Source organism: Isoptericola sp. NPDC056578 (assembly GCF_042793275.1).
GTDB lineage: Bacteria > Actinomycetota > Actinomycetes > Actinomycetales > Cellulomonadaceae > Isoptericola.
Genome location: NZ_JBHTVC010000036.1, coordinates 1 through 49,614 on the forward strand (window position 1 = coordinate 1; position 49,614 = coordinate 49,614).

The window sequence follows — 49,614 nt, forward strand, 5'->3', positions numbered from 1 at the left end:
TAATCTGAGGGCGGCGTCGTGACGACACCCACAGCCCGACCCTCGCGCGCAGGGCCCCGACGCCCGACCGCCCGGTAGGGCGGTGCCGTCCCGGGCGGTCGGTCGACGCCGGCGGGCACGAGGCCCGACGGACGTCAGGTCAGAGCAGGCCGAGCTTGGCCGCGCACCCGGGCCACTGGCCCCAGCCGGACTGCGCCTGCAGCTTCTTGGCGAGGCGCGTCTGCTCGGCGGCAGAGTTCTCCGACGGGAGGCCGGAGCCGCCCATCGCGTGCCAGGTCTGCGCGGAGAACTGGTACAGGCCGTAGTAGCCGTTCCCGGTGTTCGTCGCCGGGTTGCCGCCCGACTCGCACTGGGCGAGGTCGGCCCACACCCCCGCGGGCGCCGAGCCGGTGGCCTTCGACGTCGAACCGGACGACGAGCCCGAGGAGCTCGACGACGAGGACGAGCTGCCGGAGGAGCTCTCCTTCGGCTCCGGCTCGGGCTCCGGCTCCGGGCGCGCCTTGGTGCCCTCGACGACGACCTCCGTGACCGGCTTGGTCGTCACCTTGTCCGAGAGCTTCTTCTTGGCGACGACGTCGCCGTCGACCGTGGTCACGCGGTACGTGAGGGTGCGCTCGCCGTCCTTGCCCTCCTGGGCGACCTTGGCGCCCAGGTCGGCGAAGCGGTCGGCGTCCTTCTCGGTACGCGCCTTGTGGTCCACCGCGACCTTCTTGGTGACCTTCTTCGTCTCGACGCGCTCGATGACGATGCGCACCGCCGGGTCGCCGTCGGTCTTGGCGGTCTGACGCTCGACGAAGACGTGGTCGTCGTCGTCGGCGGTCAGGCCGAGACCCTGGAGGATCGCCTCCAGGCCGACGGAGCCGTCGTCGACCACCGTGGTGGTGCCGTCCGCGACGACGGCGACCGGCTGGTCGGCGTCGAGCTGCAGCGGCAGCGACGCGCGGTCGCCGGAGCGGGAGGCGACGAGGGAGACGTCGGAACCGCGGGCGTCGAGGCCGCGCAGGGCCTCCTCGGCGTCCAGCGCCGTGACCCACACGTCGTCCTGCTTGCCGTCGACGTCCACCGTGAGCTCGTGCCCGGAGCGGACCACGACCTGCGAGCCGTCGCGCAGGGCGGCGTCGACGGACGGGGTGACGGCGTCGCGCTCGCCCACCTCGACGCCCTGGGCGTCCAGCAGGCCGGCGACGGAGCCGGAGAAGGTCGAGACGGTGCGCGTCGCGCCGTCGATGTCGAGCGTCACGCTCTTGCGCGCGCTCTCGTAGGCCGTGGCCGCACCGCCCGCGACGACGAGCGCGCCGGCGGCGAGACCCGCGATGAGCGGGAGCCGACGGCGACGGCGCGTGGCGGTCGTCGCGGAGGCGGCCGCTGCGTCGGGCCCAGCCTCGGGCATCGACTCGGCCGAGGAGTGGGGAGTCTCGTTCGAGGGGTTCACACAGGTCCAGTCGTCGTGCGGTCCGGTCACGACGGCGGGGTCCCGGCTGGCTGTCGGGGTCGTGGTCGATCCGGTGGCTCCGAAGACCGTAACCGGATCGTGACCATCGGCCAAGCCTGGTTATGGTACGGATGCCCGCGTCTGTCCCCTGCTGTCCGATAAGTCGCCACGACCGGGGTGACCTGTCTCACACGTCGCCCGAGCGTGTCGGGACCACGACCCCGGTGTCGGCGGGCTCGACCGGCAGCGGTCAGTACCAGCCCACCGACACGGAGTGGCTCCAGGCCCCGCAGGGGGTGCCGTACCGCCCGGAGATGTAGCCCAGGCCCCACTCGATCTGCGTCGACGGGTTGGTGCGCCAGTCCGACCCGGCGGTCGCCATCTTCGAGCCGGGGAGGGACTGCGGGATGCCGTACGCGCCGCTGGACGGGTTCTCGGCGTTCCAGCGCCAGCCCGACTCCTTGTCCCACAGCTTCTCGAGGCAGGTGTACTGGTCGGCGCCCCAGCCGCGCTCGGCGGCCATCGCCTTGCCGATCGCCTTCGCGGAACCCGGGTCGGGGTTGGCCGTGGAGACCTCGAGCGTGCCCACCACGACGACCTCGTCCACCGGCTTGCGCGTGACCTCGCGGTCGACCACGGTGCGCTCCACCTCGGCGCCGTCCAGGGTGCGCACCTCGTAGGTCGTGACGCGCTCCCCCGGCACGCCGGCCGTGCGCACCACCTCGTACCCCTTCGGCAGCTCGTCGGACTCGACGCGCTCCGTCTCGAACGGGATGACCTCGGTCTTCCGGTCGGCGTCCGTGTTCCCGCGGCTCACCATGACGACCATCCCGTCGACGGCCGCCGCGCCGAGCGGCACGGACGTGCGGTCGTGCTCGCCGAGCGTGATGCCCGCGGTCGCGAGCACGTCGCGGACCGTCGACTGCGCCGTGCGGATCGGCAGCACCAGGCCGTCCACCGCCACCTGCACGGTCTTCGTGGTCGACACCCGCACAGGGGTCCGGTCCAGCGGAGCGGTGCGCGACGCCGACGTCACGGCGTCCGACCCCCGGGGGCCGAGCGCCGCCAGGAGCTCGCCGACCGTGTGCGCCGTCGTCGGGAAGGTGGTGACCTCCCCGTCGATCTCGACAGTCACCTCACGGCTCGAGCGGACCACGACCTGGCCGCCGTCCGCCGCGGGCGACGACGCCGCGGGCTGCACCAGGTCGTCCGGGCCGAGCGGGATGTGGTGGTAGCGCAGCACGTCGGCCACCGACGCACCGTAGGAGCCGACGGTCGCGACGTGGCCGTCGTAGTCGATCGTCATCGTCTTGTGCACCTGCGTGACCGCGACCGTGCCGCCCACCAGCGCCAGGACCACCGTGCCGTGCACGACGTGACGCGCGGGGCCCGAGAGGGCCCCGCGGCGTGGGGTCGACGACGGGACCGTCGCCGTGTCCGACGCGCGCTCCGTCCTCGACCTCCGCACGAGCACCAGACCGTAACGGAACCGTGACCAGGGGGGAAGCCCTCGACCGCTCACGAACCGCTCACCCGGGGGCTCACCACGCGCCGTACACGCGCTCGGACGTCGCCGAGAGCGTCCGGCACACCTCGTCCAGCGGGCGCTCGAGGACGTCCGCCATCGCGCGCACGGTGTGCGCCGCGACGTACGGGGCGTTCGGCTGCCCGCGGTACGGGTGCGGCGGCAGGTACGGCGCGTCCGTCTCGACCAGCACCAGCTCGAGGGGCACGGCGCGCAACGCCGCCCGCAGGTGGTCGTTCCTCGGGTACGTCACCGGGCCGGCGAACGAGAGGAACCAGCCGTGCTCCGCCGCGAGCGCGGCCATCTCCTCGTCGCCCGAGTAGCAGTGGAAGACGGTGCGCTCGGGGGCGCCGTCGGCGAGCAGGACGTCGATCACCTGCGCGTGCGCGTCGCGGTCGTGGATCTGCAGCGCCAGGCCGAGCTCCTTCGCCAGCGCGACGTGGGCGCGGAACGCGTCCCGCTGCACGGCCTCCCCCTGGGGGCCGGTGCGGAACAGGTCCATGCCCGTCTCCCCGATCGCGCGCACGCGATCGTGCGACCGCGCGACCTCCGCGACCCGGTCGAGCGCGTCGTCGAGCGGCACCCCGTGGTGGGGCGCCGGGTCGGGCTCGAGCCCGTCCGGGCCGACCTCGCGGACGCCGGCGTGCAGCACGGCCTCGTTGGGGTGGATCGCGACGGCCGCGAGCACGCCCGGGTGACCCGCCGCCAGCAGGTCGACGGTCCAGTCGATGCCCGGCAGGTCGCAGCCCACCTGCACGACCCGGTCCACGCCGGCCGCCGCTGCGCGGGCGAGGTGCTCGGCAGCGGTCGGGACGGGCTCGCCGTCGGGAAGGATCCCGGCGATCGCGTCGAGGTGCGTGTGGTTGTCGGCGACGGGCACCGGCAGGGGCGCGGGCTCCGCCGGGAACCCGCGCTCGCGCTTGCGCCCCACCTCAGGCCTTCTCGCGCAGCCGCTCGAGCTCCTCCTCGACGATCGAGTCGTCGAGCTTGGTGAACACGGGGGTGGGCTTCGCGATCTCGGTGCCCGGCGTCACGGGACGCGACTCCCACGAGGGGAAGTCGTAGTCGCCCGTGATGACCGGGTACTGCCGGGTCTCGTCGTCGAGGTCGGTGACCTCGTCGATGCGCGGCTGGGGCGCGAAGGTGCCGGTGCCGCCCATGGTCTCGTGCACCTGCTGGGCGGAGTGCGGCAGGAACGGGCTGAGCAGCGTGTTGCAGTCGCTCACGGCCTGCGTGACCGTGTGCAGCACGGTCGCGAGGCGGTCCGGGTCCGTCTTGAGCTTCCAGGGCTCCGTCTCCGACACGTACCGGTTGACGTCGCCGACCACGCGCATGGCCTCCGCGACCGCCGCCCGCTGCCGGTTGGACTCGATGAGCCCGCCGACCGTGCCGAACGCCGCGGACGTCGACTTGAGGACGCCGCGGTCGACGTCGGCCAGCTCGCCCGGCGTCGGGACCTGCCCGAAGTTCTTGTGCACCATGCTCGCGGTGCGGTTCACGAGGTTGCCCCAGCCCGCCACGAGCTCGTCGTTGGTGCGGCGCAGGAAGCTGTCCCAGGTGAAGTCGACGTCCTGGCTCTCCGGGCCCGCGGCCGCCACGTAGTAGCGGAACGCGTCCGGCTGGTAGCGCGCCAGCATGTCGCGGACGTAGATGACGACGCCGCGCGAGCTCGAGAACTTCTGCCCCTCGACGTTGAGGAACTCCGAGCTGACCACCTCGGTGGGCAGCTGCAGCGTCCCGTACGGGCCCGGCGTGCCGCCGCGCGAGCCCTTCCCGTCGTAGGCCAGCAGCTCGGCCGGCCAGATCTGGGAGTGGAACGTGATGTTGTCCTTGCCCATGAAGTAGAAGGAGCGGGCCGTCTCCTCGTTCCAGAACGCGCGCCACGCCTCCGGGTCGCCCGTGCGCCGCGCCCACTCGATCGACGCCGAGAGGTACCCGATGACGGCGTCGAACCACACGTACAGCCGCTTGGCCGGGTTCTCCTCCCAGCCCTCGAGCGGCACCGGGATGCCCCAGTCGATGTCGCGCGTCATGGCGCGCGGCCGGATGTCGTCGAGCAGGTTGAGGCTGAAGTTCAGCACGTTCGGGCGCCAGCCGGTGCGGGTGCGCAGCCAGTCGCCCAGCGCGTCCGCGAGCGCCGGCAGGTCGAGGAAGAAGTGGTTCGACTCGACGAACTTCGGCGTCTCGCCGTTGATGCGGCTGCGGGGGTTGATCAGGTCGATCGGGTCGAGCTGGTTGCCGCAGTTGTCGCACTGGTCGCCGCGCGCGCCGTCGTACCCGCAGATGGGGCACGTGCCCTCGATGAACCGGTCGGGCAGCGTGCGGCCGGTGGACGGGGAGATCGCGCCCATCGTGGTCTTCTCGACCATGTAGCCGTTCTTGTACACCGTGCGGAACATCTCCTGCACGACGGCGTAGTGGTTGCGCGTCGTCGTGCGGGTGAACAGGTCGTAGGACAGCCCGAGCGACGTGAGGTCCTCGACGATGACGCGGTTGTAGCGGTCCGCGAGCTGCTGCGGCGTCACGCCCTCCTGCTCCGCCTGCACGAGGATCGGCGTCCCGTGCTCGTCCGTGCCGGAGACCATCAGCACGTCGTGACCCGCCATCCGCATGTGCCGGCTGAAGACGTCGGAGGGAACGCCGAAGCCGGCGACGTGGCCGATGTGCCGCGGGCCGTTGGCGTAGGGCCACGCCACGGCCGAGAGGATGTGGGTCATGCGGGCGATTCTAGGGCCCGCGCGACGGGGCGTCCCGAGCCGTCCGCACCCCGGCTCCGGCCCGCTGCCTCCGCCCGTCAGCCGAAGGTGACCCGCACCAGGCGGTCGTCGCCGTCCCGCGGCGAGCCGCGGCCGTCGGTGTTGTTGGTCAGCACCCACAGGCCACCGGCGTCCCCACCCCCGGGCTCGACGGGCGCCACGTTGCGCAGCCGGCCCAGCTCGCCCGCGAGCAGGGCCTGGGGCTCCCCGAGCGGTCGGGCGCTCCCGTCGACGTCGACCGCGCCCTTGCTCGCCCCCGGGCTCGGGTCCTCCTCGTCCGCTCCCGAGGCCGTGCTCCCGAAGGGCACGCGCCACAGCCGCTCGCCGCGCAGCCCGGCGAGGTACACGGCGTCGTCGGTCACGGCCAGGCCGGACGGCGACGCGTCGGAGGTGGGCCACCAGGCGACCGGCGCGACGGTGCCGTCGCCCGCCTGCGGCTGACCCTCGAGGCCCGGCCCCTCGACGTCGGGCCAGCCGTAGTTGCCGCCCGCCTCGATCTGGTTGAGCTCGTCCCACGTGTTCTGCCCGAACTCGCTCGCGAACATCCGGCCCGAGGCGTCCCAGCCGAGGCCCTGGACGTTGCGGTGGCCGAAGGTCCAGACCGGCGAGCCGGGGTCGGGGTTGCCGGGCGCCGGATCCCCGTCGGTCGTGACGCGCAGGATCTTGCCCGCGAGCGACGCGGCGTCCTGGGACGCCTCCCCGTCCCCCGCGTCACCGGTGCCGACGTAGAGGAAGCCGTCGGGGCCGAACGCCAGCCCGCCGCCGTCGTGGTGCCCGGCGCGCGGGATGCCGTCGAGGACGGTCGTGAGCCCGCCGAGCTCCGTCCCGTCCAGTGCGCCGCGCAGCACGGCGTTGTCGTCGGCGCCGGTGCGGTAGACGAACACGTCGCCCGAGCCCGGGTCGCGCGCGACGCCGAGCAGCCCGCCCTCGCCGTCGGGGGTGGTCTGCGCGGCGAGCGCGTCCGCACCGGGACCGGTGACGTCCGTCGTCGTGCCGGCGTCGGGGTCCACGACCACCAGGCGGGCCTCGTCGCGCAGGCTGATCAGCAGCGCGCCGTCCGGCAGCGCGGCGAGCCCCCAGGGCACGTCGAGACCGTCGACGACGGTCTCGACCGAGACCTCCGGCGTGGCCGCCGGTGCCGCGGAGGTCCCCGCAGGGGTGTCGCTCGCCGTCGGTTCCGGGGACGACGACCGCGTCGCCGGGTCCGGGTCGTCGCCAGGGCCGCCGCAGGCCGCGAGCAGGAGCACGAGCGCCGCGACGGGGGCGGCGGCCGCCGGGCGGCGGGTCGGATGGCGCCTCATGACCCCATCCTGCTGCGCACGGCCGCCACCGTCGACACCGAGCCGCCGGACTGGCATGCTCTCCCCCAAGAACCGGTCAAGGGGGACTGCGATGTCGATCACCGAACGCCTGCGACGCCTGTTCCGTCGTGGCGGCCGGACCCGTCCCGCCGCGCGGCCGGGCCTCCCGCCCCTCTCCGTGGCGGAGGAGCGCGGGCGGCCCGCTGCCGGCACCATGGCCGTCCAGCCGCTCTACTGCCCCGACTCCGCGGGCGGCGGCTACTGCTGACGCGGCCCGGGCGCTGGTGCCCCGGGTGACCGTCGTCGACACCAGACCGACTCGCGACCTACTCTTGACGAACGGTTCTCGGACTGCGGTTCCGACGGAGGAGTCGTCATGAATCTCAGCGCAAGGCTCAGGGCCACGTTCCACCGCCGCGAGAAGCTGCCGCGCCTCGATCCCTCCGAGCGCCGCCCGCCCTCCTGGGCCGCGGACCCCCGGCTCGAGCCCGACAAGATGGACATGCGCAACCGTCGCTCCGCGGACGCGTTCGGCATGGGCTACCTGGACGGCGGGGGATTCTTCGACGGCGGTGGTGGCGGCGGCGACGGTCCCTGATCCGCCGCGCACCGTGGCAGGCTGGGTGGCATGAGCGATGCCGTGCCCGCCTCCGTCCGCGCCCTGATCGTCGTCGACGTCCAGCCCACGTTCTGCGAGGGCGGCGAGCTCGCCGTCGACGGCGGGAACCAGGTCGCCGCGGACGTCGCGGCCTACGCGGCCGCGCACCGCGACCGGTACGAGATCGTCGTGACCACGCAGGACTGGCACGTGGACCCGGGCGACCACTTCAGCGACCACCCCGACTTCGTCGACTCCTGGCCGCCGCACGGCCTCGCCGGCACGCCGAACGCCGAGCTGCACCCCGCCCTCGCGGACCTGCGCCCGGACGTGTCCGTGAAGAAGGGCCAGTACGCCCACGGCTACTCCGGCTTCGAGGGCACGGACGCCGACGGCCGCACGCTGGAGCAGGCGCTGCGCGACGCCCGCGTCGAGGCGGTCGACGTCGTCGGCCTCGTCGAGTCGCACTGTGTCAAGCGCACCGCCCTCGACGCCGTCGGCCTGGGCCTGGCGACGCGCGTGCTCACCGACCTCACCATCCCCGTCAGCCCCGAGCAGGGCGAGCAGGCCCGCGCCGAGCTCGCCGCCGCCGGCGTCGAGCTCACCCCCTCGACCGCCGCCTGACGGCCGAACATGCACCCGTGCACGTTCTGAGCGCTCAGGACGTGCACGGGTGCATGCTCGGCAGCTACTTCGCGGCGAGGGCGGCCGCGTAGAGGTCGCGCTTGGGCACCCCGGCCGCGGTGGCGACGTCGGCGACGGCGGCCTTGAGCCGCTCCCCCGCGCGGACGCGGGCCAGGACCTCGGGCACGAGGTCCTCGACGCTGGGAGCCGCACCCGCGGGCGCGCCTCCGACGACGACGCAGATCTCGCCGCGCAGCCCCTCGCCGCCCGCGGCGCGGGCGTCGGCCTCGGCGACGACGTCCGCGAGCGGGCCGCGGAGCACCTCCTCGTACGTCTTGGTCAGCTCACGGCAGACGGCGGCGGGCCGGGCGGGCCCGAACGCGTCGGCCATGGCGTGCAGCGTGTCCGTGATCCGGTGCGGCGCCTCGAAGAAGACCATCGTGCGCGGCTCCGCGGCGAGCGCGCCGAGCCACCGCGACCGCTCCCCCGCCTTGCGCGGCACGAACCCCTCGAAGGTGAACCGGTCGGTGGGCAGCCCGGACAGGGCGAGCGCGGTGAGCACCGCCGACGGACCGGGGGCCGCCGTCACGCGCAGGTCCCGCTCCACGGCGCGGGCCACGACGCGGTAGCCCGGGTCGGACACCGCGGGCATGCCGGCGTCCGACACCACGAGCACGGTGCCGCCGTCCGCGACGACGTCGAGCAGCTCGTCGGCGCGGGCCTCCTCGTTGTGCTCGTGGTACGACGTCACACGCCCGGCCACGGTCACGCCCAGTCGCGCGGCCAGGGCGTGCAGGCGGCGCGTGTCCTCGGCCGCGACGACGTCGGCCTCCGCGAGCAGCCGGCGCAGCCGCGGCGACGCGTCCTCCGCGTTCCCGATGGGCGTCGCCGCGAGCACGACCGCCCCGGCCTCGGAGTGCGGGGCTGGACGGGTGTCGGGAGACGGCGCGGCGGAGGGCTCGGGGGTCATGGTGACCAGCGTCGCACGCCCCCTACGATGACCCGGTGACCGCCCCCGACGCCGACGCCACCGCCACCGGCGATCCCGCGCCCGCGGGCACGCCGCCGAGCCACGCGCGCCACCGCGCGGCCGAGGCCCCGGACGGGACGCCCGCGGCCGACGGCACGCCGGAGCCCCCGGCGCACGGGGCCCCGCCGCCGGCATTCCCTGGCGCCCCGGCACCGCCGTCCCCGATGCCCGCGGACGGCGACGGTCGCACCACGCAGGCGAAGCTGCTGGAGCGGCTGCTCGGCGCGCGGCGCGTCCGGCTCGACCTGCGCCGCCGCGACCGGTTCTGGGGCTGGTTCGGCACGATCGTCGTCACGCTGCTGGCGGCGGCCACCCGGCTGTGGCAGCTGGGGCAGCCGCACAAGCTCGTGTTCGACGAGACCTACTACGTCAAGGACGCGTTCACCCTCGGCCGCCTCGGTTTCGAGGCGCAGTGGCCCGACGAGCCGAACCCGGCGTTCGAGGCCGGCGACGTCCTCACCTACCTCGACAAGGCCGCCTACGTCGTCCACCCGCCGATCGGCAAGTGGATGATCTGGCTCGGCATGGACGCGGGCGGCGGCGCCACCAGCTCCTTCGCGTGGCGGCTGTCCAGCGCGGTCGTCGGGATCCTCGCCGTGTTCCTGCTGGTCCGGATCGCCCGCCGGCTGTTCTCGTCGACCACGATGGGGGTGGTCGCGGGCCTGCTGCTCGCCGTCGACGGCGAGGCCATCGTGCACTCCCGCACGGCCCTGCTCGACCAGTTCCTCATGTTCTGGGTGCTGGTCGCGTTCGGCTGCCTCGTCATGGACCGCGAACAGGCCAGACGCCGGCTCGCGGGCCGGGTCGCGGAGATCCTCGACGCCGGCGGCACCGTGGCGCGCTACGGTCCGCGGCTGGGCTTCCGCTGGTGGCGCCTCGCCGCGGGCGTCAGCCTCGGCCTCGCCTGCGGCACCAAGTGGTCGGGCCTGTGGTTCGTCGCCGTCTTCGGCATCCTCACCGTGCTGTGGGACCTCGCGGCCCGCCGCGCCGCCGGCGTCGGCCGCTGGTGGGAGGACTCCCTCGTCGTGGACGCCGTGCCCGCGTTCCTCACGATCGTGCCCACCGCGATCGTGGTCTACGTCGCGTCGTGGTGGTCGTGGTTCGTGAACCAGGGCGCCTACCTGCGGCAGTGGGCGGCCGAGCACCCCGGCGAGGGCGTCACCTGGCTGCCCGACCCGCTGCGCAGCCTGCTCCACTACCACCAGCAGATGTGGGACTTCCACACCGGGCTCTCCTCCGACCACCCGTACGCCTCGCACCCCCTGGGCTGGATCGTGCAGTGGCGGCCGACGTCGTTCTTCTGGGAGAAGGAGACCCCCGGCCAGGGCACGTGCCCCGCCGACGCCGCGGAGGCGTGCGCCCGCGCCGTCACGTCGCTCGGGAACCCGCTGCTGTGGCTCCTCGGCGCGATCGCCCTCGTCGCGACGATCTGGCTGGGGATCCGGCTGCGCGACTGGCGCGCCCTCGCCGTCCTGAGCGGCACCGCCGCCGGCTGGCTGCCCTGGTTCGCCTACGCGCCGCCGTTCAGCGACCGGACGATCTTCACCTTCTACTCGATCGTCTTCACGCCGTTCGTGGTGCTGACGCTCGTCTACCCCATGGTCGTGGCGCTGGAGCGCACGGAGGGACGACGGCGCGAGCGCTCGCTCGCCGTGGCGACGATCGTCGCCGTGCTCGTCGTGATCCTCGCCGTGTCGGCGATCTTCTACCCGCTGTGGACGGGCATGCAGGTGCCGTACTCCTACTGGCAGAACGTCATGCGGCTGGAGTCCTGGATCTAGGAGCTCCGGCTCTCACCCACCCCCGCACTGGGGTTTCCCCTAGCAGTGGTCAGACCACTCCCGTGCGCCGCCGAAGACTGGGGACCGTTGCGACGGCGAGTCACCGGACGACGGAGAAGACCTCCACGGCGAGCATCCTCGCGCGATACGCAACGCGACCGCACGAAGGGTGAGGCCATCATGAACACGAGGACCAAGGGGATCGTCGCCGGTGTCGCAGGTGCCGCTCTGCTGCTCGGCGCGGGGGGCACCTTCGCCCTCTGGCACGACCAGGGACAGGTCGCCGGGGGCGTCATCCGCGCCGGCCACCTGAAGGTGCAGGCGGAGGAGACGCAGTGGTTCGACGTGTCGCCCGACCGCGGCGACGCCCAGGACCTCACGAGCGAGGTCGGCCCGGCGCTGAGCTGGGACGTCAACTGGCTCGGGGAGGAGCAGTCGCTCCCGATCGGCGTCACGACCGAGTTCCAGACCCTCGACCCTGACGCCACCGGCTCCGCCACGGGCCAGGTCGTCGGTCACCAGATCGACCTCGGCACGTGGCAGGCGGTGCCCGGCGACTTCGTCCTCGGGCAGACGCGGGTGATGGCCTACGCCGAGGGCGACAACATGGAGGCCCGGCTCTCCGTCCACGGCGCCTCCCTCGACGGCGAGCTCGCCCAGGGGCTGGGCCTGAAGTTCTTCGTGACCGACCAGAACGGGAACGTCGTGAGCGGCGCCCACGACGTGTCCGAGGCCGCCGACCTGCACTTCCCGGGGTCGGGCATGCAGGAGCTGCGGGTGTTCGTCCTCGGGAACCTGCCGCGCGCGATCGACCGGCAGGACCTGACGGGCACCGAAGCCGTCCTGCAGGACATGAACGTGATGCTGGAGCAGATCCGCTGACGGCACCCGCCACCTGACGCCTCCCGGGCCCGGCGACCACCGCGGCCCGGGAGCCGTCGGCGGCACCCGCTGCAGACCCTCTGAAGGAGGCTCTCCATGAAGCGCGCAGCCAGCCTCGCCGCCGGCGCCCTCGCCGGCGCCATGCTCCTCGGGTCGACCGGCACCACCACCGCGGCCTGGCGGGACGAGGCTCCCGCCCGGGCCGCGACCCTCGCGGCCGGCGACCTCGACGTCACGCTCGACGCCGCGGACGGGTCCCCGGACCCCGGCACGATCGAGCCGAACGGCGAGCTCACGGCGTCCTACGACCTCGGCACGGCGATGCGCGGGGACAACCTCGACGCGGTCCTGCGGCTCGCGGTCCCGGCCTGGCGCGACAGCACGCTCCTCGAGGTCCTCGAGATCTCGGCCGTGGTCGAGCAGGACGGCGTGGAGGTGGCGACCGGGGCGCTCGACGACGAGGGCGCGTTCCGCTTCGACGGCGCGCCCGACGTCCCCGTCGAGCTCCCGCACGACGCCGCCGGCGCGCTCACCGTGACGCTCACCGTGGCGATGGACCCGTGGGCGGGGAACGCCTACCAGGGCCTCCGGCTGGAGGACGGCGACCTCGTCGCGGACCTGTGGCAGGTCCGGGCGGGCGAGTCGGTGGACGACCGCGAGCGCCTGTGGAGCGACTCCGCGGCGGTTCCCGCGCCCCCCGTCGTGAGCGGCTCCCTGGAGGTCGAGGTCGACGCGGCCCCGCGCGCCCGGGAGGACGACGCCGCCCGGTCGGACGACGAGGCCGAGCCCGACTCCTCCGACGCGACGGCCGACACCGAGCAGGCCGACCCGGCCGAGGCGCCGGACGACACCGCCCCGGAACCTGAGCCGAGCACGGAACCCGACGCGGAGCCCGAGCCTGCGGAGACCTCTCCCGCCGAGCCCGAGCCCACCGAGCCCGAGCCCACCGAGACGCCCGACGACGGACCGTCGGACGCCGGCGAGGCTGACGCCGAGCCGGAGCCCGAGTGGGCCGACGACCTGCTCGACCTGCTCGACCGGGCCGGTCTCGACGAGGCCGCCGTCGACCCGGACGAGCTTCCCGCCGAGGTCGAGGAGTGGGCCGAGGCCCAGGGGATCGCGCTGGACGACGTGCGCGCCTGGCTCGAGGGGAGGACGTCATGACCACCAGCACGGGGCAGGCCCCGGCCGTCGGCACGACGTCGTCCCCCGCACTCCGGTCGCGCCCCGCCGGGCGCCCGCGGCGCGTCCTCGGGAGGATCGCGTCCGTCCTGCTCGGCGCCGTCATGGTCGCCCTGCTCGCGCTGGCCGGGGCCGCCGTGGTCGTCCCCAAGGCCATGGGCGCCACCCCGCTCACGGTGCTGACCGGCTCGATGGAGCCGGCGCTCTCCCCCGGCGACGTCGTGGTGGTGCGCCCGGTCGACCCGGCGGACGTCCAGGTGGGCGACGTCCTGACCTTCCAGCCCGTCTCCGGCGACCCCACCCTGGTGACCCACCGGGTCGTCGGGATCACGTGGGGCGGCGACGGGGCTGCCGGCTTCATCACCCGCGGCGACGCCAACGGCGCCGACGACGACCCGATCGTCGCCGACCAGGTGCAGGGCCGCGTCGTGTACTCGATCCCGCTGGTCGGCCACGTGACGAACGCGTCGTGGGCGCCCACGGCGGTGAAGGTCGCCGCCGTCGGCCTCATCCTCTACGGCGTCGTCGCGGTCGTGACGCCCGACCGCTCGCGGGGCACCCGCCGTCGCGCGGAGCGGACCACCGACCGAGAGAAGGGAGCATCGTGATGACCAGGAACCGCACCCGGGCCCTCGCCCTCGCCGTGGTGCTCGCCGCCACCGGGGCCGTCGCCCCGTCGGCCTCCGCCGTGGTCGCGGCCTCCGCGACCGCCCCGGCCATGATCGTGCGGGCGGACGCGGCGAGCCCGGTCACCCCCGAGCACGACACCGACGGCACGCCCCTCGTCCGCCTGACCGGCGCCGTGACGCCGGGCGACGCGATCCTCGTCGACGGCTCGCTGCTCGGCGAGGTCGTCGTCGTCCCGGGCGACTCCGGCCGGGCGGTGCTGCGGGTGCGCAACGACGGTCCGACCGCCGGCACGCTCACGGCGAGCGTCGTCGACGCCGTCGCCTTCCGCGACGCCGGCAATGCGAGCTGGGCCGACGACTCGTTCTACGACGACCTGACCGTCAACGGGGTCCCCGCCACGCAGCTGGAGGGCCGCCGGACGGTGATCCACGAGGTCGCCCTGGACCGGGGGGCCACCGTCGACATCCCCGTCGACTACGCCTTCCCGGTGGAGGCGACGAGCGGCAACCGCGCCTTCGTGGGCGAGCGCGTCTTCACGTTCGACCTCCTGCTCCGCATCCTCGGCGACACCCCCGACCCCGACGCACCGGCCGAGGACCCACCAGGCGACGACGGTCCCGGCGCGGTCCCCGGCGACGACGGACCGGGGTCGGGCACCGCGGACGGCAGCACGGCCAACGGCGGCACCGGGACGACCCGCACGGCCACCGGCGACGCCGGCACCAGCGGGCTCGTCGCCCGCACGGGCGGTGCCGCTCTCCCGGCCGACCCGCCCTGGCTGCTCCTCGCGGGCGCGCTGCTCGCGCTCACCGCGGCCGGCGCCGCCCGGGCCCTGCGCCGCCACCGGGCGACGTCCCGCGAGGTGTCCGAGTGAGACGAGGGGTGCGGGCCCTGCTGGTCGCGGTCCTCGCGCTGTCGCTCGGCGGCGCGGCGACCGTGACCTGGCTCGGGCTGCAGGGCGGCGACACGTGCGCCGCCGCCCAGCGCGACCTCGACGGCCGGTGCGTCCGCCTCGACGCCCGGCCCGACGTCGCGGGCGCGGACCTGCGCCCGACGGGCGGCCGGTTCCAGGCACCGGCCCAGGACCTCGACGTCCCCCTCACCTCGATGTCCGCCACGGGCGGGGCGCTCGACCCGCCCACGCTCACCGAGGCGTTCGAGGTCCGGGACCCGGGGCGGACCTCGGCCGAGGGCAGCCGGCCCCGGCTCGTGGCCGTGCACGCCGTGCGCGACGGGCGCGCGCCCGGCAACGCGTTCTTCGAGCCGGGGGCGCACGACCCCGTCGTCACGGTCTCCCCCGGTGACGAGCTGCGGGTCGACGGCGTCACCTACCTCGTGGAGAGCACCGAGGTGCTGAGCAAGGCCGACGCCGCGGCCTCCCCCGACGTCTGGGGACACCGCCCGGACGGCGAGGCGCGCCTCGTCGTGCTCACGTGCCTGCAGCGCGCAGGGAGCACCGGAGCCGCGCGGGACAACCTGGTGATCCACGCCGTGCGCGCCTGACCAGGCCGTGCACGCAGGACGGACGGCAGCCGCTCCGGTTGCCTGAAGGCGACCCCCCTGTCGACGATGAGGGGTGGTCCGAGACGCGGAGCGGGACGAGCGTCGTGCCTTCGCGCTCATCGCGATGACCGGCGTCGCGCTGATCGCTGTCGTCCCGGCCGCCGAGCTCGCGCTCTGGGAGATGGAGGGCATCGCGCCCGTCGACAGCACCGGTGCGCCGGTGTTCGGGCAGCCCGAGCTGGTGTTCGTCGTCCGCGTCACCGCCCTCCTCGTCGGTGGAGTCGTCGTCGCGAGCGCGCTCGCGGCGGCGCTGCTGCTCAGGCTGCACATCCTGCACTGGTCGCGCGGGGCGCGTATCGCCCTCGTCGTCGGCCTGAGCCTCGGGATCGGGGCCACCCGCACCGGAGCGGTGTACCTCGGCCTGCCGCAGGGCGCGTCCACCGAGTTCCTCGTCGTCGAGACCGTGCTGGCCACCCTCGAGGCGTCCTTCGCGATCTCGATCGCGCTCTACTACGTGGGCACCCGTCGCCGCATCCGGGACGAGGAGCGTCGCCACCTGGAGGAGACGCAGCGCACCGAGCTCGCGCGCATCGAGGCCGAGAAGGAGGAGCTGCGGGTGCGGCGCGAGGTCTCCCGGGAGCTGCACGGGGGCCTGCAGCAGCGCCTCGTCCTGGCGATCCGGGAGCTGGAGACGGTCCGCGACGAGCTGCGGCGCGCCGGACAGGAGAGCGCGGCGCGCTCCGTCGAGGCGGTCTCCGAGGCGCTGGACGAGTTCCGCGAGTCCGAGGTGCGCACGGTGGCCCACACCCTGTACCCCCTGGCGGGCGACTTCGCCCTGTCCGCCGCGCTGCTGCTCCTCGCGGACCGGCTGCCGCCGACGGTCCGGATGGACGTGCGCTACGAGGGCGTCGCCGACGCGCTGCTCGCCGGGTACGACCTGCCCCCCGCGGACCGGGTGATGCTGTTCTCCATCGTCGAGGAGGGGGTCAACAACGCCGTGCGGCACGGGCGGGCCGGTGTCATCGACGTCGTGGTCCGCGGTGACCAGAGCGCCGACGGCTGGGGCACCGCGCTCGTCACCGTCGACGACGACGGCGTCGGGATCGACGGCGAGCCGGAGCTCTCGGGGATCGCGCGCCTGCGGGCACGGGTGCAGGGTCGGGGCGGGGAGCTCACGCTCGGCCCGTCACCCGCGGGAGGGGCCAGGCTGGCCGCCAGGCTGCCGGTGCTCGTCGTCGCGCCGCCCGGGGCGGAGAGCCGACGATGACCGCCGCCCCCCGCACGCTGCGCGTGGCCGTCGTCGAGGACGAGGCGATGGTGCGCGGCCTGGTCCTGGCCCTGTTGCGCGGGCAGCCCGGCATCGAGGTCGTGGCCGACGCGGCGGGCCAGCGCGCGGCGCTCGACGTCATCCGGCCGGCCGAGGCCGACGTCGCCCTCCTCGACATCGAGCTCGAGGACGGCAACGGCATCGCCCTCGGGCGTGCCCTCCAGGAGCGGGACCCCGCGCTGCGAATCCTGCTCGTGTCCAGCCACAACCTCCTCGCCCTGGTGCGCTCGATCAGCGCCGCCGCCCCGACCGCGTGGAGCTACCTGTCCAAGCGGTCGTCGGCCCAGCCCGGCGAGCTCGTGCGGGCCGTGACCGCGGTGGGGAAGGGCCGGGTCGTGATCGACCCGGCCCTGGTGAGCCGCTCGGTGCCGCGGTCGGACACGCCCCTGGCGCTGCTGTCCGTGGCGCAGTTCCGGGTGCTGCAGCTCGTCGCGGAGGGACGCGGGAACGGCCGGGTGGCCGCCGAGCTCGGCATCACGCCGAAGGCGGTCGAGGCCCACCTCACCAGCGTCTACAAGCGGCTGGACCTGCCGGACGGGGCCAACAACCGCGTCGCCGCGGTGCTCGAGTTCCTCCGGCAGTCCGTGCGCCCCGGGGCCTGACCGCGCTCCCCTCGCTCAGACGGTCGGCCAGTCGACCTGCGGGGTCTGGTGGAACGCCCACCCGCCGGCACGCCAGGCGGGCGCCTGCGCCGCGGTGCGGGCGCGGAACCCGTCCCAGTCCTTGCGCTCGGGAGCGGTCCAGGCGACCTCGGCGACGGCGCCGAGGCGCGGCAGCAGCATGGAGAACAGCTCGTCGCGGGTGGTGATCGTCTCGGTCCAGACGGCGGCCTCGACGCCCTCGACGGCGTCGGCGGGCAGCCCGTCGATGACGGCGGTCGGCTCCCAGTCGTAGGAGTCGCGCAGCTCGACGTACCCCGCCCAGTGCAGGCCGAGCTCGTGCTCCGGCGTGTACTTCATGTCGAGGTAGGCGTGGTTCCCGGGGGACATGATGAACCGCGCGCCCGCCTGCGCCGCCGCGACGAAGCGCGCGAACTCCTCGCCCTTCGGCTCCCAGTACTGCAGCAGCGTGCCCGGCTCGACGGGGCCGCGCGCGCCCTCCTGCCAGAAGATCGGCGTCTTGCCGTGCTCGCGCACGATCCGGGCGGCGAGCTCGACGAACTTCGCGAACTCCTCGACCTCCATCGTGTGCACCTCGTCGCCGCCGACGTGCACCCAGTCGCCGCGCGTCATGGCGGCGACGTCGCCGATGACGTCGCGCAGGAACGGCTCGGTGGCCGGGTTGTCGAACCAGAGCCGGGAGAAGCCGACCTCGATGCCGTCGTACGGCTCGGTGGGCAGGCCGTCCTTCGTCAGCGCCCCGTACACCTGCGTGGCCGCGTTGATGTGCCCGGGCATGTCGAACTCGGGCACGATCGTCACGAACCGCGCGGCCGCGTACTCCTGCAGCTCGCGGAAGTCGTCCACCGTGAGGAACCCGGCCGTGCCGCCCCCCACCTGGCTGTCGGACGCCTTCTCCAGCTCGGGGCGCGACGGCGTCTCGATCCGCCAGCCCTGGTCGTCGGTGAGGTGCAGGTGCAGCACGCGCAGCTTGAACGCACCGACCAGGTCGACGACGGCGCGGATGTCCTCGGGCCCGAACCAGTGCCGCACGACGTCGAACGACAGCCCGCGCCAGCCGTACCGGGGGGCGTCGTGCACGACGACGGCGGGGACCTCGCGCGCAGCACCCGCCTCGCCCGCGGCGGGGACGAGCTGGCGCAGCGTGCGCACCGCGTGCAGCAGGCCGACCGGCTCGGGCGCGGTGGCCTCGACGCCCGCCGTCGTGACCCGCAGCGTGTACCGCTCGGGGTTGTCGGAGCCCTCGGGCCCGGCGGCGGCGTCGAGCCGCAGCACGACAGGCGTGGCGCCGTCCGCCTCGGCGGGCTCCTGGCCCGGCACCGTGTCGACGACACGCACGCCCACCGCCTCGAGCTGCTCGGCCGCGACGACGGCGAGGGCGTCGTCCGGCACGACGAGACGGGCGACGTCCAGGGCGAGCGGGGCGGTGTCCTGCCCGTCGACGACGGTGGGCCACGGGATCAGGGACAGCACGATGATCGGTCTCCAGGGGCGCGGGCCGACGGCACCCGGTCGGCGCCGACGGAGGATCGAAACGTTACGTTAGCGATCCTGCCGAATCGGCCGAACCCCTGTCAACGACGCCGCGCGACGACCGCCGCCCGTCAGGAGGTGGCGATCAGCACCGGCGCGGGATCGGACGGCACGACCGGCCCCGTCACCCCGGACGCCGGACCCGACCACCCGAGGTGCACGCCGTCGGGCAGGTCGGCGCTCACCTGGTTCCACACCCACTCCCCGGTGGTGGCGCCGCCGGTCAGGTCGGCGAGGACGAGCGTCTCCACCTGGGGCACCGAACGCAGCAGGGACCGGTCGGGCACGGACTCCGGTCGCGTCTGGTGCACGACCAGCAGGGCCGGCGGAAGGCCCTCCCGCGACACCAGGTCGGCCAGGTAGGTGGTCACCTCGCCGACCTCGGCCGCCGTCATCTGGTGGGACGTCGTCGCGGCGCCGTCGCCGACCCGGGCCTCAGGGTGCAGGGCGACCCCCACCCCGGGCGTCCGCAGCAGCGCCTCGGCCGCCCGCACCTGCTCGACCACCGGCGCGGTGCCGGCGCCGACGTCGAGCAGCACGTACACCCCGGCGTCCCGCGCCGCGTCGACCAGCGGGCGCAGGGACTCCACGTCCTCCTGCGTCACCCAGTCGCCGTCCTCGCCCGGGCCGCTCGCGGTCGCGCTGACCGGCAGCACGAGCGTCGGGACCACGGGGTCGTCCGCAGCGTCGTCCGGCGCGTCCTCGCCCGGCGCGTACGCGGCGGCCGCGGCCTGTGCGCGGGCGACGGCGGCGGCCGGGTCGTCCCAGACCGTCGCGTCGACGGCGACATACCGCGCCGGCAGCAGGTGCTGCGAGCCGGTGGGCAGCAGCGCGGCGCGCTCCGCGGCCGCCACGCGCCAGGCGAACGTGCCGGCGTCGCCGAACGACCGCCCCACCCCCACGACGGTGAGCGCCTGCGCCCGGTCCACGGTCTCGACGACGCGCCGGGACGCGAGGTCACCGCCGCGCACCTCGGTCGTCACGGCCCCCGCCGCACGCAGCGAGGCGATCGCGGCCTCCTGCCCCTCCTGCGGGTCGACCAGCGCCAGCACCTCGCGCAGCAGCCGCGGCGCACCCTCGGTCCCCCCCGACGCGGACGGAGAGGCCCCCGGGCCGCCGCCGAGCAGGGAGTCGAGGCGATCGACGAGATCCTCCAGGTCGTCGTCCTCGAGCGTCGGGCCCGCGCCGTCGCCCTCGGCCTCCTCGCCGTCCTCGCCGCCGACGACGTCGGGGCTCACCGTGATCGCCTGGACGCCCGCGGCGTCCGCGACCTGGCGCGCCGCCGCACCCGGGTCGGCCTCGGCGTCACCGTCGGGAGCCTCCGAGGCGTCCGTGCCGTCGGCGTCGCCGTCGCCCGGTCCCGCCTGGTCACCCGTGACGACGACCGCCGCACGCGCACCGAGCCGCTCGATCTCCTCGGTGACGCCCGGCCCGGCGCCGTCGGCCAGCAGGGCCGGGGCGTGCAGGGCCACCGCCGCGGCGGCCAGGGCCTCCCGCGCCCCCGCGTCGTCCGCGTCGGCGAGGACCACGACCTCCGAGCGCGCGAAGACCGTCTGGCTCGTCGTGAGCGCGAGATCGGCCGGGTCGGCGGCGTCGAGGAGCACCGTGTGCGTGGACAGGTCGCGGACCGCGACGGCCGGGGCGCCCGTCGACGGGCTCGCCGCCTCGCCGGGCGGCGAGGCCGCGCAGCCGGTGAGGGCGAGTGCACCGGTCAGGACGACGGGCAGGACGAATCGGACGTTCCGGAGGGGCACGCCCCTCATCTTTGCGCATCCACCGACCGCTGGTCGACGGCCTCCACGACCTCGCCACACCCGCGCGGCAGGACACGCCGGACGGTCGGGACGCCGCGCCGGTCAGGAGCCGGCGAGCAGCACCATGATCTCCGCGTACTGCCGCCGCTGGGCGGCGGAGAGCGGCGCGAGTAGCGCCTCCTGCACGCCGTCGAGGACGCCGTCGAGCTCCCGGAGCACCGCGAGGCCGGACGGCGTGACCGACACGATCTTGCGGCGCCGGTTCGTCGCGTCCGCCTCCCGCCGCACCAGGCCGCGGTCCTCGAGCTCCCGGAGCGCGCCGGTGACGTCGCTCCGGTCGATGCCGGTGTCCCGCCCGAGGTCGGCCTGACTCTCCGGCCCCCACTGCTCGAGCGCGGCCAGGAGCCGGTAGTGGTAGCCACGCAGACCGTCGCCGTGCTCGGCGAACGCGCCGGCGAGCAAGGCGGACGACCGCGCCGCGGCGCGCCCCAGCAGCCACGTCGGCCGATCCTTCTGCCGGTCGGGCGTGCGGCGGGGAGGGAGTGGCTCGCGCATGCCCCGAGCCTAGCTGGATGTTGGGACGACCCACGGTTGATGTATGTTGGTTGTACCAATCTTGGACGTTCCAACAAAGGAGCAGGACGATGAGCGACAGCACGACGCGGGTCCTCGTGGTGGGCCGCAGCGCCCGAGCCCTCACCGAGACGGTCGCGATGCTGCGCGCCCGCGGCATCGCGGCGAACGCGACCAACCGGTTCGACCGGGTGCTCGAGGACTACGACTCCCGCGACCTCGACCTCGTGCTCTTCGGCGGCCAGGTGCCGCCTCGGCAGCGCGAGCTCCTGGAGGCGGAGCTGCTCCGTCGCAACCCCGACGTCCGGTTCCACAGCGGGCTCGGCGGCATGGCGCCGCTGCTCACCGCCCAGGTGGAGCAGATCGTCGGCGGCCCGGTGCCCGGCGTCGAGCACGACGCCGAGGCCCGCGAGCTGCACGTCACGCTGGCCGACCCCGCGCACGTCACGGCCACGGCACTCTGGGCCGTGCCCGTCCCGCCCGACCCGGTCCCCCACGCCGTGGCGCTCGTCGACGCGGACCTGCCGGCCGGACGGCACGCCGTCCCGGTGCCGCCGGAGGTGCCGGCGCACGGCGCCTTCGCCGCCGTCCGCATCGACGACCGCACCGCCGTCGTCCGCCTCGGCGCAGCCCCGCGACCGGCCGCTGGTGGCACGGTCGGCGCGCCGCTGCCCGCACCCGAGCCGGTGACCACCCGGCTCCCCTGGGAGGCGCCCGGGTCCCGGCGGTCTTGAGCAGGCGATGTCGCACCCGCCCGGCACCATCGGGGGATGCCGAGCGACCTCCTCCTGCGCATCCACGGCCCCGAGTTCCGCACCATGTCCGAGCGGGTGCTGCGCGCCACCGAGCTCACCTCCCGCCTCAACGTGCTGCCGTTCGACGACGAGGCGGGCAAGGCGGAGCTGTTCGAGCAGATCCTCGGCCGTCCGCTGCCGTCGAGGACGACGATCTACCCGCCCTTCTACACGGACCACGGGCTGAACCTCGACCTCGCCGAGCGGGTGTTCGTCAACCAGAACTGCACGTTCCTCGACTATGCCGGGATCCGGCTGGCCGAGCGCGTCATGGTGGCGCCGAAGGTCACGTTCATCACCGTGGGCCACCCGGTCGACACCGACGACCGCAGGGTGTGGCTCACCGGCGGCCCGATCGTCGTCGAGGAGAACGTGTGGATCGGGGCCGGGGCCACCCTCCTGCCGGGCGTGACCATCGGCCGGGACTCCGTGATCGCCGCCGGGGCCGTCGTCGCCGACGACGTGCCGGCCCGCAGCCTCGTCACCGGCGGCAAGGCGACGGTGCGCCGCCGCTGGTGAGGACCGCACCGGGGTGAAAAGCGGCCGGGCGGTTGAGGCCGCCCGCCCCCGTTCCTACGCTGCAGAGGTGTCCGAGGCGGGCCAGGACGTCGACAGCACCTCGCGCCGGCGCCTGCGCCGCGAGGCGTGGGGCTTCGCCGTCGGGTCGCTGTGCTTCCTCGTCGGGGCGCTCCCGCCCTACGCCGACGCGGTCGGCGAGGTCGGGGCGGGCGTCACGTTCGTCGTCGGGTCGGTGTTCTTCACCGCCGCCGCGGTCGTGCAGCTGAGCCTCAGCGGCCGGCGCCCGCCCCGCAGGGGCACGCACCCCGCCGACCGGTGGGACTGGTGGGCCGCCGCGGTCCAGCTCGTCGGCACGGTGTGCTTCAACGTGAGCACGGTCGCTGCCCTGGCCGCGTCCGTCGCGGACCCGGGACGGCTCGGCGCGGGCTGGAAGCCCGACGCGTACGGCTCGGTCGCGTTCCTCGTCTCGTCGGCGTGCGCGATCGTCGCGACCCGCGACCGCGGGCACCTGTGGGACCTGGACGCCCGGACCTGGCACGGCACCTGGCTCAACGCCGTCGGCTCGGTGGCGTTCGCCGCCTCTGCCGTCGGGGCGTACGTGGAGCCCTCCACGGGCACCTACCTCAGCGCGTGGTGGGACCAGGCCGGGACGCTCGCCGGCGCGCTCTGCTTCCTCGTCGCGGCGCTGCTCTCGCGTCGCACGGCCTGACCCGCGGCGGGTTCGAAAGGCGCCCGGGAACGACGACGGCCGCCGCACCAGGTGCGGCGGCCGTCGGCCTTCGGTGGAGCTAGGGGGATTCGAACCCCCGACCTTCTCCAGGAAGCTCGGGCCCGACTCCGGCCGACCGAGGCGCGATTGATCTGTAACTCTTCATGATGCGCGGAGCCGCGGGAACGCCGAAATCTCGCGGATCGCGTAGCCCGATTCTGCCATCCTCGGACAGCGCGAAACCATGAGCAACCGCGCCCACGTGCACAGCGCCGGTGCGTGGCAATCGCGTGGCTCAGGCGCCAATCCGTGGCACGACGCGTGGCACGATTTGAACCGCAAGAGCGATGACCTTGGCCAGCTCACTGAGACCCACGGAGACGCCGTCCTGCTACCCCCAACGAACTTTTCGCCGACACCCGCATCCGCGCCGCCAGCTGAGCCAGGAATGGAGCACACCACGACCACGACGGTCGGCGCGGTAGACGTCCACTACGACGACCAGGGCGGAGCCAGGTCAGCCCTCGTCGTGTGCCGCGATCTGACACTCTCTACAACAGAGTCCGAGCACGTCGCCGACATCGCCGAGGTCGAGCCGTACGAGCCTGGGGGACTGTTCAAGCGGGAACTCCCGTGCATCCTCGCCGTCCTAGACCTCGGCCCCCACCTTGAACTGCTGGTCATCGACGGATACGCCACTCTCGACCCCCATGGCCGCCCCGGGCTCGGAGCGCACGCCTCGGAGACAGTCGGCGTGCCGGTCATCGGCGTCGCGAAGACTCCGTTCCGCACCGCAACCCACGCCGCCCATGTGCTCCGCGGCATTGCGACGCGCCCCCTCTACGTCACCGCCACCGGGCTCGACGTTGCCGAGGCAGCGCTGATCGTCATGGCGATGGCAGGGCCGAACCGGATCCCCGACGCGCTGGCGAGAGTGGACCGCCTTGCGCGCGGCCGAGCTCAGCCCAACTCGCGGTCATCGCCGAGCTGGTGAGGTCTACACGATCCGGGGCGACGACCCACTCAACCGCGCGGTTTCAATCGCCCCAGGTTCAACCCGCGTAGGAGCGGCAGAGAACCTGGGGCGCTTCATCGTTGGTCTGTGGGCGGTAGGGGCGGGTGCGTTTCGGGGTGATGCCGAGCTCGGCGCAGGTATCACGCCACAGGTGGGACCGGTAGGCGCCGCCGTTGTCCGAGATGACCCGACGGATGGTCACGCCGCGGTCGGCGAACCACGCGACGGCGTTGCGCGGGACCGTGGTGGCGGTCTCCTTGGTCTCGTCGTCGTGGGCTTCGACGTAGGCGACCCGGGAGTGGTCGTCGATCACGGTGTGCAGGTAGCAGGTCCCGATCAGCGGCTGGTGGTACTTGCTCTTCGGTGAGCCGGTGCGTGCCGAGGTCGCGGCCCGATGACGGTCGCCCTGTTGGCGGCCGACGTAGCGCCAGCCGCCGCCATCGGGCACCTTGCCGAGCTTCTTGACGTCCACGTGCAGCAGGTCGCCTGGTCGTTCGTGCCCGTAGCGGCGGATCCGTTCTCCGGTGACCCGGTCCAAGTAGGTCAGCCGGTTGATCCGGCACCGGACCAGGACCGCGTGCACGGTCGAGGCCGGCACTTCGATCAGGTCCGCGATCTGTATCGGGCCCATCCGGTGGCGCAGGCGAGCTCGCACGATCCGTCGCACCAGCCGCGGGGGCGTCCTTCGAGGCCGCCGGTGTGGGGCGCTGGAGCGGACCTGCATCCCTTCGACGCCTTCGGCGCGGTATCGCTCGGCCCACTTCGCGGCCGTCTTCCAGGACACGTCGTACCGTTCGGCGACCCGGGCGATGGGCCACCCGTGATCGACCACGAGAACGGCCAGTCGTAGGCGCCCTCGTGGGGTCAGGGCAGCGTTCGAGTGAGTAGCGTGAGACACGAAGACCTCCTGGTGCCGGAGCGGAACCGTCAGACAGCTCCACTCCACACCGGGAGGTCCTCTCGCGCCCTACAGATCAGATCGTGTCGTCACACTGCCTCGACCAACGTGACTGGGCATCACACCTAGAGGACAGCCCGCGGAAAGCCCATGTACACGCTGCGCACGGCCGCCATGGTCGTCATCCTGAGCGACGCAGCAGCACCAGCTCCCGTCCGACGACCGCCTCCGCATCTACTCCGGCACGTCGACGAAATATTGGGCAACATCATAGTTGCCGATCAGCCGCGCCAAACCAGCTGGAGTCTGGCCGCTGAAATTCGGATGCAGCGGGTCGGCACCATGGGAACGCAAGAGCGTGATCATATCACCGCGCCCGTTCGAATTGAATACCGCGACGAAGAGGGGGGTATTTCCAAACGAATTCTCGAGGTCTATGGTCGCACCCTGCCGCAGTAGTGCTCGAGCGCTGGATACCGAATACTGCTGGGCCGCCAGATGCAAAGGCGTGAAGCCCTGCCCATCTTTGGCATCTGCGGCCACACCTTCGCGTAGCAGCCTTTCGGTTTCCGAAGCGTCGTCATCCATTGCTGCATAGTGAAGTGGCGTGCGGCCCGCTCGGTCCATCGCTGTTACCTCGGCATCTCGAATCGGTGACTCATGTTCGAAACAGGATCTTCGATCTGATAGTGCGTCGAATCGTTCTCAAAATCGATGACCTGCTGGCGCGTCCATCCCTCTTGCCGCGCCTGCTGCTGCGTACGCCACCACTCGAATCCTGGCTTGTGCCCATAATGGAAAGGGCCGGTGCGAGGAATGATCTGACCGGTATTCGGGTCGATGAAATCGCCGCTTGCTGTCTTGGGCGCAGCCTCTTGAATCTTTGCTTTTGTCCCCACCCTCAACTTTACCCGCGAAGCGGCAACGTCGACAGACTTTGCAGCTTGCGAAGCCTCAAGGATGATACTCGAGCTGGGCGCGGCGGCGCCACGTAGCGCGGCGGCCCCTTCGAGCGCCGGCGCCCCACGGGTGGCCGCGCCACCAGGAATCATGACCAACAGGAAGTCGTTCGTCATTTCCCATGCGCACGCTTCGTCATTGCCGGGCGCACACTCCCCTGCGGGCGGATCGAATCCAAATCCCTCGAGGATATTGGTGTTGCTCAGCTCGTCCATCTTTCCGCCAAACCATTCCTGGAGTGGCGTCGGTTCCGCCGTGATGAGTTCGATCGACTCTGGGTGCTCCTTCATGGTTTCGAAATCGTTGACCGTCAACGGCCCTGGATCTGAAACGACAGCGCTTGGATCTGAGAGCCTGTGTCCGTCGAGCTCGATCCCACTGATGGGGTTGCCAGCTGTGAAGGCGTACCGGTTGCCTGTATACGGGTCGGCGCCAAGCCCAATGTCGGCCAGTGCCCCGTTGTACATGTCGCGGGTGGTGAAGCGGTTGAGGCCTGGGTCGTAGTCGCGGAACCCCATGTCGTAGGTGCCGGAGCCGGCGTTGAGGCGCTTGGAGTTGTACCGGTACGCGTTGTACGGCTCCGCCGCGGTCGGGTCGCCGGCTTCGGGCTTGTCGATGCCGGTGAACTCCGACGTGTCGTCCAACCCGTAGGCGGTGTACCCGTAGGTCGCGGTCGTGTTGCCCGTCTCGTCGGTCAGGGTCTCGACGTCGGTGTGGGCGTTGTACCCGTAGTACGCCGTCTCCCCTGCCTCGATGCCGTTCTCCGTGTCGGCCTGGTGGGAGATCTGCGACAGTCGGCCGCCCCACGGGGAGTACTGGTACGACTTCGCCAGCTCGCCCGCGACCTCCTCCGTGAGGACCTCGGTCGACAGGCCCAGGTAGGTGTAGTCGGTCGTCTTGCCACCCGAGGTGGACGAGGTGGTGCGGTCCAGCGGGTCGAACTTGTACGTCGTGGCGACCAGGGCGCCTGTGTCGTCCATCTTCTCGGACTTCGCCACGTGGTCGAACCCGTCATACGTGTTCCGGGAGATCACCGTTCCCGCCGCAGTGACCGACTGCTGCCGGCCGAACGGGTCGTACGTGTAGTTCGCCGTCTGCCCGCCCGTGGTGGCGGTCTGCAGCCAGTTGCGGTCGTACGCGTAGGTCGTGGTCGCGCCCTTGAGCGTCTGGGAGATGACGTTCGCGTTCGCGTCGTGCACGTAGGTCTCTTCCGAGGACCCGTTGCCGGTCTTGACCTTCTTCGCGAGCCGGTCGACCGGGTCGTACGTGTACGTCGTCGTGGAGTCCAGGTACGCGCCGTGGTCGTCCGCGTTCATCTTCGACGCCGCGTCCGTGGCCTGGTTGCCGTTCGCGTCGTACGTGTACGCGTGCGACGCGACCAGCGTGGTCCCGTCCTTCTTGACCTCCTTGGTGGACTTCAGCGCACCGTCCAGGAAGTACGTGTACGAGGTCACGTTCCCGTTCGGCTTCGTCTCGGACGCCTTCTGCGACCGCGTCGTGTACCCGTACGTCGTCGTCTTCACCGACCCCGGGGTCTCGCCGGTCGTGTCGGTCACGCCGACCGTCTTGAGCAGCTCGCGCGTGTCGTAGGTGTAATCGCTGACCTGGTCCGGGTGCGTGACCTTCGTCGGCTGCCCGTTGACGTCGTACGCGTACGACGTGGTCGTCTTCGCCGTACCGGCCAGGTTCTCCGTCACCGACGCAACCTGGTTCAGCTGGTCGTAGGCCACCTTGTACGCGTCGATCCCCGCACCCGAGGACGCGTCGTCGATCGTGGTCAGGTTGCCGTTCACGTCATACCCGTAGGTGAACGTCTTCTGCTCTGTGTCCGTGTCGGCGCTGTTGTCGCGCACCAGCTTCGCCGCATCCGCGACCACCAGGCCAGTGGCCGACGGCACCAGCGACAGGGACGTCGCCTCGTTCTTGTCGAGCTCGTATGACCCGACCTTCTTCCACGCACCCGCGCCGGCGGACTGGTCCACCGTGACCTTCGGCTCCACGACCTGCGCGCCCTCGCTGCCCGCGGCGGCCTCCGGGTCGCCGTGCGTGAGGGTGAACGAGGCGTCCTTCGCCGCGCCGGTCACATTCGGGTACGCGACGTACAGGTCGTACGTCCCGTTCGCGGGCACGTCCAGGCTCCACGTGAACGCGTCCGTGCCCGGCGTCGCCGTGGCAGCGTGCGTGCGGTGGTCGATGCCCTGCTGACCGGTCAGGTCACCGGTCGCCCAGGTGCCCTTGACCGTCGTCGACTGGCGGTCGGAGTTGTCCGCGAGGACCTCGTTTGACCCCACCGGGACGCCGTCGTCCGCCATCGTGCGCAGCTTCCCGTCCGGGAAGTACGACCACGTCATCGTGCGGTTCGCCGAACCACCGGCAGAGGTGAGCGTGCGCGCCGTCTGCTGGCCGAGCTCGTCGTAGTCGTACGTCGTGGCGATGCCGTGCGGGTCCTTCGACGACTTCACCCACCCGTTCGCGAAGTACTCGAACGTGGTCGTGTTCCGCTTCGTCTGCCCGTCCGAGGGTGGCATGGACGTGGCCTTCACCCGCCCGACGGCGTCGTACGTCGTCTCCGTGAAGACGTCCGCCTTGTTGTACCGGGTGTCGGCCGGGTCGTACGGCTGGAACTGCTTGACCGGCCGGTTCAGCTCGTCGTACTCGGTCCGCAGCGCGAAATCGTCCGCCGCCGCGGTGTCCACACCCCGCGGGGTGACCACCCGGGTAGTGTTGCCGACCTCGTCGTACTCGTACTTAGTGGTGCGGTACACGATCGCGTCACCGGTGCCCGAATGCGGCACCTTGACCTCGACCTGCGCCCCACGCGCGTCGTACTTCGTGGTCGTGACGTTGCCGTCCGCGTCGGTCGCCGAGGTGACCAGCGAGTCCGCGTCATACGCCGTACGCGTGATGTTGCCGTCGGCGTCCGTGGCCGTGATCGGGCGGTGGTTCAGGTCGTACCCGGTGCGCGAGGTGAAGTCCGTGGTCGACGTGGAGGCGACCTTCTTCGGGTCCCGCACCTCGACCGTGTTGCCGACCTTGTCGTAGGAGTACTCGATCCGGTCCCCGGCCGCGTTCGTCACTGCAGTCAGCTGGTAGACGTCGTCGTAGGTGTACTTCGTGGTGTAGTCGTCCGCCACGGTGGTGGTGGCCACGCCCTTCGGCTCGGTCACCGACGTCAGGTTCCCGACCGTGTCGTAGGCGTACGTCGTGGCCCGCTCACCGGAGGTGTCCGTGTCCTTCGGCGCCGTAGTCTTGGTGACCTGGTCCGCCTTGTCGTAGGCCGCGGTGCTGACCGCGCCATTCGGGGCGGTCGATGTGGTGACGTTGTCGTTCGCGTCGTACACCGGCGCCGGCGTCGTGAGCGTCACCGCGCTCGTGCCGCTGCCGGACTTCAGCGTCGCGGACTCCAGCGGACGCCCGAACACGTCGTAGGCCTGCGTGGTCCACCCGCCGGCGGCGTCCGTGACCTTCAGGACCTGGCCGCGCACGTCGTAGGAGCTGGTCGTGACCTTGCTCAGCGCGTCCGTGATCTTCTCGGGATACCCCGTCGCGGTGAAGCTCGAGTAGGTCGTGGCGTTGCCGTTCGCGTCCGTCGCGGTCTTGAGCTGCCCGTAAGCGTCGTAGGTGTACGTGGTCGTGTAGTCGCCCGCGGTCGACGTCGCCAGGCCGAGGCCGTCCGTCACCGAGGTGAGGTTGCCGAACGTGTCGTACCCGAACTGGTTGACCCTCCCGGCCGCGGACGTGGTGCGGAACAGGTCCGCCGCGTAGCCGTCGGCCCGGGTGGCGTACTCGTACACCGCCGCGCCCTTCGGCGCCTTCGCCGCGGTCATCCCGCGCACGCACTCCGTCGCGGCCGGCGCGCCGCCGTTCGCCTTGTTCTGCTCGGCGTCCCGCTGCCAGATCGGGTACCCGGTCTTCGGGTCGTAGCAGTACGCCGTGACCGCGCCGTTAGCCTCGGTCAGGGTGCGGACGTTGTTGTCCGCGTCCCAGGTCAGCGCGACCTTCTCGGCCTTCGCGTTCGTCACGGACAGGGCGCGGCCGCGCACGTCCGAGGTGTAGGACGTGACCTTGCCCTTGTCGTCGGTGACCGTCGCGTCCCGCAGCGTGTCGTCGGTCGCGTTCGGCGCGTACGCGAACGTGGTGTCGCCGCCGAGGCGGTCGGTGATCGTCTGAGCCTTCCAGTGGTCGGCCTGGTCGTCACCCTGCGACGGCGCGAAGTAGTCCAACGCGGTCGCGTTGCCGCGAGGGTCGGTGATCGTGACCAGCTTGACGTTCTTGTTGCCCTGCGTGGCGTCGTAGGTGAAGCCGAAGGTCTTGGCCTTGGCCGAACCCGCGCCGTCGACCAGCTGCCCCAGCAGACCCTTGTCCGTGTAGTAGAGCTCGACGCGGCGGCCGGAGACGTCCGTGATCGCCTTCACGTGGTCGTAGATCTTGGAGTTGTTGAGCTTGCCGGTGGCCGAAACGACCGCACCGGTCGCGTCCACGTACTTGTAGCCGGACTGCCCCTTCTCCCAGTACTCCACGCTCAGGGCCTGCCGCCCCGCGGGGTCGGTGACGTAGCTCAGGAACTTGGTCGGCTTGTTGTTCGACTGGCGCTGCGCGTAGGTGAACGTCTGCGTGTTGCCGTTCTTGTCCACCGTGGACGTCAGGTACCCGTCGCAGTCGAACAGGAACCGGGTCCCGTCCGGGCGCAGCATCGTCCACGCGTCCGAGACCTCGTCCTTGCCGTTGCCCGGCTTGCAGTCCAGGCCGGCCTTCGACGACAGCTTGTAGTTGACCCCGGCAGGGGCGACCCACTCGCCGGTCGTCTCGTTGAGGCGGAACACGTGCGTGGTGCCGTCGCCGTCGGGCAGGAACACCTCGGTGGGGTTCGGGTTGGGGTGGAAGTCGAGCGGGGCGCCCAGGCGGACCGGCCCTGCGAGCTGGGTCGACCAGCCATACCCGGACACGGTGTCGGAGGTGTCCATCGAGTTGTACGCGAACCTGGCGAAGGTCGTCAGACCGCGCCCCGGGTTCGTGAACGCGTCATACGACCACACCGCGTTCCCGGATGCGACGTTCGTCATCACCGACGAGCCCGCGCCCGTGTTCTTGCCCGCGTACGTGTAGAAGGACTCGAGGCCCAGCTCGTCGGACGTCGGGTCCTCGACCGCGACGTTCTGCTTCAGGCCGTCGGACGGCAGCCCCGGCGCGGGCGTCGAGGTCCCCGTCGCGACGACCTGCCAGTTCAGGGTCGCGTCGTTGCGCTTGTTCCCCTCCGTGACCGGCGGCGGCGTCACCTGCGCGGTGATCGTGTGCGACTCCCCGGGCGACATGTCCTGCGGCAACGCAGTGGTCGTCGGCTTCGCCCCGGCGACGGCGGACCCGTCGGGCAGCGTCCACGTCGCACGCAGCTGCTGGCCCGCGGCCGTCCACGTGCTCGTGGTCGTGTTCGTCACCGTGACGTCCGCGCTGTAGGGCGCGCCTGACTCCATGCGCGACGGCGTCTCGGGTGCGTAGAACGTGCCCTCCGGCGTCGTGTCCAGGTAGGTGATCGCCAGGCGCGGTCCCGAGCGCTCGAGCCCGCCCTTGGACTCCAGCTCGCGCGACGCGAACAGGGTGTGCTCCTGCGCGAGGGTTTCGTTCGCCATCTTCAGCATCACGCCGCGGTATGCGGTGGGGGCGTCCGCCCACTTCTGGACGAGGGACTTCACGTCCCAGCCCACGCGTTCCGACCCGTCCGGGAAGTCGGCGTTGGTGCCCACCACGGTCGTACCGAAGTCGCCCCCGGCCTTCGTCCACGCACCGCCCGTCTTTGGCAGGTTCCACGTCGCGGTGGCCTCGTCGAAGTCGGTGGTCAGCTGCCGCGCCTCGTACACGCCGCCGGCCGTGGTGATCTCCGAGACTGTCTTCCACATCCGCAACGACGCGTCCGTGATCCGTGCGCCGGCCGGGATGCCCCAGTCGTCGAACTCCGCGACCATCCGCACGTCGCCGTAGTAGGACGAGTCGTTGCCGACCATGTCCCAGCTCTGGGGGCCCGCGTCCTGGATCACATTGAGGTTCGTCGTCGGTTTGCCCGAGGACAGCGACGCGTCACCCGTGGCCAGGATCTCCTTGGTGGTGTGCCCCGCCTTCGGCAGCCGAACCAGTTGCGTGCTGGACGGCACCACCGTGCCGTCCTTCGTCTTCACCGCGACCTGGTAGTAGTACGCCCGGCCCAGCGGGTCCGTGCTGTCCGCGGGAGTGGGCACCGCGGTCGTGTCCGTGAACGTCGTGCTCCCGGGCGCCACCGGGGAGACCAGCGTCGCCGCCGACGGCGTGAACGTCTGGTAGATGCTGCGGTGCACCTGGTACTCCACCAGGTCGTCCGCCGTGGAAGTGGTCGACGGGTCCGCGTACGCGGACCACGCCAGCTCCGCGCCGGTCGCGTGAATCGTCTCCGGGATGTCCAGCACCACGCCCGGGCGTCCGTACGTCAGCACCAGCTTCGGCCGGTTACGCGTCTCACCGCCGTAGGTGTACTCGCTCGCGTCGTACCGCGGACCGCCCAGCGGCCCGTTCGCGGACTCGTCCGCGGCCTTCAGCACGAACCCGTAGTTCGGGAACGTGCCGTCCAGCCAGCCCTGCACCGTGTCCGTCACGTCGTAGGAGTGCCACTTCTGCAGCTCACCGGATGGCTTGACCACCGTGGAGCCCTTGGTGAAGCGCACCGCGTCCGCGATGACGGATGTCGACGTCGTCGACGGCGTGTCCTTGACCACCACCGTGCCCGTCGTGCCCGCCTTGAACGGGTGCGCGCCCAGCGTGGTCCACACCCCGCCGGTGCCGCGCGTCTGGTCCACCGAGTAGGTCTTGGAACCACCCGAGTACGCCACCGTGTACGGCACGTTCGTCAGCCGGTCGTTCGCGGGAACGTGATGCACGTCCACCCGCCAGGTCCCCGCGGCCGGCAGCGTCGGACGCCACGTGTACGCGTCACCCGCCGGAGTGCCAGTCGCGAACTGGTAGTCGCCACCGACCGCGTACTTCGTCAGGTCCGCGTTGCCCGACGCCGGCCACGACCCCGTCGCCGCCGTGCCAGCATCCCCGTTGTCCACCACGATCTGCGTGCCCGAGAGCTCACCGACCAGGCTCTTCGAGGAGTTCCACGTCGCCGACAGCGAGTCCCACGCCGCCGTCGCACGGTGCGCCTCCAGGGCCACGTCCGTGGTGTAGCTCGTGTGCGTCTGGGAGTAGTACATCTGCAGTGCCGCCGACGTCAGCGGCGTGCCCGCCGGCACCTGCGGCAGCGGGAACGTCACGAGCCCGCGCACCACACCGTCGCCATCGGTCCGGCCGACCGACAGCCGCTCCGACGTGCCGTAGTTCGTGTCCGGGTTCAGCGAGTGGACGAACGTGTCCTTGCTGGTCGTCGGCGTCGGAGCGACGATGATCGTCGGGTCCACCGTCACCGGGAAGACCCGCTCCTTCGCCGCCAGCCACTTCGCATCCGGGGTGACCGTGAGCGACCACGCCCCGTCCTCGGCCTCCGCCAGGTCGTAGGCCACGTCCGTCGAGACCGCGCGCCCCTGGTCGTCCGCCGGGGCCACCTTGCCGCCCTCGCTCGACTCGCCCTTGGCCGAGTCGAACATCACGCCCGCCGGCATCGTCAGCACCGGGTCGGCGGCCTCGCCGTAGAACCCGATCGACCCGTCGTCCTCCACCTGCGGGACCAGGCCGTCCAGGCCGTCCAGCGTGAACTCGAAGCTCACCGGGTCCGTCGGGGCCTCGTCCAGGACGATCGACTCCTTCACCTGGCCCGGCTCCGCGTCGTACACCAGGTCCCCGCCGGCCAACGCCTCGACGTCCGCATAGGTCACGCGAGACCCGTCGACGACCGGCTTCAGCCCTGCGTCCTCGGCCGAGGCCAGCCCCAGGGTCACCCCGTTGCCGCCGTCGGCCTCGACGCGCAGCACCGACTCCGGCGACGTCCCGAAGAACGACTTCGCCACGTTGCTCCGGTTCGACGCCGCCCACCCCTTGCCGCGCGCCTTCGACCCCTTCGCCGTCGGCTCGACCGTGGTGTCGATCTCCTGGAACGACCCGTCGGCCGCCTCGAACGCGACCGGCTCCGCCGACACCTCGACCTGCACCTGGCCGTTGCTCATCAGGAATGACCGCGAGTTCGTGGTGCGGCGGTCCTTCAGCTCCCGCACGCGCTCCGCCTTCGGGGCCACTTCGCCCTTCGGCAGGTGCTCACGGCTCGGCACGCCCTCCGACGACGCCGGAGCCTTGGCCGGCTCCTTCTCGCCGCCACCGAGCAGCCGCCCCCAGAAGCCGACGTCGCCGGACTCCTGCGCGTGCTCCTCGCCCGGCGAGGTCGCATCCGGCTTGCCCGCAGCGAGAGCGGAGCCTGGTCCACCCACCACGATCGTCGTGACCAACGACGCGCTCAGCCCGGAGGCGACCAGCGTCCGCATGAGGTGACGACGACGAACCGATGAACTCACGTAGCACTCCCGGGCTCGGGCGTCCGCCACCGTGCGGCGCTCCGGATCTGAACTTGTCGCCCAGGTCGCTCGCCTAGCACGCGCCGATCGGGGCGCGCTGAACGTAGCGGGTGAAATCCGGACCGGCGTAGCGATCTTCAAAGAAACCGAAACACACCAGAGAGCGCTTCCATGCTCTGTTGACGTCCGCAACGGTCGCATGTACCTTCTCGCCGCCAGGCAGTGCAGCCCCAGGGAGGCTTCAGTGGTGTCACTCGCTCAGCTCAGGACCTTCCAGGCCGTCGTCGAGCACCGGTCGATGACACGCGCCGCACGCGCACTCGGCATCGCCGTGAGCTCCGTCAGCACCCAGGTGCGAACCCTCACCGACGACCTCGGCTTCACGCTCCTGCGACGCACCGACGACGGCGGCTACGACGCCACCGACGCGGGCCGAGCGGTCCTCAAGTCCTGCGTCATCGTCCTCCGCGAGGTCGAGCGCATGCAGAGCGCCGGGACAGCACCGGCACCGCGAACGCCCCGCTCCCGGCGGACTCCCACCCACCAACGGGCCCGCCACAGCACGGCAGCGTGAGCCGGGCGAGGTGTCTCACCCACCCCCACGAGAGGTCTTTGCTCGACCTCGAGTCGTGACCGGGGGAGCCTGATCGCGTGCACACCTGGCAGCCCTGCACGTCCGGTGAGGTCGGCCTGCGTGACGGGTTCACGCGCGTCCCGAACACGGAGATATCACGTCGACGTCGACCTGGTCGTCGCCAGCCACGGCCAACGCCCGGCCGACGGGTTGGACGTCGATCCCCAGTGCTTCGTGGCGCTCGTGCGGGCCGCCGTCGACCGGGCATGAGCGTCATCCGCGGCGGTCAGGCCCGATGTCAGGGGGCCAACCGCCCCTCGTCCAACTTCACCAGAGCGGTCCGAGAACGACGAAGGCCGCCGCACCAGGTGCGGCGGCCTTCGGCCTTCGGTGGAGCTAGGGGGATTCGAACCCCCGACCTTCTCATTGCGAACGAGACGCGCTACCAACTGCGCCATAGCCCCGAGAGCGGTGCCAACATTAGCACCCGGTCACCGCAGGTCGCCAAATCGGCTCAGCCCGCCGCGCGACGCCGGGCGAGGATCTCGTCCAGCGGCAGGCCGAGGGTCTCGGTGCGCGGTCGCGGCTCGTCCGCCGCTGCCAGGTCCGTCGTGCCGTCGGCGGTCGACGACGCGGCGCCCAGGGTGCCGGGAGCCCGCTCGGCGACCGGTGCCCCGGCGGGCGTCGCGGTCGGGCCGAGCGTCGCGCGGACGGTCGCGGCCAGCGCCGCGCCGCGCGCGGCGTCGCCCGCCGGGAGCGTACGGCCTACACCCGGGGCCGCGAGCGGCCGCGGCTCGCGCCGGGGGGCCGCCGGCTTCGTGACGTAGGTCGGCAGGGGCACGGGCACGGGCTCCCACGGCTCGCTGCCGACCGGCGGCGGCCCGGCGGGCGCTCCGTCACCCCGCTCCCCCGGGTCGACGACGACGACGGGCTCCGGCGTCGCCGCCGGCTCGTCGGCGCGGACGTCGAAGACGAGGCGCTCCGACGACGCGGCGGCGCGGCGGACCGTGGCCGGCTCGGGCTCCGCGCTCTCCTCGCCACGGGCGTCGGCGGCGGGGACGGTCGCGCGCGAGCCCGGGGAGGCGGGCTCCGTGCGCCGCGTCGCCCGCGGGGAGGTGCGGGCGGCGGGCTGGTCGGCGGGCGCCGCCACGCGCGGGATGAGCTGCGTGTGCGTCGCCGACGGGCGCACCGCGTGGCCCGTCACCCGGGGGCGGTTGCGCGGCGCGTGCGGCCCGCCGTTCGCGAGCGCCCGTGCCTCGGTCGCCTGCCGCTGGGCGGCCTTGCGCTCCGCGACCCACCGCGCGTCGGCACGCCGGGCCTGCAGCACCGCGACCCGGCCCAGCACCAGCACGACGAGCAGCAGCGCGGTGGGCGCGGCCCCGGCGTACCAGCCGACCAGGCCGAGGCCGACGACGACCCAGCCGCCGATCGTGACAAGGAGCAGGAGGACGGTCAGCAGGAGCCGACGGCGCGCCCTCGCGGCGCGCTGCTCGAGCAGGGCGAGGCGGGACTCGCGCGGTCGATCGCCCTGCCCTGTGGCGCGCGGGGCCGTCAGGGCACGCGACGCGCCCCCGTCGTCGTCCAGACCCATCGGTCGCTCCCCTCGTCCGCCCTCCGACGACGTGCCGGGCACCAGCAGCGGCGTCGCGCCGCCGGTCGGGGTCGTCACCCCGCGCGTGCCGCCCGCACCCGCCACCGCCAGCACCCGGAGCCCGCCGGAGAACCTGTCCTCCACCCGCGCGTCCTGCAGCTGCTGGCGGTGCCGCAGCCGGTGCGGCACCCAGAAGCCCAGCCACAGGACGAACAGCGCGAGCACCGCGAGTCCTGCCGCCGACGTTTCCACGTCACGACGGTAGGGGACGCGACGACGCCGCGGACGCACGCCGTCGCGGCGTGTCCGTGGTCGGGTCGCGGGTCCGGGACCCGCGCGACGGCGTCAGTCGCCGTCGCGCACCTGCTGCCAGCGGGCCAGGAGGCCCTCCGGCACGTCCTCGGTGGTGAGGGCGAAGGTGCGGTGGTCGCGCCACCGGCCCTGGATGTGCAGGTAGCGCTCGCGCACGCCCTCGTCGCGGAACCCGAGCTTCTCCACCACCCGCAGGCTCGGGGCGTTCTCGGGGCGGATGTTGATCTCGATGCGGTGCAGCCCGAGCATCGCGAGGCAGTAGTCGCCCGCCATCGCGACCGACGTCGGGATCACGCCGCGGCCCGCGACGTCGCGCGACACCCAGTACCCGATGCTCGCGGAGCACAGGGAGCCGTAGACGATCTGGGACACGGTGAGCTGCCCGACCAGGGCGCCGTCGAGCTCGACGGCGAACGGCAGCGTCGTCCCGGCGCGCGCCTGCGCGGACAGCGCGCGCAGGTAGTCGCCGAACGTCGACGCGGCGGGCCGCTCCCCCGGCGAGGTCGCCTCCCACGGCTCGAGCCAGCTCGCGTTCGCCGACCGCAGGCGCAGCCACTCGGGGCCGTCCTTGCGGCGCAGCGGGCGCAGCACGACGGTGCCCGAGGGCCCGTCCTCGCGCAGCGTGACCGGCCAGGGCCGGGACACGGCCCATCCCCGGGCGAGCTTGTGCGTCATGCCACCTCGTTCCGTCCCGACGCTCCACCCCTGCCCGCGGGCCGGAGCCGTTCTGTGCGTCTCCGGCGCGCGCCGGGAACTCCCCGGACGGGACCCTGCCACAATGGCCCCATGCACGGCGACCGCAACGGATCGAGAGCACACCAGCCCTACCCCGTCGTCGCCGGGATGGAGGCTGCGGACGCCAAGGAGGAGCTCCGCCGGGCCATCCGCGCGCACCGCGCCGAGCGCTCCCCGCGCCTGCGGGACGAGGCCGCGCACGCCTTTGCCGAGGTCCTCGCCACGGTGCCCGCCGTCCGCGACGCCGCGGTCGTCGCCACCTACGTCTCGCGTCCCACGGAACCGGGCACGCACGTCCTGCTGGAGCGGCTCGCCGCGCGCGGCGCCCGGGTGCTCCTGCCCGTGCTCGGCGCGGGCCTGGCCCGCGACTGGGCCGAGTACACCGGGCCCGACGACCTGCTCGAGCGCGCCCCGGGACGGCCGCCCGAGCCGAGCGGACCCGCCCTCGGAGCCGAGGCCATCACCCAGGCCGACGTCGTCGTGGCACCCGCCCTCGCCGTCGACGACCGCGGTGTCCGCCTCGGCCAGGGCGGCGGCTGGTACGACCGGCTGCTGAAGATCCGCCGCCCGGGCGTGCCCGTCGTCGCGCTCGTCTTCCCCGAGGAGCTCTACGACTCCGCCACCCACCCGCTGCCCGCGGAGGAGCACGACGTGCCCGTGCACGCCGTCGTCACCCCGGACGCCTGGCGGGAGCTTCCCGCCGTCGGCGAGGCCTGACGGTTCAGGCGTCCACGCCCGCGCGCCGGCGCGCACGGTAGGCCGCCGCCTTCATCCGGCTGCCGCAGGTGGCCATCGAGCACCACTCACGGCGCCGCCCGCGGGAGTGGTCGAGGTAGACCTGCGTGCACTCCGGCCGCCCGCACTCGCGCAGCAGCGCGGCCGCGTCCCCGCCCACGATCTCGACGGCCTCGCGCGCGAGCTGGGACAGCACCTGTGCGGCGCTGCCGACCCGGGACCATCCCGCCTCCGTCAGCACCGGGGTGAGCGGAGCGTGCGCGGCGTACCGGTTGACCGTCCCGACCGCCTCGGCGGGCAGGGGGCGGTCCAGCAGGCGCGCCCGGACCAGCGCGTAGATCGCCTCGCGCAGCTCGACGGCGTGCCGCAGGTCGCCCGCGTCCGACGCCGGGGCGCCGTCCAGCAGGCCCGATTCCACGCACCAGGCGTCGAGGTCGGCGACGGACGCGAGCTTCTCGGTGGGCTCGTCGTTGCGGCGCGCGCGGAGCGTGCCGACGAAGTCCAGCGCCGGCGTGCCGCAGGGGAAGGCATGGATCACGTCACCATCCTGGCCGGTGACGAGATGGGCCCGCAAGTCGAGCACGGCGTGATCATCACCACTTTGACAGGTGACGCGACCGAGAGCAGAGTCGTCACCAGTCAGACCGGTAACGCCGGTCGCCGAACCGGAGGAACACCATGGAGCTCACGCTCGAGATCGTCGTCCTGCCCGTCTCCGACGTGGACCGGGCCAAGGACTTCTACACGGGGCTGGGTTTCCGGCTCGACGCCGACTTCCGCAGCGACCGCGGTCTGCGCGTCGTCCAGGTCACGCCCCCGGGCTCCGGGGCGTCGATCATCTTCGGCGAGCACCTCACCGACGCTGCCCCCGGCTCGCTCCAGGGCCTGCACTTGGTCACCATCGATATCGCCGCGGCCCGCGAGGAGCTCCGGGGCCGCGGCGCCGACGTGAGCGAGCTGTGGCACGACGCCGACGGCGTCTTCCACTGGGCCGGGGACGCCCACCGCGTGCCCGGGCCGCACCCGGCTGCGGACAGCTACGCCACCTACGCGTCGTTCGCCGACCCGGACGGCAACGGCTGGGTGCTCCAGCAGGTCGTGACCCGCGCGCCGGGCCGCTGACACCAGCCGCAGCCGAGAACCAGGAGACCCGACCATGACCACCGCACCCCGCCTCGACCGCGCCGACCGGGACGCGCTCGACCGATTCCGCGAGGCCGACCGCCGGGCCGGCCGGAGCCTCTCGCCGGCGGTCGTCGACGCGTTCGAGCGCCTCACGCCTCGTCAGCTCGACGCCCTCCTCGCGGCCGACGGCAGCGCCGGCGACAGCAGCCGCGACATCTCGGAGGGGGGTCGGGCCGACGACCCGTCCGGCCCGCACGGCCTCGTGCGCCGCTGGCTGCGCGGCCCGGGCCGCACGGCCGTGGCGCTCGGGGTGGCGTTCGTCGCAGCGACCGCGACCGCTGTCATCGGCATCACGCTGCTTGATGACTCCGCGACCCCGCCGGCCGCGGAATCGGGACAGGTCACCGACGCCCGCGACCTGGCGCAACAGCTGTCGTGGGCCGACGCCTACGGCGAGGCCTTCGCGGACGACTTCTGATCCCGGCGCCGCGGTCAGGGCCCCGCCGCGGGGCGGTCAGGGGACGAGCGTCGTGCGCGTCTCCGCCGCCTCCTCGACCGCCTCGCGGGTGAAGGGCCACGCGAACGTCTTCCCCGCGGCCCAGTCGTCGAGCTGGTCGTCGTAGTGCGACGACGCCGGGTGGCCGGACACCCCGGTGACGGTCACCCACGTCGACGCGTCCAGGTCGGCCAGGTCCACCACCATCCGCATGGACGGGCCGGTCGTCACGGCGAAGCTGCCCGTGCCGGCGTCCCACCCCGTGGCGTTGACGATGGACGAGCCGCCGGGCATCCGCACCGGGTCGGGGTTGACGAGGTCGCGCACCAGGGCGGGCACGCCCTCGCCGCCGATCACCGGGTGCTCGAGCTGCAGCGTGTGCAGCGTGCCCCAGTCCCAGTCGGTCGGCTCCTTCGACAGCTCGACCGTGAGGTCGCGGCGCGCGCTGGTCAGGGCCCGCGTGAGGATCTCGTCGCGCGACTCGACGACGTTCGCCGTCGTGCGGTCGTCCCAGAACGCGTCCTCGGACCGGTCGAGCATCGACTTCACCACCAGGAGCCACTGCGACCCGCCGTCGGGACGCATGCTCGGGGGCAGGTCGTCCCAGAACGCCTCCTGCAGGAGGTTGCGCCACACCGCGGCGAAGTACGCGGCCGCCGGGGAGTCCGCGTCCATCCGGTAGTCCCAGTCCGCGAGCAGGTCCTGCCCCGCCGCGACGTAGGAGTCGTCGAGGTCGATGTCGAGCAGCGTGGGCACCAGGGCCTCCGCGAACGCCGACCAGTCGTCGTTCTGGATGCGGTTCATGTCCTCGGCCGTGAACGGCCTGCCGGCCGCGATCTGCTGCGAGAGCAGCGTGCGGATGCGCTCCGAGCGGTACCCGTAGTCCCAGTCGTCCGCGAGGTACGGGCGCGTCCCGTCGCGCAGCACGGCCTGGTTGGCCGCGACGACGAAGCCCTCCTCGGGGTCGAGGGCGCGGGGCATGTCGTCGGCGTCCACCCAGCCCTGCCAGTCGTAGCGCGGGTCCCAGCCGGGTCGCGGCCAGGTGCCGTCCGACGGCACGGGGCCCTTCACCTCGGACCGGACCGGGATGCGGCCCGGCGCCTGGTACCCGATGTGCCCGTCCGTCGTGGCGAACACGATGCTCTGGGCCGGCACCTCGAACAGCGCGGCCGCGGCACGCACGTCGTCGGCGTCCTTCGCCGTGTCGAACGCGAAGACGGCGTCGGCCGTGCGGCCGGGCTGCAACGCCGTCCACTGCAGGGCGACGGCGTACTCGCCGAACTCCGTACCCTCCGACGTCGGCGAGCCCACGACGTCGCCGACGTCGAGCACGTCCGAGACGATCGGGCCGTGCTCGGTGCTGCGGACCGTGAGGTCGACCGGGGTGCCGCCCGCGACCCGGATGGTCTCCTCGCGGGTGTCGAGCTGCTCCCACTGCTCCGCGCCGGCGTCCTTCAGCCACGTGTCGCCGCGCACCCGCTCGATGAAGAAGTCGGTGACGTCGGCGCCCATGTTGGTCAGGCCCCACGCGAGGTCGCCGTTGTGCCCGATGACCACGCCCGGGAAGCCCGCGAAGGAGAAGCCGGCGACGTCGAACGGGCACTCCGCGGAGACCTCGTTGCAGTGCAGGCCCACCTGGGACCAGATCCCGGGCGCGGACAGCGCGAGGTGCGGGTCGTTCGCGAGCATCGGCTCGCCCGACTCGGTGTGCTCCCCCGACACGACCCACGAGTTGGAGCCCGCCGCGTCGCCCCTGCCGACCAGCACCGGCACCGCCTCCAGCACGCTGCGCGTCGACTCGACGGCGGCACCCAGCGCGGCGGTGGCCTCACCACCGCCGCCCACCGCGCGGCCCGTGAGGGCCGACGTCAGCTCGGCGTCCGTCCCTGCGTCGGTCCCGTCGTCGGTCCCGGCGTCGTCACCCTGCTGCTGCGCCGCGGGGCGCTCGTTGGCCAGGTCGCGGTTGCGCAGCACCGGCCGGTTGCCGCTCTCCCCGTACGCCGGGAAGAGCTCGTCGACCAGGTCCGTCTCCCCCAGCGTGCTGTACGCCAGGGCGCGATCGAGCTCGCTGTCGTAGTTGCCGCGCAGGTCCCAGGCCATGGCCTTGAGCCAGGCGAGCGAGTCGACCGGGTCCCACGGCTCCGGCTCGGCGACGTCCACGCGCGCCCCGAGCACGGTGTACTCGACGCCGAGCTCCTCCGGGTCGCGGCTCTCGAGGTACGCGTTCACGCCCTGCGCGTAGGCCTGCAGGTAGTCGCGCGAGTCGTCCGAGATGAGGTGCCACTCCTGCTCGGCCACCTGCCGCCACCCGAACGTGCGGGTCACCTTGTCCGCCTCGATCGCCGCCGGGACGTCGCCGACCAGCTCGGCGAGGCGGCCGGACGTCACGTGGCGGCGGTAGTCCATCTCGAAGAAGCGGTCCTGCGCCTGCAGGTAGCCCTGGGCGCGGAACAGGTCCTCGGGGTTGTCCGCGTAGACCTGCGGCACGTCCTGGGCGTCGCGACGCACCTCGACGGCGGCGCTCAGACCTGGCACCTGCTGCGAGCCCTTGTGGTCCGGCAGCGGCCGGCGCAGCGTGACGACGGTGAAGACGGTGCCGGCCACGAGAGCCAGCACCACGACGACGGCGACACCGACGACGGCGCTGCGGAGCCGCGAGCGCCGGCGGGGTGCCTCCTCGGTCTCCGTCACGTCCTGGGAGGGGTCGGGGTCGGACGGGTTTCCGGGCTCTGCAGGGGTGACGGTCGCTGACACGCAGGCGAGACTACCGTCCGGCGTATGATTGGCACTCGCATCACCTGAGTGCCAGCATCCCGCCGTCCCGGCGAGGGTGCCGGCGTCCGCCCCGAGGAGATCACGTGCCCACCTATGCGTACCGGTGTGCCGACTGCGGCCACGCCTTCGACGTCCACCAGTCGTTCACGGACGACTCGCTGACCGTCTGCCCCGAGTGCGGCGGGACGCTGCGCAAGCAGTACGGCTCCGTGGGTGTGACGTTCAAGGGATCGGGCTTCTACCGCACCGACTCGCGCTCCGGGTCGGGCAAGGGCTCCAGCTCCTCCGGCAGCTCCTCCTCGGCGAGCAGCTCCACCGGCAGCTCGTCCGGCAAGGAGTCCTCGAGCGGCTCGTCCTCGACCGGCACGTCGAGCTCGTCGAGCACCTCGTCGTCCGGGTCGTCCAGCACCTCCAAGGCCGCCTCCTCCTGACCGTCCGGCGGCACCCTGCCGACGACGCCGCCGCGGCGCTCCCGAGCATGGACGCTGCCCCCAGGCCGGCGTGGTCCACAGGCCTGCGCACCACGCCGACGCGCGGAGGCCGGGCGACCTAGCGTCGCCGGCATGCCGCTGCTCGACACGCTCCCCCGACCCGCCGCCCGCCGCGGCCCGGAACCACGGGCCGGGTCCGCGCGCCCGCCGGAGCCCGGCGGCCCGGGAGGACGACGCCGGGCCGCGCGCCGGCTGCGGTCCGTCCTCTGGCGAGCCCGCTTCGTGCTCGCCGCCGCGTGCTGCGGCCTCGCGGCCGCCGCCGTCGTGCAGGCCGTGCGGCCGGCCCCGCCGCCCACGCTGGACGTCGTCGTCCCCGCCCGCGCACTCCCCGCGGGCGAACCCGTCGCCGCCGCGGACCTCACCACGGTGGCCGTGGACGTCGCCCTCGCCCCCGACGGCGTCGCCACGGACCCCGCCGAGCTCGTCGGGCGCACTCCGGTGACCGCGCTGCCCGCCGGGCTCCCCCTCCACCTCGGGCTGCTGCCCGGTGGCGGCGTGGTCGCGCAGGCCCCGCGGGGGACCGTCGTGGTTCCCGTACGGCTGGAGGACACCGCGGCGGGCTGGCTGCGTCCGGGCGACCGCGTCGACCTGGTCCTGACCGGCGAGGCCGCGCGGGCCTCCGGCACCGGCGACACCGACCCGGACGACGCCTACCTCGCGCGGCGGGCGCTCGTCCTGCCGCAGCCGGACGCCGTCGAGCCGACCGACGGCGGCCTGCTGTCGGGCGCGACCAGGACGCCCCAGGGCGCCGACGTCACCCTCGTGGCGGTGACCGAGGACGAGGCCCCAGGGCTGTCCGCCGCCTCCGGGTGGGGCACCGTCGGAGCGGTGCTCGTGCGGTGACACGACGACCCCTGACGTTGCAGCCCGCCGCATCCCCCGCGAGAATCGGCGACCGTCAGTCCACGCCTGGTTCGCCCGGGCACACACCACAGGGGGAATCACGTGAAGGGCATGCTCGCAGGCTTCAAGGAATTCATCATGCGCGGGAGCGTCGTCGACCTCGCCGTCGGCATCATCATCGGCAGCGCGTTCACGGCCGTCGTGACGGCGATGGTCGACAACATCCTCAACCCGATCATCGGCGCGATCTTCGGCAAGCCCGACCTGACCAACCTCTGGGACATCACGCTGCGCGGCCCGCACGACGGCATCGGCGCCTCGGTGCTGTCGGTCGGCGGCTTCCTCGACGCCGTCCTCAGCTTCCTCATCGTCGCGGCGGCGCTGTACTTCGCCATCGTGATGCCGCTGAACAAGCTCGCCGAGCGCCGCGCGCGCGGCCAGGAGGTCGAGCCGGAGCCGCTGGCGCAGGACACCGTCCTGCTGCAGGAGATCCGCGACCTGCTCGCCGCGCAGTCCGGCCGCTCGCAGTACTGACCCCCGCGATACCGCCACGCGCCGCCGGCCGAGCCTGTCGAGACCTCGTCTCCGGGCCCGACCGGCGGCGTCGTCAGCGTCGGCCCCAGTGCGGCGGCACGTCGCGCAGCAGGCGGTCGTCGTTGTCGTCGTGACCGCCACGGTCGTCCGCGGTCTCGCCCGGCACCGTCTCCCGCTCGGTGCCCTGCCGGACCACGCGGCGACGCACGCGCCTGCGCGGGACCGCCGCGTCCGTCGGGCCGCCGGTCTCGGGATGCGGCTGGTCGGAGGATTCGCTCACCCGACCATTGTCGGGCATCGCCCGTCGGCCGCCGTCGGCCGCCGTCGTCCGCCGGAGGCGGGCGGTCAGGCGTCAGGACGCGACCCGCGGTCCGTCCCGGCGTCGGCATCCGTCTCGGTGTCGGCGTCGGTGTCTGAGTCGGTGTCGACGTCGGCGTCTGTGTGGGCGTCGGTGTGCACGGCGTCGGGGCCCGCGTCGATGTCCTCCGGCCCGCCCTCGCCCTGGCTCGCGTCGCCCTCAGCCACGACACCCTCGGCCAGGTCACCTTCGGGCACGTCGCTCACTGCCACGTCGCTCACGGCCTCGGCACCCTGGCGCTCCGAGGGCTCGTGCTCCGAGGGCTCGTGCTCCGGGGCCTCGTCGCGCGACGCCTCGACGCCGTCGACCGACACACCCTCCGTGACGACGTCCTCCGCCGAGACCTCCGGGGCGACCTCGACGACGACGTCGGGCGGGACGCCGAGGTCGGCGGGCGGCTCGTCCTCGTCCGGCAGCACCGGGACGACGACCTCGCGCGGGGGCACGACGCCGCCCGCGGTGCCGATCCGTTCGTCGCGCACGCGCTGCACGAGGCGGCGTACGCGGTCGGCCTCGCCGTCGGGGTCGAGGAACGCGGCGGCGGACCAGACCTGGGTGACGACCCAACCCAGGCGCTCCAGCCGTTCCGCGAGCTGCCGGTCGCGCACCCGCACGGACGGCTCCGCGACGTACGCGGCGTCGTCGGTGAGCACGGCGACGAGCAGCTCGCCCGGCAGGTCGGGGTGCCCCACGACCAGCGGGATGCGGTCGCCGTCCGGGGCGCCGTAGTCGGTCTCGACGAGGTAGCCGAGCTTCCACAGCCGCTCGCCGAGGTCGACGAGCAGCCGGTCGGGCGCGCGACCCACGTCGACGCCGTTGCCGAGCCGCACCTGGTCGGCGACGCCGGACCGGCGCTCGGCCAGCTCCAGCGCCTCGACGAGCAGCCGGGGGCCGGCACTGCGCAGGCGCTCGGGGTCCAGCGCGTCGGCGGTGAAGCAGGACACGACGTGCAGCCGCTTGCGGGTGGCGCCCAGCGCGCCGACCAGCATGGCCTCGCCCCCGGCCTCGCCGAGCACGCCGAAGCGGTGCAGCACACGGCCGTGCGGCGTGCGGCCGAAGCCGACCGACAGCAGCACGGTGTCGCGCGACAGCCCCGCCACCCCGGTGATGTCCGCGACGACGACGGGCTCGGGCCGCGAGCCCGAGAAGAACGCCGCCAGCGCGGGGTTCGACCGCACCTCGGCCAGGAGCGCCTCGCGCACCCGGTCCGCGTGCGCGGCCGTCACGGTGACGATCGCGAACGTCTCCTCCGGTCGGGTCAGGGCGTGCTCGATCGACACCTCGACCACGCGGTCGACCTCGGCCTGCGTGCTCTCGACGCTGCCGGAGACCGGGTCCGGCATGCCGGTGCCCTCCACGACGTCCAGGTGCACCAGCGACTCGGCGCGCGGCAGCGGCGCCGGCCGCAGCAGCCCCTCGTAGCCGTGCGCGGCGAGCAGACGGGTGAGCTCCGGGTCGCGGCTGTGCTCGTGCGGCTGCAGCGTCACCGTGGGCAGCAGCGCGGACAGCTCGTGCACGCTGGAGCCCGACGCCGACCGCGGGTCGCCCACGACCACGACCTGCCGCCCGCGCGCCAGCGCCGGCACCACGACCTCGGTGGGCACGTGCTGCACGGCGTCGAGGATCACGACGTCGGCGGTGCGGTGCTCCGGCAGCAGGTGCGGCACCAGGGTGGGGGTCGCGACCAGCGCGGGCCGGAGGCGGCGGAGGATGTCGCCGTGCCGCTCCGCGAGGTCGCGCAGCGTCGTCATCCGGCCCTCGATGAGCTCCGTGAAGAGGGCCTCGGCAGAGTCCCGGTCCTCCCGCATCGCCGACCCGAGGTGCGCCCGGGCGGCGACCCGCACCGGCTGGGACAGCGCGGCGAGGTGCTCACGGTCGAGGTCGCGGAAGCGGCGGGCGAGCGCGTCGAGCCCGACGCCGTCCTGACCGGCGAGCACCGGGTCGGCGGCGAGCAGCTGCTCGAAGACGGACGACCACCAGGCGAGCTCGAGCTCCGCGGCGACGAGGTCGCCCGGCACGCGCCGGTCGGTGAGGTCGTCCACGAGGTCGCCCACGCCCGCGGACCGCGCCGCGCGCAGCAGGCTGGTCCGCTCGGGCAGCACGGTCAGCGCGTCCGAGTCGCCCGCGAGCCGCTGCAGCCGCTCGGCGAGGCCGTCGAGGTCGAGGTCCAGCAGGTGGCCGCCCAGGGTGGTCGACGCCAGCACCGGCTCGAGCGCCTCGAGGTCGATGCGCACGGCCTCGTAGGTGTCCTCGATGGAGGCCAGCCCCTCGGGGAGCGTCGGCCAGCCGCCGCGCTGCGCGTGCTCGGCCCAGACGTCGCGCTGCTCCTGCACCTGCACCAGCGCCTCGTGCAGGTTCGGCACCCGGACGCCGGGCCGCACCATGTCCTTGGCGCGCTTGCGCAGCCGGCGGCGCGCGAACCAGCCCATCTCGATGCCGTGCTCCGCGCGCCAGCGCCGCGACGCGGTCGCCTGCACGAGGTCGGCCGCCGTCCGCTCGAAGACCATCGGGTGGAACAGGTCGAGCGTGCTGCGCATGCCGCCGAGCATCGCGAGCTGCTCGCCCCAGCCGCGCACCGTCGTCGGCGTCGTCAGGCCGGTGACCTCGCCCGTGTACGCGAGCTGGCGGCGCAGCTGGGGCAGGGTGACGTCGCGCAGCCGCTCGACGCGCACCAGCGTCTGCCGCGCGTCGTCGTCGGAGAGCAGCTGGGCCCCGTACCAGGGGGTCGACGACGGTCGCAGGGTGAACGCGCCCAACGCCGCGGCCCGCTCCAGGCCGGCGGCGATCTCGCGGCGGCGCTCCGGCAGCAGCGCGAGCACCGACTCCGAGGCGAGCCGCACGGTGGTGGACGGCGCAGGCCGCTCGGCGGTGAGGCGCGCGAGCGCCTGCAGCGCGTCGTACGCGGACACCTGCCAGGGCGAGCGCGGCTGGTGCAGCGCCTCGATGTAGCCGGTGAGCTGGGAGCGGGTGCCGATCAGCGCGTCGCGGACGCGCGCGGCGCCGTCCACGTCGACCTGCTCCGGCTCGCTCGCCATCGCGGACAGCAGCCGGCGGGTCACGTCCTCGCGCCAGGTCGGGTGCGGCGGCACGTCGAGCAAGAGGCTCTCCAGGCCGAGGGACTCGAGCCGCAGCGCGAGCCGGTCGGCGGCCCGGCGGTGGCCCGTCACGTAGAGCACGGAGCGGCCCGCGGCGGTCGCCTCGCCGACGACGGCCGCGAGCGTGCCCGCGACGTCCGAGCCGACGGGCGCGTCGACGAACAGGTGGCCACCCGTGGCCAGGGCGTCCAGGACGGAGCGCTGCTGCGGGTCGAGGTCGCCCACGCCGCGTTCGCGCGTCGGGTCCGCGTCGCCCCGGCGCACGGCGGGGAGCTCCAGCGCGGACAGCCGCTGCGCCGCGTCGTCCACGCCGGCGAGCGCCGCGACCACCTCGTGCCGGTGCAGCGACGGCGCGAGCTGGTCGAGGTCGTCCACCAGCGCCTGCCCCGGGTGCACGAAGGTGCCGACGAGCACGCGCCGGTCGAGCTCGAAGTCGTCCAGCACGGCCTCGCCCAGCGCCGCCACGCGCGCCAGCACGTCCGTCGGGTCGAAGCCGGCGAGCGTGAAGGTCGCCTTGGCCAGCGCCGCCGGGTCGAGGAGCGCCCCGTGCGCGCGCAGCGTGCGCGCCACGACGGGGTTGATCTCGACCGTCGGCTCCAGCGTGAGGTCGTAGTCGGCGCCGCCGTCCCCGCGCGGGGTGAGCGTCACCGGCCGCAGCACCACGGGCGCGTGCACCACACGGCCGGCGGGCGCCGCGGCGTCGGGGTCCGAGGGCGTCGCGCGCGGCGCGGCGGCAGGCTCGCGGGCGGCCATCGACACGACGGGGATCGACGTCGTCAGCGCGGGCCCTTCGGCGTCCTGGTCCTCCGGTGCCGCGGGGCCCTCGGCGGTCGCGGGACCGCCGTCCTGGTCGGTCGACGACGCCGCGCCCGGTGCCGCACCGTGGGCGTCCGCGTCGCCGTTCCCGCGATCGGCGTCGTCGGCAGGGTCGCCGTCCGCGCCGGGGGCCGCCGTCGTGCCCGACGACGCCACCCGCGCGAGCGCCGCGACGTCGTGCCGCTGCGGTCCGCCGCCGCCGAACGGGACCTCGGGCCCGTCGTCGTGCTCGGTCCAGGTGGCGACGCCGATCGCGAGGTAGGTGGGCGCGACGCCGTACCGCGACGCGTGCTCGGCCGCACGAGCCGCCACCGCCCGCGCCCGACGCCGCGCGGCGGGCAGCGCCTCGCCCTCGCGCACCAGGTTCGACAGCCGGGTCGGGCGCCCCGCGAAGAGCCCGGCGACCCCGTTCGGGTGCGCCTTCGAGAGGTCGACGATCGCCTCCCCGAGCAGGCCCACGTCGGACAGCGACGAGCCGCCCACCATCTCCACCAGGGACGCGCGCCAGCGGCGCGTGGCGGCCTCGACGGACGCCGCCGCCTCGGACGACGCGCTCGCGCGGCGGCCGTCGGTGCCGGGCGTCCCGGGTGGTCGCGGGGCCTGACGGTCGTGGGCGGCCCGCGCGGGGGGGGCGTGGGGGGGGGGGGGGCGCGGGGCCGGGGCCCCGGGCCCGCCCGGCCGCGGCGGCGGGGGCGGCGCGGGGGGGGGCCCGGGGGAGGG

At 73.4% G+C, this 49,614-nt stretch carries 39 protein-coding genes, 1 tRNA gene and 2 pseudogenes; 22 read left to right on the plus strand and 20 right to left on the minus strand.

Annotated elements, in window-relative coordinates; all coding sequences use genetic code 11:
• Positions 1-139: 139 nt before the first annotated feature.
• From ACFQ80_RS14410 to ACFQ80_RS14430, 5 genes are all read right to left on the minus strand, one after another.
• Entirely contained in the window at positions 140-1,462 is a 1,323-nt protein-coding gene (locus ACFQ80_RS14410; protein WP_430564138.1) for a transglycosylase family protein, read from the minus strand.
• Positions 1,463-1,682: 220 nt separating this feature from the next.
• On the minus strand, positions 1,683-2,804 hold the full coding sequence (locus ACFQ80_RS14415; protein WP_430548735.1) for a ubiquitin-like domain-containing protein: 1,122 nt from the start codon (positions 2,802-2,804) through the stop codon (positions 1,683-1,685).
• A gap of 169 nt (positions 2,805-2,973) precedes the next feature.
• Positions 2,974-3,888 carry a TatD family hydrolase gene (locus ACFQ80_RS14420; RefSeq protein WP_430564139.1) on the minus strand — a complete coding sequence of 305 codons (915 nt, stop codon included), beginning with the start codon at positions 3,886-3,888 and terminating at the stop codon, positions 2,974-2,976.
• A gap of 1 nt (position 3,889) precedes the next feature.
• Entirely contained in the window at positions 3,890-5,674 is a 1,785-nt protein-coding gene (gene metG / locus ACFQ80_RS14425; RefSeq protein ID WP_430564140.1) for a methionine--tRNA ligase, read from the minus strand.
• Positions 5,675-5,751: 77 nt separating this feature from the next.
• Positions 5,752-7,014 (minus strand): PQQ-dependent sugar dehydrogenase, encoded by a 1,263-nt coding sequence (locus ACFQ80_RS14430; RefSeq protein WP_430564141.1) that lies wholly within the window; start codon positions 7,012-7,014, stop codon positions 5,752-5,754.
• A 91-nt stretch (positions 7,015-7,105) separates the two neighbouring features.
• On the opposite strand from ACFQ80_RS14430, the gene ACFQ80_RS14435 reads away from it, so the two are divergent.
• From ACFQ80_RS14435 to ACFQ80_RS14445, 3 genes are all read left to right on the plus strand, one after another.
• Positions 7,106-7,282, plus strand: coding sequence for a hypothetical protein (locus ACFQ80_RS14435; RefSeq protein ID WP_430564142.1), 177 nt, complete (start codon positions 7,106-7,108; stop codon positions 7,280-7,282).
• Between the two features lie 108 nt (positions 7,283-7,390).
• Positions 7,391-7,612: a hypothetical protein gene (locus ACFQ80_RS14440; protein WP_430548730.1), complete on the plus strand. Its 222-nt coding sequence runs from the start codon at positions 7,391-7,393 to the stop codon at positions 7,610-7,612.
• A gap of 30 nt (positions 7,613-7,642) precedes the next feature.
• Entirely contained in the window at positions 7,643-8,236 is a 594-nt protein-coding gene (locus tag ACFQ80_RS14445; protein WP_430564143.1) for an isochorismatase family protein, read from the plus strand.
• A 64-nt stretch (positions 8,237-8,300) separates the two neighbouring features.
• On the opposite strand, the gene rsmI is transcribed toward ACFQ80_RS14445, so the two are convergent.
• The gene (gene rsmI / locus ACFQ80_RS14450) at positions 8,301-9,206 is read right to left on the minus strand and encodes a 16S rRNA (cytidine(1402)-2'-O)-methyltransferase (RefSeq protein ID WP_430564144.1); all 906 of its coding nucleotides are present in this window, start codon (positions 9,204-9,206) and stop codon (positions 8,301-8,303) included.
• A gap of 35 nt (positions 9,207-9,241) precedes the next feature.
• On the opposite strand from rsmI, the gene ACFQ80_RS14455 reads away from it, so the two are divergent.
• From ACFQ80_RS14455 to ACFQ80_RS14490, 8 genes are all read left to right on the plus strand, one after another.
• Positions 9,242-11,047 carry a dolichyl-phosphate-mannose--protein mannosyltransferase gene (locus ACFQ80_RS14455; RefSeq protein ID WP_430564145.1) on the plus strand — a complete coding sequence of 602 codons (1,806 nt, stop codon included), beginning with the start codon at positions 9,242-9,244 and terminating at the stop codon, positions 11,045-11,047.
• 180 nt (positions 11,048-11,227) lie between these two features.
• Positions 11,228-11,929: a SipW-dependent-type signal peptide-containing protein gene (locus ACFQ80_RS14460; RefSeq protein ID WP_430564146.1), complete on the plus strand. Its 702-nt coding sequence runs from the start codon at positions 11,228-11,230 to the stop codon at positions 11,927-11,929.
• Between the two features lie 96 nt (positions 11,930-12,025).
• Positions 12,026-13,093: a hypothetical protein gene (locus ACFQ80_RS14465; RefSeq protein ID WP_430564147.1), complete on the plus strand. Its 1,068-nt coding sequence runs from the start codon at positions 12,026-12,028 to the stop codon at positions 13,091-13,093.
• On the plus strand, positions 13,090-13,719 hold the full coding sequence (locus tag ACFQ80_RS14470; RefSeq protein ID WP_430564148.1) for a signal peptidase I: 630 nt from the start codon (positions 13,090-13,092) through the stop codon (positions 13,717-13,719). Before ACFQ80_RS14465 ends, ACFQ80_RS14470 begins: the two co-directional genes overlap by 4 nt.
• On the plus strand, positions 13,719-14,615 hold the full coding sequence (locus ACFQ80_RS14475; protein WP_430564149.1) for a hypothetical protein: 897 nt from the start codon (positions 13,719-13,721) through the stop codon (positions 14,613-14,615). Before ACFQ80_RS14470 ends, ACFQ80_RS14475 begins: the two co-directional genes overlap by 1 nt.
• Positions 14,612-15,244 carry a hypothetical protein gene (locus ACFQ80_RS14480; RefSeq protein WP_430564150.1) on the plus strand — a complete coding sequence of 211 codons (633 nt, stop codon included), beginning with the start codon at positions 14,612-14,614 and terminating at the stop codon, positions 15,242-15,244. Before ACFQ80_RS14475 ends, ACFQ80_RS14480 begins: the two co-directional genes overlap by 4 nt.
• A gap of 73 nt (positions 15,245-15,317) precedes the next feature.
• On the plus strand, positions 15,318-16,511 hold the full coding sequence (locus ACFQ80_RS14485) for a sensor histidine kinase (protein WP_430564151.1): 1,194 nt from the start codon (positions 15,318-15,320) through the stop codon (positions 16,509-16,511).
• Positions 16,508-17,173, plus strand: coding sequence for a response regulator (locus ACFQ80_RS14490; protein WP_430548717.1), 666 nt, complete (start codon positions 16,508-16,510; stop codon positions 17,171-17,173). The genes ACFQ80_RS14485 and ACFQ80_RS14490 overlap by 4 nt, the downstream gene beginning before the upstream one ends.
• Positions 17,174-17,188: 15 nt before the next feature.
• On the opposite strand, the gene ACFQ80_RS14495 is transcribed toward ACFQ80_RS14490, so the two are convergent.
• From ACFQ80_RS14495 to ACFQ80_RS14505, 3 genes are all read right to left on the minus strand, one after another.
• The gene (locus ACFQ80_RS14495; protein WP_430564152.1) at positions 17,189-18,664 is read right to left on the minus strand and encodes a family 20 glycosylhydrolase; all 1,476 of its coding nucleotides are present in this window, start codon (positions 18,662-18,664) and stop codon (positions 17,189-17,191) included.
• A gap of 131 nt (positions 18,665-18,795) precedes the next feature.
• Positions 18,796-20,478 (minus strand): hypothetical protein, encoded by a 1,683-nt coding sequence (locus tag ACFQ80_RS14500; RefSeq protein WP_430564153.1) that lies wholly within the window; start codon positions 20,476-20,478, stop codon positions 18,796-18,798.
• A 102-nt stretch (positions 20,479-20,580) separates the two neighbouring features.
• On the minus strand, positions 20,581-21,033 hold the full coding sequence (locus ACFQ80_RS14505) for a MarR family winged helix-turn-helix transcriptional regulator (protein ID WP_430548714.1): 453 nt from the start codon (positions 21,031-21,033) through the stop codon (positions 20,581-20,583).
• Between the two features lie 89 nt (positions 21,034-21,122).
• Here ACFQ80_RS14505 and ACFQ80_RS14510 point away from each other — a divergent pair, with 89 nt between their 5' ends.
• The 4 genes from ACFQ80_RS14510 (at position 21,123) to ACFQ80_RS14525 (ending at position 24,067) form a co-directional block, all read left to right on the plus strand.
• Complete coding sequence (locus ACFQ80_RS14510; protein WP_430564154.1) at positions 21,123-21,785, plus strand: hypothetical protein; 663 nt, start codon at positions 21,123-21,125, stop codon at positions 21,783-21,785.
• Positions 21,786-21,821: 36 nt separating this feature from the next.
• A complete protein-coding gene (locus ACFQ80_RS14515; RefSeq protein ID WP_430564155.1) occupies positions 21,822-22,364 on the plus strand; it encodes a sugar O-acetyltransferase in 543 nt (180 codons plus the stop codon).
• Positions 22,365-22,431: 67 nt separating this feature from the next.
• Positions 22,432-23,073 carry a hypothetical protein gene (locus ACFQ80_RS14520; protein ID WP_430548711.1) on the plus strand — a complete coding sequence of 214 codons (642 nt, stop codon included), beginning with the start codon at positions 22,432-22,434 and terminating at the stop codon, positions 23,071-23,073.
• 448 nt (positions 23,074-23,521) lie between these two features.
• Positions 23,522-24,067 carry an endonuclease V gene (locus ACFQ80_RS14525; RefSeq protein ID WP_430564156.1) on the plus strand — a complete coding sequence of 182 codons (546 nt, stop codon included), beginning with the start codon at positions 23,522-23,524 and terminating at the stop codon, positions 24,065-24,067.
• Positions 24,068-24,167: 100 nt separating this feature from the next.
• Here the strand turns inward: ACFQ80_RS14525 and ACFQ80_RS14530 are convergent.
• The 3 genes and pseudogenes from ACFQ80_RS14530 to ACFQ80_RS14540 form a co-directional block, all read right to left on the minus strand.
• Positions 24,168-24,986 (minus strand): annotated as a pseudogene (locus tag ACFQ80_RS14530) (IS481 family transposase); the annotation flags it as partial.
• 234 nt (positions 24,987-25,220) lie between these two features.
• Positions 25,221-25,613: an ankyrin repeat domain-containing protein gene (locus ACFQ80_RS14535; RefSeq protein ID WP_430564157.1), complete on the minus strand. Its 393-nt coding sequence runs from the start codon at positions 25,611-25,613 to the stop codon at positions 25,221-25,223.
• A gap of 5 nt (positions 25,614-25,618) precedes the next feature.
• Positions 25,619-34,414, minus strand: a complete 8,796-nt coding sequence (locus ACFQ80_RS14540; protein ID WP_430564158.1) for a DNRLRE domain-containing protein — start codon at positions 34,412-34,414, stop codon at positions 25,619-25,621.
• A gap of 199 nt (positions 34,415-34,613) precedes the next feature.
• Here ACFQ80_RS14540 and ACFQ80_RS14545 point away from each other — a divergent pair, with 199 nt between their 5' ends.
• Positions 34,614-34,988 carry a LysR family transcriptional regulator gene (locus tag ACFQ80_RS14545; protein WP_430564159.1) on the plus strand — a complete coding sequence of 125 codons (375 nt, stop codon included), beginning with the start codon at positions 34,614-34,616 and terminating at the stop codon, positions 34,986-34,988.
• A gap of 391 nt (positions 34,989-35,379) precedes the next feature.
• On the opposite strand, the gene ACFQ80_RS14550 is transcribed toward ACFQ80_RS14545, so the two are convergent.
• The 3 genes from ACFQ80_RS14550 to ACFQ80_RS14560 all read right to left on the minus strand — a co-directional run bounded on the left by ACFQ80_RS14550 (position 35,380) and on the right by ACFQ80_RS14560 (position 37,566).
• A tRNA-Ala gene (locus ACFQ80_RS14550) sits at positions 35,380-35,452 on the minus strand.
• A 50-nt stretch (positions 35,453-35,502) separates the two neighbouring features.
• The gene (locus ACFQ80_RS14555; protein ID WP_430564160.1) at positions 35,503-36,831 is read right to left on the minus strand and encodes a hypothetical protein; all 1,329 of its coding nucleotides are present in this window, start codon (positions 36,829-36,831) and stop codon (positions 35,503-35,505) included.
• A gap of 93 nt (positions 36,832-36,924) precedes the next feature.
• Positions 36,925-37,566, minus strand: coding sequence for a GNAT family N-acetyltransferase (locus tag ACFQ80_RS14560; RefSeq protein ID WP_430548709.1), 642 nt, complete (start codon positions 37,564-37,566; stop codon positions 36,925-36,927).
• Positions 37,567-37,677: 111 nt separating this feature from the next.
• On the opposite strand from ACFQ80_RS14560, the gene ACFQ80_RS14565 reads away from it, so the two are divergent.
• The gene (locus ACFQ80_RS14565) at positions 37,678-38,343 is read left to right on the plus strand and encodes a 5-formyltetrahydrofolate cyclo-ligase (RefSeq protein ID WP_430564161.1); all 666 of its coding nucleotides are present in this window, start codon (positions 37,678-37,680) and stop codon (positions 38,341-38,343) included.
• Between the two features lie 4 nt (positions 38,344-38,347).
• On the opposite strand, the gene ACFQ80_RS14570 is transcribed toward ACFQ80_RS14565, so the two are convergent.
• Complete coding sequence (locus ACFQ80_RS14570) at positions 38,348-38,899, minus strand: CGNR zinc finger domain-containing protein (RefSeq protein WP_430548707.1); 552 nt, start codon at positions 38,897-38,899, stop codon at positions 38,348-38,350.
• Positions 38,900-39,039: 140 nt separating this feature from the next.
• Here ACFQ80_RS14570 and ACFQ80_RS14575 point away from each other — a divergent pair, with 140 nt between their 5' ends.
• Together ACFQ80_RS14575 and ACFQ80_RS14580 are read left to right on the plus strand one after the other, a co-directional pair.
• Entirely contained in the window at positions 39,040-39,483 is a 444-nt protein-coding gene (locus tag ACFQ80_RS14575) for a VOC family protein (RefSeq protein WP_430564162.1), read from the plus strand.
• Positions 39,484-39,517: 34 nt separating this feature from the next.
• A complete protein-coding gene (locus ACFQ80_RS14580; protein WP_430564163.1) occupies positions 39,518-39,964 on the plus strand; it encodes a hypothetical protein in 447 nt (148 codons plus the stop codon).
• 36 nt (positions 39,965-40,000) lie between these two features.
• Here ACFQ80_RS14580 and ACFQ80_RS14585 read toward each other — a convergent pair whose 3' ends face one another.
• Positions 40,001-42,736, minus strand: a complete 2,736-nt coding sequence (locus ACFQ80_RS14585; RefSeq protein ID WP_430564164.1) for a penicillin acylase family protein — start codon at positions 42,734-42,736, stop codon at positions 40,001-40,003.
• A gap of 104 nt (positions 42,737-42,840) precedes the next feature.
• Between ACFQ80_RS14585 and ACFQ80_RS14590 the strand changes: the two are divergent.
• Positions 42,841-42,981, plus strand: a pseudogene (locus ACFQ80_RS14590) (FmdB family zinc ribbon protein); the annotation flags it as partial.
• A 14-nt stretch (positions 42,982-42,995) separates the two neighbouring features.
• Here ACFQ80_RS14590 and ACFQ80_RS14595 read toward each other — a convergent pair.
• Entirely contained in the window at positions 42,996-43,172 is a 177-nt protein-coding gene (locus ACFQ80_RS14595; protein WP_430564168.1) for a hypothetical protein, read from the minus strand.
• 148 nt (positions 43,173-43,320) lie between these two features.
• Between ACFQ80_RS14595 and cpaB the strand changes: the two genes are divergently transcribed.
• Positions 43,321-44,091, plus strand: a complete 771-nt coding sequence (gene cpaB, locus ACFQ80_RS14600) for a Flp pilus assembly protein CpaB (protein WP_430564165.1) — start codon at positions 43,321-43,323, stop codon at positions 44,089-44,091.
• Between the two features lie 111 nt (positions 44,092-44,202).
• Complete coding sequence (gene mscL / locus ACFQ80_RS14605) at positions 44,203-44,625, plus strand: large conductance mechanosensitive channel protein MscL (RefSeq protein ID WP_430548701.1); 423 nt, start codon at positions 44,203-44,205, stop codon at positions 44,623-44,625.
• Positions 44,626-44,698: 73 nt separating this feature from the next.
• On the opposite strand, the gene ACFQ80_RS14610 is transcribed toward mscL, so the two are convergent.
• Together ACFQ80_RS14610 and ACFQ80_RS14615 are read right to left on the minus strand one after the other, a co-directional pair.
• Positions 44,699-44,905, minus strand: a complete 207-nt coding sequence (locus ACFQ80_RS14610; RefSeq protein ID WP_430564166.1) for a hypothetical protein — start codon at positions 44,903-44,905, stop codon at positions 44,699-44,701.
• A 65-nt stretch (positions 44,906-44,970) separates the two neighbouring features.
• Positions 44,971-49,380: a hypothetical protein gene (locus tag ACFQ80_RS14615; protein WP_430564167.1), complete on the minus strand. Its 4,410-nt coding sequence runs from the start codon at positions 49,378-49,380 to the stop codon at positions 44,971-44,973.
• Between the last annotated feature and the right edge of the window lie 234 nt (positions 49,381-49,614).

Coding starts and splice junctions, on each gene's coding strand:
- ACFQ80_RS14460 (WP_430564146.1), top strand. CDS start 11,228: ATGAACACGAGGACCAAGGGGATCGTCGCCGGTGTCGCAGGTGCCGCT.
- ACFQ80_RS14505 (WP_430548714.1), bottom strand. CDS start 21,033: ATGCGCGAGCCACTCCCTCCCCGCCGCACGCCCGACCGGCAGAAGGAT.
- ACFQ80_RS14575 (WP_430564162.1), top strand. CDS start 39,040: ATGGAGCTCACGCTCGAGATCGTCGTCCTGCCCGTCTCCGACGTGGAC.
- ACFQ80_RS14440 (WP_430548730.1), top strand. CDS start 7,391: ATGAATCTCAGCGCAAGGCTCAGGGCCACGTTCCACCGCCGCGAGAAG.
- ACFQ80_RS14435 (WP_430564142.1), top strand. CDS start 7,106: ATGTCGATCACCGAACGCCTGCGACGCCTGTTCCGTCGTGGCGGCCGG.
- ACFQ80_RS14515 (WP_430564155.1), top strand. CDS start 21,822: ATGCCGAGCGACCTCCTCCTGCGCATCCACGGCCCCGAGTTCCGCACC.
- ACFQ80_RS14565 (WP_430564161.1), top strand. CDS start 37,678: ATGCACGGCGACCGCAACGGATCGAGAGCACACCAGCCCTACCCCGTC.
- metG (WP_430564140.1), bottom strand. CDS start 5,674: ATGACCCACATCCTCTCGGCCGTGGCGTGGCCCTACGCCAACGGCCCG.
- ACFQ80_RS14560 (WP_430548709.1), bottom strand. CDS start 37,566: ATGACGCACAAGCTCGCCCGGGGATGGGCCGTGTCCCGGCCCTGGCCG.
- ACFQ80_RS14490 (WP_430548717.1), top strand. CDS start 16,508: ATGACCGCCGCCCCCCGCACGCTGCGCGTGGCCGTCGTCGAGGACGAG.
- ACFQ80_RS14430 (WP_430564141.1), bottom strand. CDS start 7,014: ATGAGGCGCCATCCGACCCGCCGCCCGGCGGCCGCCGCCCCCGTCGCG.
- mscL (WP_430548701.1), top strand. CDS start 44,203: ATGCTCGCAGGCTTCAAGGAATTCATCATGCGCGGGAGCGTCGTCGAC.
- ACFQ80_RS14470 (WP_430564148.1), top strand. CDS start 13,090: ATGACCACCAGCACGGGGCAGGCCCCGGCCGTCGGCACGACGTCGTCC.
- ACFQ80_RS14445 (WP_430564143.1), top strand. CDS start 7,643: ATGAGCGATGCCGTGCCCGCCTCCGTCCGCGCCCTGATCGTCGTCGAC.
- ACFQ80_RS14545 (WP_430564159.1), top strand. CDS start 34,614: ATGTACCTTCTCGCCGCCAGGCAGTGCAGCCCCAGGGAGGCTTCAGTG.
- ACFQ80_RS14510 (WP_430564154.1), top strand. CDS start 21,123: ATGAGCGACAGCACGACGCGGGTCCTCGTGGTGGGCCGCAGCGCCCGA.
- rsmI (WP_430564144.1), bottom strand. CDS start 9,206: ATGACCCCCGAGCCCTCCGCCGCGCCGTCTCCCGACACCCGTCCAGCC.
- ACFQ80_RS14535 (WP_430564157.1), bottom strand. CDS start 25,613: ATGGACCGAGCGGGCCGCACGCCACTTCACTATGCAGCAATGGATGAC.
- ACFQ80_RS14465 (WP_430564147.1), top strand. CDS start 12,026: ATGAAGCGCGCAGCCAGCCTCGCCGCCGGCGCCCTCGCCGGCGCCATG.
- cpaB (WP_430564165.1), top strand. CDS start 43,321: ATGCCGCTGCTCGACACGCTCCCCCGACCCGCCGCCCGCCGCGGCCCG.
- ACFQ80_RS14615 (WP_430564167.1), bottom strand. CDS start 49,380: ATGGTGGGCGGCTCGTCGCTGTCCGACGTGGGCCTGCTCGGGGAGGCG.
- ACFQ80_RS14525 (WP_430564156.1), top strand. CDS start 23,522: ATGGAGCACACCACGACCACGACGGTCGGCGCGGTAGACGTCCACTAC.
- ACFQ80_RS14580 (WP_430564163.1), top strand. CDS start 39,518: ATGACCACCGCACCCCGCCTCGACCGCGCCGACCGGGACGCGCTCGAC.
- ACFQ80_RS14475 (WP_430564149.1), top strand. CDS start 13,719: ATGACCAGGAACCGCACCCGGGCCCTCGCCCTCGCCGTGGTGCTCGCC.